The organism is Micromonospora sp. NPDC049004 (genome assembly GCF_040649315.1).
Classification (GTDB): Bacteria; Actinomycetota; Actinomycetes; order Mycobacteriales; family Micromonosporaceae; genus Micromonospora.
Genome location: NZ_JBEZFG010000002.1, coordinates 627808 through 682881, shown reverse-complemented (window position 1 = coordinate 682881; position 55074 = coordinate 627808). Strand labels below are relative to the sequence as shown.

The window sequence follows — 55074 nt, the reverse complement described above, 5'->3', positions numbered from 1 at the left end:
TGGCGACCCGGACCGGCCGGTCCCGGTTCCCGGTGGTGCAGCGGTCCACCCGACGTGTCCTGGGTTTCGTGCACGTCAAGGACGTGCTCGGGTACGCCGGGCAGGGCCGTCGGGCGCCGGTGCCGGCCCAGGTGTACCGACCGCTGGCGGTGGTGCCACCGGAACGTACGCTGGCGGATCTGCTGCTGGCCATGCGCCGCGAACGGCGGCACATGGTGCTGGTCAGCGACGGTAGGCGTCCGCTCGGAGTGGTCACGCTCGACGACGTATTGACCGCAATCGTTGGGTAATTGACCAACACCCTTGGTGTGCAAGCGGTTGCGTGACAGTGACGGTGACTCGGCTCGCCTTGATTCCGGCCCACCGCTTCCCTAATGTGGGGCACCGACCGCTGTGGGTCGTCTGCCTCGGCCCTTCCCTCACGCGAGGCGCCCGGCGGTCGGTTGCAAAGGAGTCGGTGCCGGTGGCAACCATGCCCCCTCATCGTCACGCCCCGGGACTGCCCGTTCGGCCGGGCGGTCTGCGTCGGGTCGCCCACCGTCTGCTCGTGCTGGTCGCCGCTGCCGCGGTCGGCGCCGGAATGCTCGCCGTGCCGGCTCAGGCCGAGCCCACGGTCGACGAGATCGAGGCGCAGATCGACAAGAAGTGGGAGCAGTTGGAGCCCACCATCGAGCAGTACAACAAGGTCCGGGCGCAGCTGAAGGTCAACCGGAAGAAGTCGTCCGACCTGCAGAAGAAGATCGAGCCGCTGGCCCTGCAGAGCGAGTTGGCGCTCAACCGGGTCGGTGACCTCGCGTCCCGCTACTACATGTCGGGCCCGTCGCAGGAGATCGGCGCGCTGCTCGTCAGCGCCAAGCCGGACACCCTCACCGAGCAGCTCACCCTCCTCGACCGGCTGGCCGCGCAGGAGCGCAAGCAGGTCGAGGGCGTGCTGGCCGTGCGGGCCAAGTACGACGGCGAGAAGCAGAAGCTCGACGCGCTGATCGCCACCCAGACCCGGCAGCAGAACGAGCTGGCGGCCAAGAAGAAGCAGATCGACGCCGAGATCAAGAAGCTCGAGGCGTCGATGCCCAAGACCACTGTCAAGACCGTCGGCTGCCCGACCATCAACGGTGTGCTCGCCGTCGCCGCCCAGAAGGCGATCAAGACGGCCTGCCAGCAGGTCGGTGACCCGTACGTCTGGGGCGCCACCGGCCCGAACTCGTTCGACTGCTCGGGGCTGACCCAGTACGCCTACAAGTCGGCCGGGATCTACCTCACCCACCACACGGGTGACCAGTGGAACGAGGGCAAGGCCGTGTCGCGCGCCGACGCCCGTCCCGGTGACCTGGTCTTCTTCTTCTCCGGCCTGAGCCATGTCGGGCTGTATCTGGGTAACAACCAGATGGTGCACGCGCCTCGTGCCGGCAAACCGGTGCAGGTGTCCAGCATCAACACCATGCCCATCGCCGGGTTCCGCCGACCCGGCTGATCCAGCTGACGTCACGAGGGCCCCCGGTCGGATGACCGGGGGCCCTCGTCGTTTGTCGTCGTCAGCGGGGTGCGCCCACCGGGGACGGCAGGAGCTGCACGTCGGCGAGATCGACGTACATGATGCGGTGGCCGAACTGGATCTGCACGTACCGGTTCTTGCCGCGGATCACCGTCCAGTCGCCGGGCGAGGAGCCGTCGAACGTGCTGGCCCGGTAGTACTCACCGGCCAGCACCGCGCCGACGGCGTACCGCTGACCGGCGGCGAGCGTGTACTGCAGTGGTGAGATCGCCTGGTACGGCACACCCTCGGGGTAGGCGGCCTGCTCCGGGTACGCCCGACCGTAGACCGGGATGGTGGCCCGGCCGGGCTTCGGGACGGCCACCACGCCGACGGTCCAGCTGGCGGTCGGCGCGGACGCCGGGTTGTGGAACCAGGCGCGTTGCCCGAGGTACCAGATGGCCGTCCAGTCGCCCTGCCGTCCGGCCAGGGCGTACGTCTGGCCGGCGGAGGCCCGGGCGCCATGGTCCGACACGTCCATCGTGTTCGGGGTGCCGTCCGGGCGCAGCGCGATGTCGTTGACCAGCGGCGCGTCCTCGGACGGCGCGGTGTGCAGCACCACCGACGAGGAGCCGCGCGGCGCGCACGGCGTCCCAGGGGTGACGCAACCGGTGAACGCCGGTTGGTTGGTCGCGTAATCGGGGTCGATCCGGACGAGCCCGGTGGCCGGGGTGCCGGTGTCCAGGCGCGGTGCGTGCAGCAGGTCGAAGTAGTGCGTCCAGTCCCAGTACGGCCCCGGGTCCCAGTGCATGCCGCGCACTGTCGACGCGATGGTGCCGGGCACGTTGTCGTGGCCGATGATGTGCTGGCGGTCCAGTGGGATCCCGTACCGCAGCGCGAGGTGCCGGACGAGTTTCGCCGAGGTCCGGTACATCGCCTCGGTGTACCAGGTGCCCTGCGCGGCGAAGCCCTCGTGTTCCAGCCCGATCGACTTCGCGTTGACGTACCAGTTGCCGGCGTGCCAGGCGACGTCCTTGGTCTTGACGTGCTGGGCGATGTTCCCGTCCACCGAGCGCAGCGAGTAGTGCCAGCTCACGTAGGTCGGGTCCTGGACGAGTTTCAGCGTGGTCGCCCAACTCGCCTCGGTGTCGTGGATGACGATGTACTCGATCTTCTGCCGGGCGGGCCGGTCGGAGAGATCGTGGTTGCCGTAGTCGCCGTCGCCGAACGCCTCGTAGGGTGCCGGGATCCACTCACAGGAGACGGTCCGTGGGCACTCCAGCCCGTCCGGGCGGGCGAGTCGTCGCAGGCCCAGCCGGTCCAACCAGGAGCGCTGGGGCTGGACCGCGCGGGCCGGCAACGTCACCCGCTGGCCGTCGTCGGTCACGCGGGACTCGCCGGCGCCGATGGTGGTGAAGACCTCGTCGGCGAAGGCCGCCGCGGCGTCGGCGCTGTCCGCGCCGGCGTACCGGGCCACCGCGCCGTACCAGGTCGCGGGGTCGGTGCCGGCACCCACCGGGGCGCCCACCTCCCGTTGGTACGCGGCCAGCAGCGCCGCCCCGCCCCGAATGTTTGTCGTCGGGTCGCTGCGCAGCGCCTCGGGGGCGGCCCCGGTCAGCGCGGCGGCGGCGTCGACGGTCTGCAACGTGGCGGTGGACGGCGCGGGATCCGTGGCCGGTGCGGGTGCCATGGCGGCACGAGAGTCGTCGCCGCGCGGATCCTCGGCGCCGGCGTCGTGGTGGCCACGCGCGGGTAGGGCGGCCACGTGGCGGGCATCGGTCAGGTGCATCGGTCCGTAGCCGCCGCTGGTGCTCGGGGTGCCGGCGTTGCTGTCCCAGCGGGACTCCAGGTAGGAGACCCCGAGCAGCACGGCGGTCGGCACGCCGTACTCGGTCGACGCGGCGGCGTACTGCTGCTGACGGTCGGCGGAGGGTGCTGCGGAGGCGGTGCCGGCGCTCAGCGGTACGGCGGCCGTGGCGATGACCACCGCGACCGCGAGCGATGCGCGCCGGCCGGCGGACAGGGTTGGACTTTCCATCGAACCCCCTAGATTTGACTGGTAACTGTGTCGTCACCTTCGCGCCGGTCGGGAGTCCGCGTCAATACCTTTCCATATATCAAACTGCATCGAAAGAAACCTTCACACACGCTCGGTGATCTCTTCCAATCGGTACGGAGTGTCACGGCCGCACGGGTTGCGGATCGGTAACGGCCGTCTCTACTCTGGTCATTTGTCGGCCCGGTAGCAGGTCCGCCCATCCCGGGCGGTAACGGACCGACACCGCCGAGTCGCTTTCGAGCGAGCCGGGGACCCAGGTTCCCCCGGGGTGAATCCGCAGCCAATGCGGTAGGGCGCCAACTTCCCGCCCGAACCCGTCAGCTAACCCGGTAGGCGGTCGGGAAGAAGGAGTACGGAACCCCGGTGGCCCTCCATGCCCCGCGGCCGTCGTCCGAACGGTCGGCCCCGGCCGACCCGACGTCGACAGTGCCGCGTCCACGCTGGTCCCGCTTCACCACCGCCCTCGCCGCACTGGTCGGCGTTGCCGTCGTCCTGACCGGCAGCGCCACGGCGGCCCACGCGGACCCGTCCGTCGCCGAGATCGAGCGCCAGATCGACGCCGACTGGAACAAGCTCGAACCGGTAATCGAACGGCACAACGCCACCCGCGCGGACCTGGCCGCCAAGCGCAAGCAGGCCGACGCGCTCGCCGCCCGCATCGCGCCCCTGGAGCGCCAGGTCGACGCCGCGATGAACAAGGTCAGCGCGCTGGCCGTGCGCGCGTACATGGGCGAGAACCTGTCGACGGTCAACACGATGCTCGGCAGCCGGTCGCCCGGTGAGGTGGTCGGGCAGCTCGAAATGCTCGACCGGTTCGCCCACAACCAGCAGCAGGACGTCCGGCAGGTCGCCGATCTCCGCGACGAGCTGGCCCGGCAGAAGGCGCCGCTCGACGAGATGGTGGCCCAGCTGACCCGGACCGAAGCGCAGCTGGCGGCGAAGAAGAAGCAGATCAACGACGAGATCGACAGGCTGCAGAAGCTGCGCCTCAAGGTGTACGGCAACGGCGGCGGCGGTCCCCTGCGTCCGGCGCCCTGCCCGGCCAGCTACCCCGGCGGCGGCGCGGGCATTGCGGTCAAGTTCGCCTGCGCTCAGATCGGCAAGCCGTACGTGTGGGGCGCCGAGGGTCCGAACTCGTACGACTGCTCCGGGCTGATGCTCGCCGCGTGGGCGAAGGCCGGTGTGTCTCTGCCGCACAACGCCGCCGCGCAGAGCCGGGTGACCAAGAACGTCAGCAGGGCCGATCTGCGCCCCGGTGACCTGGTCTTCTACTACAGCGACATCCACCACGTCGGCATGTACGTCGGCAATGGCTGGGTGGTGCACGCCTCCCAGGCCGGTGTGCCCATCAAGATGAAGAAGGTCGACGACGGGCCGATCCACAGCTACGGCCGTCCCGGCTGACCGACGCCGGACACAGCGAGGGCCCGTCGCGATCTCGTCGCGGCGGGCCCTCGTCGTGCGTCAGCGCGTCGGCCAGGCACGCCAGTTCTGCCAGGAGCGGCTCGGCGTTGGCCCCCGCTGGCCCTGGTAACGCGAGCCGTAGACCACCGAGCCGTACGGGTGCTCGGCCGGCGAGGAGAGCCGGAAGATGCAGAGCTGGCCGATCTTCATGCCCGGCCAGAGGGTGATCGGGAGGTTCGCCACGTTGGACAGCTCCAGCGTCACGTGACCGGAGAAGCCCGGGTCGATGAACCCGGCGGTGGAGTGGGTGAGCAGGCCGAGGCGGCCCAGTGAGCTCTTGCCCTCCAGCCGGCCGGCGAGTTGGTCGCCGAGCGAGATCACTTCCAGCGTCGAGGCGAGCACGAACTCCCCCGGGTGCAGCACGAACGGCTCGCCCTCGGGCACCTCGACCACCGAGGTCAGGTCGTCCTGCTGCATGGCCGGATCGATGTGGGTGTAGAGATGGTTGTTGAAGACCCGGAACAGCCGGTCGAGTCGTACGTCGATGCTGGACGGTTGGACCAGGGTGGGCTCGAACGGTTCCAGGCCCAGCGTGCCGGCCTTGATCTCGGAGACCAGGTCGCGGTCGGAGAGCAGCATCGGACCACCATAGCGGCGTCGGCCGGATCGGCCGGATTCGGTGCCGGTGACCAGCGCGTCGAGGTCGCTGCTCGTACATTTGTTCGATAGAATGCTCGCATGGCTTCCTGGTCCGAATTCGCCGCCGACGAGCCCCGCCTCGCCGACGGGATCCGCGTTCTCCTGCAGCAGTACGGGCCGGGCTTCGGCTACCTGGCCACGGTCCGCGCCGACGGCGGGCCCCGGGTCCATCCGGTCTCCCCGGTCATCACCGACGAGGGTCTCTTCTGCTTCATCATCGACTCGCCGAAGCGCCGCGACCTCGAACGGGACGGCCGCTACGCGCTGCACTCGTTCCCCCCGGAGGAGAGCGACGACGAGGCGTACGTGGCGGGCCACGCCTGGCCGGTCACCGACCCGGTCCAGGTGGCCCGACTGGCGCAGAGCGCCCGGGCCGAGCCCCAGGTCGACTGGCGGCTGTTCGAGTTCACCGTCGACGTGGCGATGTTGACCCGTCGCGAGCAGCACGCCGCAGGCGTCCCGGGTGTCGCCCCGAGCCGTCCGGCCGTGCGGGTCTGGCTGGACCCGCAAGCCCCGCCCGCGCCGGCCGCGCCGGTCCCCGTACCGCAGACGCGCCCGGCCCGGCGCAGCCGTGACGTCCAGTGCACGGCCGCCTGACCACGGCCCTGTTGTCCCACAGAACGCCGGTGCCGGCTCCGTCGTGACGGAGCCGGCACCAGGTGTACGCGAGGAGAGTTACGCCGCGCGGTACGCGTTCCACGCGGTAAGCATGCGGCTCGCCTGACCCGGGGTGAACTGGTACATGCACGAGTCGTAGGTGTAGTCCATGAAGTTGGTGATCGGGTCCAGGCCGGTCGCCGAGCAGGTGTCCCGCCCGGTCGGGCACTGGTACGCCGGCGACGCCTCGGCCGGGGTGTCGCTGACGCCGTCACCGGAGCCGCCGCAGCCACCCTGGAAGGTGTGGTAGAGGTTCAGCCAGTGACCGATCTCGTGGGTGCCGGTGTCGCCCTGGTTGTAGTTGGTGGAGGTGCCACCCGGCAGGGACTCGTTCAGCACGACCACGCCGTCCATGCTGCTCAGCTTCCGCTGCGGGAAGGTCGCCCAGCCGAGCAGGTCGTCGCTCAGCTCACCGAGGTAGATGTTGAGCGTGTTCTTGCCGCCCACCCGCAGCGACGACTTCATCGACCGCTCCGCCGACGAGCCGTCGACGATCGGGTACCAGGACGGGTTCGTCACCCGGTTGATCTTGTCGAGCCGGAAGGCGAAGGCGGTGGCAGCGCCGCCGGTCCCGCCCGCGTAGGCCTGGTTGAGCACGCTGATCTGCGAAGTGATCATCGAGTCCGGGATGTTGCCGCCGGCCCGGGTGCTGTCCTCCTGGATCACGTGCACCACCACCGGAATGGTGACGGTGGCCAGCGTCGTGGCGCCGGCGCCGGCCCGGAAGTTGGCGCGCTCACGCAGCGCCGCCGCGAGGTCGGCGTCGCGTTCCCGGACCTGCTTCGCGGTCAGCTCGTTCGGGTCGTGCGTGGCCGCCGCGCCGGGCTTCACCCGAGCGTTGGCCTGGCTGTCGGCCGGCTCCGCACAGGCGCCGCCCGGCGCCGCGGAGAAGGCCGAAGCGGCCGGAACGACGCCCACCGCAGCGGTGCTGAGCAGCAGCGCGAGGGTCGTCGAAGCGACACCGGCGGCACGCCGGGTCAGCAGGTTGGGACGGAGTCCCATGAGCCCACCTCTTTCTGGTGGCGCGGCAGGGGGTGTGTCACGCCATGGCTGGAACGTGTGGCAGACGTTACAACCCATCAATGCATTTGAGAATGGCCATATGTTGCCGCGAGGAAACTTCTTCCGAGGCGAGGGCGTCCCGCCGGCGCGCGGGGGTGGCTGGGTGCACCGGTTCGACGACTCGGGTACAGTGGTGCCGCCTGCGGGTGTAGTTCAATGGCAGAACATCAGCTTCCCAAGCTGACAGTGCGGGTTCGATTCCCGTCACCCGCTCCACGCACGGAAGCCCTGATCAGGACCGATGTCCCGTCAGGGCTTCCGTGGTTCTAGGTCATGCTGAAACAGGGATGGGCCATTAGCGGGCCATTAGCTCGCCTCGGCGGCCGGTCCGTCGCCCTCGACAACCCGCTTGACCTTGCGCTTGCTCGGCTTGCGCCGGGCCGCCTTGACCGCCTTGTCGATCGCGTCGGCGATGCCCTGGTCGGCCTCCCGATTGGCGTGCTGGTAGATCAGCGCGGCACGCGGACTGTCGTGCCCCATCCGCGCCATGATGTCGCGCAGGCTAGCCCCTGGTGCCCGCGACGCGAGTGTGTTGCCGGTGTGCCGCAGGTCGTGGAAGTGCAGCCCGGCCGCGCCGATCGCCGCTACCGCCTCGGGCCACTTGACCAGCTTGTTGAAGTTGCCGCGCCAGAGGTTCCGGCCGCTCTCGCCGGTGAACACGAACGCCTCGGGTGCCTCGCCGACGTGGCTGGCCATGTGCTGTTTCAGCACAGGTAGTGCCGCCTTGGGTAGTGCGACGGTTCGCACACCTGCCCGCGACTTGGGCGGGCCGAGAATCAGGCCGGTTCCCCGGTGCTCGACGAACGCCTGTCGCACGCGCACCGTGCCGGCCGACAGGTCGACGTCGCAGCGTTGCAGGGCGACCGCCTCGCCCCACCGCAGGCATCCGAACGTCGTGACCAGGATCAGCGCCCGGAAGCGCTCCGGCATCCGCTCGGCCAGCTCGAAGAGCTGCGGGACGGTGAGGACCGGCCGTTCTGCTGCCTTCTCCTGGTCGGCACCGACGATCCGGCACGGGTTGACCCTGATTAGTTCGTCCTCCTTGACGGCGGTCATCAGGACCGCGCGTAGCAGCCGGTATGCCTTGGCGGCCATGGTCACCGACACGCCCTCGGCCAGCAGCAGTGCCCGCCACTCGCGGACCATGGGCGTGTCGATCCGGTTGAGCGGCATGTCGCCGAGGTGCGGCGTGATGTGCCTGCCGAGGGTCCACCGGTACAGGTGCACGGTCCGGGGCCGCAGGTTCGGCCGCTCGGCGATCCACCGCTCGGCGTAGTCGCGTAGCCGGATCTTGCCGCGCTCAGGGTCGATCCACTCGCCCCGCATCATCTGAGCCTCGACCAGCGACAGGTACTTCTCGGCCTCGGACTTGCGAGCGAACGTCTGCGGAGCGGAGCGCATCCGCCCGTCCGGGCCGGGGTAGCGAGCCTGGTAGCGGCCGGACTCGCGCTTGCGGATGTTGCCGAATCGGCGGTGTCCCTCTTGGTTTGCCATGATCAGGCGACACTCCTCAATCCGCGCCAAATGGTCTCTGCGGTCATGGGCTCGACTCGTCCGGCGTGGACGAACGCGGCCAGGTCGGCGGGGTCGATCCGGATCGATCGGCCGAGGCGATGGAACGCGATCTGTCGCTCGGCAACGGCGCGGCGTACGTAGCGCACGCTCATGCCGATGCGGCTTGCGGCTTCATCGATGGTCAGCAACTCGGCGGGCAGCTTCAGAACCGGCGCGTTCTGGGTGATCCGCTTAGCCATCGGGTGTCCTTTCCGGGCAGTGCGGCCTATCGGGGGTGGTTCGGCAAGGCGTTGAGAGCGCCGGTAGCGGCATCTCTGGTGGTAGGGGCGGTTCGGTGAGGGGCGGCGGGCCGCGTTGGCAGGAAGCCGTACGGCGGCCCGCTGAGAGCCACGCTGAGCCAAGATCTCGTGCGTCCTGGTGTCTTCGTATAGGTCTGTGCTGAAACAGCCCTCTACGCCCCTGTTTCAGCGTGTTCGGCAGGGTCACGGCCAGAGTCCGGCTGTCCCCGAGGTGTCCCCCTTGTTTTCGCTGCTCAGGGCAGGTTGGGGGACACCGGGGACAGGGGAGACACCAGGGACTCGGTACCGGCCGCCGGTGTCGGCGGCGAGTTGCCCGTCGGCGAGCATCCGCTGACAGGTCCGCTTGACGTTGTCGTAGGCGAGACCGACTCCGTCGGCGATGACCTTGGGGGTACTGCCGGGGGCGGACCGCAGGAACCGCAGGATCGTCGCGCGGGTCTCGCCGATCTGGTGATCCTCGGCCGGGCCGTCGAGCATCTGCCAGGCACCGGCGGCGGGGTCGAATGTGAGGGCGTACTCGTTCTCGTCGACGTCGCGGCCGGTGACGTGCAGCACGCCGTCGCCCTGGTTACGCGCCCGCTTGAGTACGAGGGTGGCGTCAGCGGCTCCGGCGAGTCCGTTGGTCCCTGAGACCTCGGTGAGGAAGTCGTCGGATCCGGCCTTGCGTACGTGGTGGACCAGGACGAACGCGACGCCGTAGTCGTCGGCGACCTTCTTTGCCCGGCCGACAGCGGCGTAGTCGGCATCGTAGGCGGACGCGCCGGGGGCGGAGTGGCCGCGCAGCTTGGCGAACACGTCGATGATGACCATGCGGGCGTTCGGGTTGCGGTCGAGCCACGCGGCGATGGCCTGGTCGCCACCCTGCGGCAGCGGCGGGCACTCGGTGGCGAGGGTGAGTCCTGCCGGGGCCTTGCGCTGGCCGAGGACCTTGCCGAGCCGGTTTTGCAGGCGGCGGGCGGTGTCTTCCAGGGCGAGGTACAGCACGGGGCCGGGCTCGACCGGGATCGCGCCGAACGCCTTGCCGCCGAGGGCGACGTCGAGGCCGAGGCCGAGCGACATCCACGACTTGCCGACCTTGGGCGGGCCGCAGAGCAGGTTCACGCCCTCGGACAGCACACCGGGCACAGCCCACTTCGGCGGGGCGAACTCCATTGCCATGATGTCGGCGGCGGTCCACGACGTGCGGATCCAGGCGGGCCGCTTCGCCTCTGGCGACAGCACCTCGGCGGCGTCGTCCGGTCCGGCGACGTGCAGGTGCGGGCGGTCGGCGGGCATGGCGCTCATGCGGCCACCGTCCGGGGGCGACGGGCACCGGCGGCGAGGCCAGAGCGGATCGTGCGTAGCGTCTCGAACCGGCTGAGGCCGATCGACAGTGCGGTCTGCTCCAGCAGCGCGGCGGCCTGGTCGACGGACAGCGCTCCCCCGGCGGCAAGCTGGCCGAGGGCGACCGCGGACACGTAGAGCGTGTGGTTACGCTCGCCCTCGGCCGCGTGCCGCAGGTGGTCGAGCTGCCGGCCGATCGCGGCGTCCAGGTAGGCGCCGGCCCGGCCGGACGGCAGGTCGACGGCCACCGGGCGTTGCGGCGGCAGCGGCGCGGGGGCGAGGCGTTCGGCGAGCCAGCCTGGTAGATCAGCGACCGGCAGGTCACGGGCGACGGCGTAGGGGCGGCCCGCGACGGTGCTTCCGGCCGCAACGACGTAGCCGCCGTGGGCGCGGGTGTCGACCAGCCAACCGAGGCCGTTGCCGCGCTCCCCGGCCGTGTTGCGCAGGGCCGGACCGGTGGCCGGGTGCCGGAAGTAGAGGTGCGCACCACCTCCGCCGGTGGTCACGGTGTGCGTGTCGGTGGGGACCGGCTGTCCGGCGTCGGCGCACAGGTCGGCGAGTACGGGCCACCCGTCCAGGTAGCCCGCGAACCTGGTGGGCGCGACCTGGTCGGGCTTGCGCACGTCCAGGTCGACGACGAGCAAACCGGATGGGCCGCAGGCGATGCCGACTCCGTACGGCGTGCTGGCCCAACCGCGCCGGATCCTGTCGGGGTCGATGGTGGCGCGGGCCTCCCAGCCGGTGTGCCCGTTGCGGCAGCGCGGGTCCCGGCCGGTGCAGGCGTCGGCGGGGTGGTCGGGAAACGCGGGCCGCTTGTCGTTTGGACGCAGGGGGAAGACGTGCCAGCCACGCGCGGCGGCGGCGAGAGCCACGTCGCGTAGGGATTCGTTGTCGGGCATCGGTTTCGGCCTCCTGATGTCGGGTGCGGACGGGTGTTCGCGCTGGTAGTTCTCGTCGGCGCAGGCGGCGCAGTAGCGGGTCTTCTCCCACCGGGCGACCTGCAACGGCTGACCGGACACGGTGTCTTCGGCGGCGACGGTGCGGTCGCAGATGTGCGGGTAGGGCAGATCGGCGGGCACGAGGCGATCGAGGGCCTTGCTCGCGCCGATCCAGTGCCCGCCGGTCATCGGCCCGGCCGCTCGTCGTGGCAGTCCAGGCATTCGCCGAGAGAGCGCGGGATGTAGTAGTCGCGCAGCTCGCCGCAGGCCGGGCAGATGCGGCGGGCGCGCAGCGCGGCCGAGATCCCGCGCCGCTGTGCCGGGGTGGCGGTGCGCTTGGGCCGGGCGAGGTCGAGCCGGTACAGGTACGCGGTCCGGGTGCCGCCGACGCCCCGCCAGAGGATCTGCGCGGCGACCGGCTGACCGCCCGGCCGCAGGCCGCGCGCCCGGAGCTGCCTGCGGGTGGCGTAGCCGTCCGGCGCACCCTGCCACCAGAATGTCGGGACGTCGTGCCGCTCGGCGTCGGGATCCCAGTAGGCGGCCCGGATCCGCGACATCAGCCGGCCCTCCGGTCAAGCGCCGGCCGGTCGGTGGCCCGGCCTCGCAAGGCGGCGGGCCGGATCGCGGCGACAGCGGCCAGCAACTCGCGGCACAGGTGCAGCACAAGGCCGAGTTGCCGCCGGGCGGTGTCCTCGGTTCGGCTGAGCGGGACGCGGATGCGGATCTCGGCGTAGTCGACGTCGGCAGCGCGGACGCGGGTGATGACGGCCCGGCCGCCGAGCGGCCCGTCGGCGATGATGTCCGGGGCCTGGTGCAGGGCCACCCCGCACCGGTGATCGCGGGTGCACCAGTTGGTGTGTGGCGTCTCGGTCCGGGTGAACCGGGCCATGGTCCGGGCGGCCATCAGCGCGTGCCCTTGCCGTGCAACTCGCGCAGGCTGTTGATGATCCGGCGGCCGACGCGCAGGCGGCGTCCGTCGCCGTGGCAGCGGCGGCAGAGGCCGAACGCGCGGCCGAACGGGGAGCGTCGCGTGCCGGTGCCGGAGCACTTGCGGCAGGCTCCGAACGGCCAGAGCCAGCAGCCGAGGGCGTAACAGAGCGTGGCGATCGCGGCGGCGAGGATCAGTACTCCGATCACGGTGGTTCCGGGGGTCGCGGTCGCGGCGAGGGCAGACACAGTGAGCCTCCAGAGGGCGTTCTTGGGCGTGAAGGGCTGGCGACGCAACCCGCGACCGGTCAATGTCTGCGCTGACCAGGCCGGTCGCGGGTTAAGTCGCGGTGACGCGACCGGTCGCGGGCGGGCCGCGACCGGCTATGCGGCCTTGCGGCGGGTGATCGCGGCGTCGATGTCGTCGGCCTTGGCTCCCTTGAGGGCCTTGCCGGAACGCTTGACGTCTACGCTGCGTACACCGAACGAGCGGACCTGAGCCGAGATCGATTCGGCGGTCACGTCCGCGTACGCCTCGGGGAGCCGGTCGGCGAGGCGGGCCGCGATCTCTTCCCACTGCGCGCCGGTCTCGCCGCGCTCGATCACGCTGCGAACGTCGGCGAGCACATCGCGGATCTCGCGGGCGACGTCCTCCCCAGCCGCCATGCCAGAGAGCGTGCCGGCTGCCTCGCGCAGCTTCCGGGCGGCGATCAGGATCTTCTCCGCGTCGTCCGCGTCGGCGAGGTACGTGCGAACCGTCGGGGTGGCGTCCGACGCGCCGCGCAGGATGCCGACGCCCTTGTAGCTGGGCAGCAGCGTCGACGAGTCGTAGCCCTCGGAGTTCGCCCCCGCGCCGAGGACCAGGTCGGAGACGTTCCACGAGCCGGTACGCAGGGAGAACCTGACCTGGTGGTTGTCCCGGAAGCTGATGAACTGCGTGGCAACCTGCCCGCCGCCCACACCCGAGGGGCGCTGGGTCGCGTCGACGAACCCGACACCGGCCGCCGGGGCAACCTTGACCAGGTAGACGAGCAGGGACGCGATCTCCTTGCTGATGTCGCCGAGGTCGAAGTACTCCTGAAACTCATCCAGGACCACCAGCCGCACCGGCATCCGGTACTTCGGGTCACGGGCGATCTCGCGGGTCAGCTTGCCCTCGGGGCAGATGTCGACCGGCAGCTTGGACAACCGCTCGTACCGGTCCTGCACGTCGGCTTTGATCTCGCGCAGCGCTTCGAGCGCGATCTCGGCGGGGTCGCCGTCGCGGGTCATCGCCATACCGAACGCGTACCGGTCGGCGACCAGCGCGAACTTGCGCCAGTCCGGCTTGCCGCCGCCGTCCAGGACCGTCAGCTTCACGTACGGGTCCAGCGCGGCGTACAGGGCCAGCGAGCGAGCAGCGAACGTCTTGCCCTGCCTCGGTTGCGCGCCGATCAGGATGCTGTTCCACATCAGGTCAACGGCGACCTTGTTGCCGCGCTCGTCCAGCCCGAACGGGGCAGGCTGCCAGATGTCGGTGGGCTTGCAGCGCAGCAGCGGCGTCCGGCCCGCACCCTGGGCGAGCGGGTCGCGGTCGGCGACCCACAGCGTGTGCCGTCGGTGCGAGCTGGGATCGCGGGTGATGAACACCTGCGAAACCGCGACGTCCAGGCCCGAGGCGATCGCGCCGCGTGCCTTGACCGCGTCGTCGAACGTCTTGCCGTACGGCAGGTCGATCGACACCTGAGAACCGGTGCCCGAGGCGTCACGGGCCATGGTCGAGCCGAACCCGATCTGCTGGTGCGCCTTGTCCGGGTGCCCGAGACCAGCGGCATAGTAGGCCCGCAGGATGATGTCCGGGTTCACCCGGCGGAAGCGGCCCGAGACGGTGGCCGGGGTGATGATGCGCCGGTCCTCGGGACGGCCGATGTGCGCCAGGAACGCGACCAGGAGGCAAGCGGCGAGCACCAGCGCCCACACCGGGGCGACGGCGTAGAGCACCGGGCCGCCGACGCACACCGCGACGGCCTCGGCGGCGAGCACGATGCCGCGCCACATGCGGGTGGCCTTGACCTCGCGGTGCAGCTTGAGCCACATGGCCGGGTCGTTGGCGTCGGCGGCGGCCTGCCGCAGCCCGTACTGCTCCGACACCCACCACCACTTGAGCTGCCGGCCGATCAGCCGGAACGTGCCTACCCCGGCCCAGAACGTGGCGAGGGTGGCGTACCAGGGTGCGCGGACGGCGTGGAACCCGGCGCGGTAGCCGGTCAGGGCGGCGGCCTGCGCGAGGCTGTGTCGGATGTTCGGCCACGTCGACCAGTTGGCCGGCACGATCGGCCGCTTGCCGGACGCGTCCACCGGAGGCAACTCGACGGGCATCCCACCGCGCTGCGGGGTCTCGTCCAGGTTCACCTCGAAGTGCGTGCCCGCGTCGGCGGTCCGGCGGGTGCGCTCGGCGTTCAGGTCGACCACCTCGGCGACGTCGTTCTCGGCGGCCGTCCAGTCGAACTTGTCGGGGTTGGGGTTGGGAGCAGTCATGATGGGGGTCTCTCCTGAGGTCTAGTGACTGATGGCGGGCCGGTGACGCGGCGCTTGCTTGGCGGCGGGTGGCCGCGTCACCGGGCGAAGCTATGCGGCGATGAGGGCGGGCGTTTCCGCAGGAAGCGGGGCAGATGGTGACGCATCGGTGGTGCGCAGAGCGGCGAGATGACGTCGCGCGGTCGAGACCGAGACACCGGCCTTGGCGGCGATCTGCGAGACCGGCGCGTCGGGCATCTTGGCGGCGGCCTTGGCGACCTTCTCGGCCGACACCGGGCGCGGTGTGACCCGCTTGACCGGCGTCTTCTTGACCGCCGAACCCGAAGCGACTTCGACCGTGGGCACCGGCGCGGCAGGCGTCTCCGGTTCCCCGATGTCCTTGTTGGTGTAGGCCGACTTTGACTCGGTCAGGTAGGCGGGGACCGGGGCGGGCTCGCTGACCGATGCGGCCTCGGTCGCGGTCTCGGTTAGGGTGCGGATCCGGCCGCCGATCTCGACCAGGCTGATCGACGCGACCACGATTAGGCCGTCCACGCTGAACGGCAGCAGGTAGGCCGAGGAGTCGGCCTCGCCGTACCGGGTGGCCACGCCCACCATGTGCCAGTACGACACCCACGCCGCGATGCCAGCGATGACGGCCGTAGCTCCCAGCCGGACGGCTGACAGTGCACCGCGCCGCGCCGGGATCCGAGAGATCAGCTCGACCGCCAGCAGCAGCGCCACGGGCGACCACGCGGCGATTGCCTGACTGATCACGTTGTCGCTGGCGTGCAGCACGTTGCCAGCCAGCGAGGCCGCGATGCCGAGAGCGAACACCGAACGAACGCCCCAGCCGATGCGCTTGAGGCGCTTGAGGTCCTGGGCCATCAGGCGACCGCCTTCCGGTCGGCGGGCCGCACGGCCAGCGCGACAGCGACGCGGGTCACGCGGGCCTCGGCCCGACGCAGCCGCCGCCAGTCCAGCGGCGACGGGCCGCCGTGGGCGGCAGCGTTAATCAAGCTGATCTCGGCGTCCAGAACGGACAGCTCTGCCTCGATCAGCGGCCACTCGGCCTCGATCGCGGCCAACTCGGCCGGCGTCGGTTCGTCGACCTGGAGCGGGTACTTACGCACAACCAACCTCCGAAGTTGACGAGCCTGGCTAGTCAGGCTCGATGCGTTCGACAGTAGGCTGGCTTGGCTAGTCAGGTCAAGCTCCGCGTGGGAACTTTCCTGGCTTGGCTAGTCAGAGGTAGTGTCGATTCGTGGCCGAGAACCTTGAATTCCTGGGTGACCTTGATCCCGACGACCCTCGACAGGCGTCGCAGCAGATCGCGAACATGCTCCGGGCCGCGATCTTGACCCGGAAGCTCGCGCCCGGTGACAAGTTGCCGTCGCAACCCGAACTCGCGAACCGGTATGGCGTCGCGCGCGAGACGATCAAGCGCGCGCTTGAGGTGCTGCGCAACGAGCGCCTGATCGTGACTAGGCAGGGGAGCGGAGCATTCGTCCGTGCGCAGACACAGCGGCCGGTCGAGCTTCGGCCCCTGATCGAGGCAGCGTTCGAACACGAGCACGTGGCGATCGACTTTGCCGGGTTCTCGGGTGAGACGCTGCGGGACGCAATCGCCGAGGCACTCGACATGGTGCGTGCCGGTCGATCTGCTCCCGAGACCATCAGCGTCCGCCTGCTGATCTCTGACATGTCGGTGCCAATGGCGCTACCGGCCCTCGCTGCGACCGGGTCGGACGATCCTGCTGTCCGGAAGCGGGCAGAACGCATCACCCGGCGGGCCGCCGACGGGATCATCGATCAGGTGCAGGAACTCGCCGACCTCGGCCTCGTAAAGTCCGCGACGGTGGACGTGCGGACGCACAGCATCGCGCCGACCTTCAAGCTCTACATGCTGAACGGGCGAGAGGCGTTCTTCGGCTTCTACCCGGCAGTCAAGCGTGAGGTGACGATCGGCCGAGAGCCGGTCGAGATCTTCGACCTTATGGGCAGGGATGCGACCTTGTTCCACTACGCCGTCGACGAAGACGAGGCGTCGCACGGCACGCAGTTTGTCGAGTCTGCGCGCCTCTGGTTCAACTCAGTGTGGGACAGCGTCGCGCGCGAGTACCGGTCGTGAGCGCGCCGACGCTGTCCGACCTGGTGGGCGGCGGGCCGTTGCTCCTGGACTTCGACGGGCCGGTCTGTTCGATCTTCGCGGGATACCCCGCGCCGCGTGTCGCGGCCGAGCTGGTCGCGCTACTCGACGTTGAAGGCGTCTCCATGCCGCCGGAGGTACGCAGCGAGGGCGACCCTCTTGCCGTACTGCGGTGGGTTGGCGAGACCTGCCCACATGATCTGACGATGGCGGTTGAGGAAGCCCTATGTGCAGCCGAGGTGCACGCCGCTGGCATCGCTGCGCCAACACCGTTCGGGCGTGAGGTGATCCTCGGTGCGAACGCCCGAGGCTTGCCGGTTGCCGTGGTGAGCAACAACTCGGCGACGGCGATTGAGGCCTACCTGATGGCCCATGGTCTAGCCGCATACGTCAGGCCGATCATCGGCCGGGCGTACGCGGATCCGAGGCGGATGAAGCCGAACCCCGGCCCGGTGCTCGATGCTGTGCGCACCCTCGGGGCTGAGCCGGGCTCCTGTGTGTTGGTCGGGGACTCGCTCTCCGATATCGAGGCAGCCCACGCCGCCGGGGTCGTCGCAATCGGCTACGCCAACAGAGCGTGGAAGGCCAGCGCCTTCACAGCAGCCGATATCGTGGTCACGTCGATGGGGGACATCGCCGAGGCATTGTCCCCCGTGTCACCCGACTGCCCTTGAATTGCGGGCATTCGTAGGGCATAGCCCCGAAATTGTCCCGACCGTTGCACACCCCGTGAGAGAACAATGAAACTAATCAACCAGATCAGGTGGAAATCTTGGCTATGGAGCTCAACAGCCAAGTACTATCTATGGGATCGGTGGCGCTATGGCGATCTTCTTAGTGCTCCGTTAGGAGAGTCTGAGAAGGTGCGCTTCGAACTGTCGGGCGAAGACGGGCCGACCGGCGAAAATATGTGGGCAAAGAAAGTTGGCCGCGACACCTACGAGTTGGGCAATAACGGCTTCTATGCCCACGTGGCGGCTGGTGACATAGTCAGGGTAAAGGTGCGTTGGCCGTATCTGGAAGTTGTAGAGGTCGTCGAACGGAACCGCAAGACGACGCGCATATTCTTCGAACTCCCATGGCCCGACAGGGAGGAGCGCTCAAAGCTTATCGAGGCACTGCGAACAATGAATTATGAAGTCGAGTGGGGGTATCCTAATCTTTTGAGCGTAAGCGTCCCCGTCGACCATGATCCGTACGAAACTATCGCCCCGTTACTCGGTGAAAATGCCAGAATCTTTGAGGTAGACTGACGAGAAGTAAGTCGACATTTAGGATTCCGATTCCCTGGGCTTCCACAAATCCTTGGGTAGCCCCTGAGGTTTATCGCCTTTCACGTCCTCCATAATCAAGCGCGCATCACCATAAGAGGCATACCCGAACTCGACCACTCCGATTTTGAAGTCGGCATGGCTGAAATCGACGCGCCCAGCCGCAAAATCAGCTTTCGTGAAATCCGCAGTACCTTTTGCAAATTCAGCGCCGGAGAAAAACACATCAGCTCCCTCGAAGGACGTCGCTTCAAACCGCAGTGTCCCGCCTTCGAGTCGAAGGTTGCTGAAGTTGAACTTGCCGCTTTGGAGGCGCGCGCGGTTGAAGTTCAGGTCACCGCATGGGTAGATACCCCTTATTTCTACTCGCGCCTCCTTGAAAATTGACTCCCTGAAATCGACAACATTTAGATCATGTTTATGGTCATTCTGTATCCAAACGCGGCATTTAGAAAATGTCGACTCGGAGAGATCAATGAAACCCTCACCGGGGCCGTCAGGCATAAAAAAGTCGGAGTCGAAAAAAGAACCCTTGAGGCTATAGTCATAATTGCGCCAAGAATTTGAAGCGGTAGGATCGAGCCGGTCAAGGAGCGCATCTAGAATGGTAACCCTTACCTCCTTCTCTCCAGCCGGCAAATCGTCACCTTCCTTGTACATCCTAAAGTAAGCGCACAGGACGTTGATGCAGGTTTGCCGTTGTTCCGGCCAATCATCTGCAAGCCTCGAAAGCGCATACACACCCGCCAGCCTAACCGCCGCTTTGTCGCTGCCGAGCTGGTCTGCGGCGTCTTGATATCTTGAAGAAAAGTGCTCCTCATCGCTTCGCCGACTTGCAGCTTCTTCTACCCTCTGCTTGCGGTAGGCGTAGACAGCTGCGAAAACACCAGCGGCTAAACCTGCAACGGCTACAGCACTTCGGGTTAGATCGTATATATCCGATGACGTCAGCGGCTTCGGATTCTTCTGAACCGGGAGCAGTGGGACGTTTGCGCCGCGTGTCCACGCAAGAGCAATAAATACAGCATAAGCCGCAAGTGCGGCACCCGAGATGGCGAGTGCGAGGGTTACCGAGAATCGCATCATCTTCGGCGAATACCGACCAAGCTGCCTCGGTCGCTCGTCGGCGTAGAACACCGATCGGACGATGCGCCGGAGTTGGGCGCGGATTGATCGGAGGAAGGAAGACAGCACCCGATCAGGCTACCGGTCGCGGCAGTCGTGTCCCCACTGTCCCCCGTGTCCCTGCTGTCCCCCGAGAGGGATTGAACTGGGAGGACGAGGGGGACAGCACCGACGACCTAATCTCTTGTGTCCCCGGCAATGCCCTCGATTCCATCGACTAGCGGTTAGTCCGATAGGCGATATAGCCAACGAGGACAAGGGCTAGCCCGGTCGCAATCCCAACGAGATAAGCTCGCCAAGTAACTCTCCAATTAACGACAATCTGCGCAGGTGGAGGGGTAACTACTCCCTCAATCCTGTCAGCCTCGTATCGGAAATTGGTTAGAACATTGTCGAGGTTGCCCGGCAAGTTCTCAAGGTCTCGGTTGTCCAGTGAGCTTGAAACCGTTTCAAATCGCTGAACGAGCGACTCTACTCGTTGAGCGACACCGTTCAGGCCATCACCATAGTCATGGGATGCGAGTTGTTCCAGCTTGTTTGCGGCGGCCATAAAAGTTGTGGCGTTATCCTCGTTGATGTTGTGGCTTGCGCGGTTAAGCATGACAGCAACATCCTCATTAATGCTGCGGGCCGCGAATTCCAGGGCGTACACCACGTCCGGCGACACGAGACCCTCCTTAATTGCCCTCCTCAGGATCTCGTGCAGCGCTGGAGCTTCGTCCGCAAGCTTCTTTAGAACCTCACGGGTAGCATCGTCGATATTGTGAATTGGGCCGTAGTTGTCTCGGCCGATGAAAACACCGTTCTTCTCGTTACGTTGCACTCCAGGGCCCGGCCAGTTATCCGCAGATGTTGCCGACATCAGATTCCCCCAGGGCGCGAAATATCGCCGTGGTTATCGCGTCCGATAAATACACCACCCGACTCATTCCGCTGAGTCCCTACGTACATGCCGTCCGTCTTGGCGGGTGCGCTGGACGCTAAGGCCTCAATTTCCGGCCGAACCTCCGGGTGTTCGGAGAGATAGGTTTCAAGGATGGCTTTCCATCGGATTCTCGTTTCCGTCTCCGACAACGCGCCCTCAGTAAGCGCGGCACAGTCGCGTACGATTGAGCCGACCTGAGTTGCTTCGCTGCTTCCGCTCGCAGGTCGGAAGATGCGTTTCGCCCATGTTCGCAGTGTGTCCACCTCACCGTTTAACATGTACGCAACGACGTTGCCTGCCGCGCCTGTGACGATGGCCATGGCTTCAGGGTCAAGCATCTATTCGGCCTTCCTGCCGGTTGAGCGCGATGACTCTGCGCTTCCTCGCACTGACTTTAGGTGGCGGGTGGGGCGGTGCCCGGCGCGTCGCGGGTCGGATCAAGGACAGGCGAGGGCGCGATGCGGCGCAGTACACGGAACTCCGTCAGCAGAGCCGCCAGCGCGCTGTCGGTCTAAGCTGGGCAAGGGCTGGGCCATTGGCGGGCCATTAGGCCGGGACACCTGGTGTCACTCCAGGCCAATTGCAGTCGAACCCGTAGATAGGCTGTCCTGCGCACCTTCGCGCAGTCGAGGGATCTTGTACGGTTCCCAAGCTGACAGTGCGGGTTCGATTCCCGTCACCCGCTCCACGATCAAGGCCCTGACCAGGACACGAGTCCCGGTCAGGGCCTTCGACGTTGCTGCGGCCGGCCGCGCCGAGGAGCGTGCTGCCCGGCCGCCTGCGCTGAGTCGAAGGCTCATCGACGCGGAGCCCCGGCCCCGTCGGCCGATTCTCCCGGCAGAGCTGCGCCGTTAGCGTCCGGGAATGCTCCCGTCGCAGACACCCCGCTGGCCCGATGTGCCACCCGACGGTTCCGGCCCTGTCTCCTACCGGGCGGTGTACGTGCTCGCCGGGCTGGCCGCGCCGTGTTGGGTGGCCACCGCCTGGGGCGGCATCCAGATGGCTGAGGGCCGCGACCTCCCCGAGGGGATGCTGAGCCTCTTCGGCTTCCTCTGGCTCGCCTTTTTCGAGATGTTCGCATTGCTGTTCCAACTGACCGCGGCGTGGGAACTGCGCCGACGCAACTCGCCTCGCGCAGCCCTGGTCACCGTTCTCATCGTGGTCGTCGGGGTTGTCGCGACGATCGTGTTGCTGTTCTGGGTCGCGACCTCCGCCAAGCCCTACGGAACGTAGCGGAAGTCGAGGACGCGCACCCGCTCGTGAGCGATCTCAGGAAGCGCGCGGCAGTGCGAGCCCGCAGATCTTGGACAGTTTCCGTTCTGTCTGAACGGAACCTGTCCAAGATCTGCGGTGCGCAGCCGTTGGTGGGGGATTGGCCGGCTTGTTGTACCGGTTAGGGTCCGAGCAGGAGGTGGTCGCGTGTTCACCGAGGCATTCCCCATCGTGACGACGCCCGACCTGCCGCGACTGATCGGGTTCTACCGGGACGTGCTCGGGTTCGAGCTGACCTACCGGTTTCCCGAGGACGGTGAGCCGGAGTTCGTAGCCCTGCGGTTGGGCAACAGCGAGCTGGGCCTGGCCGCCGACCCACACGCCGGAGATCCTGCCCTGTCGCGCCGTTGGGAGCTGTGCGTGTACGCCGACGACTGCGACGCGGCCGTGCACGTTCTGCGCGCGGGCGGCGCGACGGTCACCGAGGAGCCGGTCGACCAGCCCTGGGGCGAGCGGTCCGCCCGGGTCACCGACCCGGACGGCAACCGGCTGCTGGTGCTGTCCCGCCTGTAGATCGGCTGGGGGTTATTGCCCCCGAACAACGCGGGTCATCGTCTCCAGAACAGGAGGTGGGTGACTCCGCTGGGGCTGGGCACCGACTCCAGGTGGAAGCGGTCGAGCAGCTCGTCGGGGCTTTCCCACAGGCGCTCGCCGCGCTCGAGGTCGACGGGCGCGACGGCGATGTGCATCGTGTCGACCAGGTCGGCGTCGAGGAACTCGCGGATGGTGGCCACCCCGCCGCCGAGGCGTACGTCCCGACCGTCCGCCGCCTGCTTGGCCTGGGCCAGCGCCTCGGCGGGGCTGGCGTCGAGGAAGTGGAACGTGGTGTCGGACAGGCTGAACGACGGCCGTACGTGATGGGTGAGCACGAAGACCGGCGTGTGGAACGGCGGGTTGTCGCCCCACCAGCCCTGCCACTCGTGATTCTCCCAGGGGCCACGCTGGGGGCCGAACTTGTTGCGGCCCATGATCTCCGCGCCGATGTTGCACTCGGCGTCGCGGGTCAGGTAGTCGTCCAGCCCGCGAGTGCCGCCCGGCTCCGTGCGGTACACGAAGCTGGCGGTGGCGGAACGCCAGGAGAACAGCGGGGTGGGGTCCGCGTGACCGAAGGGCCGTTCCAGGCTCTGACCCTCCCCGGTGCCGAACCCGTCCCGTGAGACGTTGAAGCACTGCACCCGCAACAGTTGTGGCATGAAAAGCTCCTCGTGAGGCTGATGAAGGCGCGGGTCAATTCGCGGTCGCCGTCGGGCCGCCGCCGCGGCCCCGGTCGTCGAGCACGAGCGGGGCGCGACCGCTCACCTCGTACCGGATGTGGGTGACCTGCGGGGTGGGGATGACCCGGGTGGGCGTCAGTTCGATGGCCTCCTTGTCGGCGAGGTCGAGGTCCGCGTCGAACAGCCGCAGGCCGGTGCCGAGCACCACCGGTACGACGTGCAGTTCCAACTCGTCGAGCAGGCCGGCCTTGAGTACCTGCCGCACCAGGCTGCCGCCTCCGGCCACTGCGACGTTCTTGCCGCCGGCCGCTGCGCGGGCCTGTTCGACGGCGCTGGCCACGCCGTCGGTGACGTAGGTGAAGCTGGTGCCGCCACCGCGCAGCAGGGTCTCGCGGGGTCGGTGCGTGACGACGAAGACCGGCGCGCGGAACGGCGGCTCCTCGCCCCAGGGCACCTCACCGCCGTCGGCCATCCGCCGGCCCATGACGTACGCGCCGGCCGCGTCGAACGTCTCGGCCATCACGTCGGAGTTGGCGTCCTGCTCGCCGCCGGCGAAGCCCAGCCGCTCGCGCCACGCCATCGCCTCGGTCGCCCAGCGGGTGACCCGGAAGAAGGCTGCGCTCTCGGCCGAGTCGATCCAGTCGCCGTCGCCGTCGAACAGCGGGCCGGCGTAGAAGCCGTCCACCGACACCGACAGTTGTGCGGTCACCTTCGTCATGTCGCTTCGTCCCTCTCCTCGGGCGGCGCCCGTCGGGTGCCTGCTCGCAACGAGGTCGGAGCCGATCAGGACGCCCCTACCGTGCAGGACTGTGACCTGGGACACACAAGGGCTTGTTGAGTAGGGTGCCTGAGGGCGCGTAGCCGTGGCGACTGTAGAAGCGCACCGCGCCGTCGTTGCGGTGGTGGATGCCTGCCGACAGGCTCGTGATTCCGTTCTCGGTCGCCCACCGGGCCGCCGCGTCGAGCAGCGCCGAGCCGATCCCGAGTCCCCGGGCGGCGCTCGACACCACCGTGTGGATCTGCGCCGACGGTTGCGGGCGCAGGATCTGGTGTGCGGGCGGCTCGGGAAGGCGCAGCACCTCGACCATCCCGACGATCTGTCCGTCGTGTTCCGCGACGAGGATGGCGTCCCCGCCGGCCCGGTCGCCCAGCACTGTGGTGAAGTGGCTGACGACCGCCTCGCGCTGCGGCAGCCGGTAGACGTCGGGGTCCAGCGCGAGGTGCGCCTCGGCGTTGGCTCGGCGCAACTCCACCAGCGCGGGCACGTCGGACCGGGTCGCCTGTCGCACCACCGTCGGCGTCCTTCGCATCACCGGGATGCTAAGGCAGGTGTATCGGACGCGGCTAGGCTGGCGATCATGCGGATTGGCATCGTGATCCTCCCGGACCAGCGTTGGGTCCAGTCGCAGCGTCGCTGGCGGCAGGCCGACGAGTGGGGCTTCGACCACGCCTGGACGTACGACCACCTGGGCTGGCGGGACCTGGTCGACGGTCCGTGGTTCGACTCGATGACGACGCTGACCGCCGCCGCCACGGTGACGTCCCGGATCCGGCTGGGCACGCTCGTGGCGTCGCCGAACTTCCGGCACCCGGCCGCCTTCGCCCGGCAGATCACCACTGTGGACGACGTCTCGGGTGGCCGGCTGCTGCTCGGCCTGGGCGCGGGTGGCATCGGCTTCGACTCGGCGGTGCTGGGCGGCGAGACGCTGCCGCCGCGCCAGCGCGTCGACAGGTTCGCCGAGTTCACTGAACTGCTCGACCTGATCCTGCGGGAGGACGGCACCACCTGGCGTGGGGACTGGTTCTCCGCGGTGGACGCCCGCAACAACCCCGGCTGCGTGCAGCAGCCCCGCGTGCCGTTCGTGGTGGCCGCGAACGGTCCACGGTCGATGCGGCTGGTGGCCCGGTTCGGTCAGGGTTGGGTGACCACCGGCACCGAGGCCGACGATGTGGAGGGCTGGTGGGGCACGGTGTCGGCGCTGTCGGCCCGGATGGACCGGACGCTGGACGAGGCCGGCCGCGACCCCGCGACGCTGGACCGCTACCTGTCGATGGACGCGGCCCCGGTGTTCTCGCTCAGCAGTGCGCAGTTCTTCGCCGATCAGGTCGGCCGGGCCGCCGAGTTGGGCTTCACCGACGTGGTGACGCACTGGCCACGCGAGAGCAGTTGGTACGCGGGCGACGAGGCCGTCCTGGCCGACGTGGCGACCCGACTCCTGCCCGAGCTGCGCGGATAGCGCCGGCTCAGGTGCCGAGGTCTCCGGTGGCCACGCCGCCCTCGCCGCCGGAGACCAGGCGCAGGCGTAGGCAGACGATCGGGGTGTCGTCGTCGACGGGGGTGCCGAGCCGCGCCCAGTAGGCCGAGTGCCCGGCCCGCCACTCCTCGATCGAGCGGTCACCCTCGCCCTCGGCGCGGGCGAACTCCCAGGGCACGTCGCCGAAGCGCACCACCTCGACCCCGGTGATCTCGACGACGCCGGCCAGCGCATCGTTGTCGTCGACGAGCGCGAGCCGTTCGCCGACCTGCTCCAACTCCTCGCCCTCCTCGGCGTACTCGGCGAGCCGGCCGGCCGTCGCGGTCTTCACGCCGGCCAGCACCAGGGTGTTCAGGGTCGCCCGCAGCTCGCCGGGGGTGCCGAGGGCGAGCGTGCGCAGATCACCGATCCGAGGCCACATCCTGCCGAGGCTAGGCCAGCGCGGCCGGCGCCGTCGCCGCAATTCGTCCGGCGCCGCTCAGATCAGCTGCCCGGCGTAGCCCGCGGCGTCGAGCAGCCGCTGGTCACCGCTGGCCGCGTGCGCGTCGAGGACCGCGTCGGCGAGCTTGACCACATGCGCGTCGCCGTGTCGGGCGGCACGGGCGAAGACCTCCGCCGGGGTCGCGGCGGTCACCGACGGCGGGGCGATCGCGGCGGTCGGGGCGTACACCGAGGTCACGGCCGCCGTCGCGGCCCAGGCCGCGGCGAGGCTCGGTGCCCACAGCGCGCGGTCCAGTACCGGCAGGGTGCGCAGGACGGCGGTCGGCGCGGTGACCGCGTGCACCAGCATGACCGGCTCCGCGTGAGCGAAGCGCAGGTAGTCGAGGCCGGCGCGGTGCACGAGCGAGACGAGCCCGCGCTCCGCCTCGGCCGGCGTCCGCGCGGGGCGCAGCGCCGCGAGCGCCGGTTCCCATCGGGGTACGCCCACCAGCCGACCCAGCCGATCCCGGATGCCCCCGGTCTGGTCGTCGATCCGGGGCACCCCGGCCAGCGCGGCGGCCACGTCCGGTCCCGCGGTGTCCGGGTGGGCCTCGGGGGTGGTCGACGGGACCGAGGCGAGCAGCCGGTCGGCGCCGGGCACCGGCTGCCAGCGGGCCGCCCAGTAGCCGAGGGCCTGACCCAGTTCGGTGAGCCGCTGCGGGTTCGCGTCGTGCAGGTGCAGGGCGCGTACGGCGTGCCCGACCCGGATCACCCCGTGCGTGGCGCCGGCGGCGATGCCCGGCAGCAGTCGGGGCCACCAGGTGCCGAGCACGTCCCGCCACGGCCGCTCGCGCAGGTGCCGGTCGAAGTACGCCAGCCAGTCACCGGCCCGCTTCGCGTCGCCCAGCGCCGCCCGCCAGTCGTCGATCGGGCGCAGGCCGCGGGGCAGCTCGTCGAGCCGGGTGAGGTAGTCGTCCAGCCAGCGGTGCACCCGTTGCCCTTGCCCGTGCCGGGCCAGCGCCTCGACTGCCATCGGGCCGTGGTTGGAGAGCCAGCCCTCGTATTCGGGTCCGGTGCGGTGCAGCCGCTCGTACGCCTCGTCGAGAATTCCGTCGCTCATGCGTCGATCGTCGAAGGTGAAGTGGACTTCAGGTCAACCCGGCAGATCCGTGGCGGCGATCAGGCCGGTGATCCGCAGTGCGGTGGCGGTCTCGGGCGGGCAGTCGACGGCCACCACCGCGGTGCCGAGCACCTGCGCGCCGCGCTTGGCGCAGATGTCGTAGAGGGCGTGGAGCTGGGCGCCCGTGCGTACCCAGTCGTCCACCACCAGAACGCGGTCGCCGGCGCCGAGGTGCCGGTCCCGGACGGCCAGGTCGACGCGCCGGCCCCGGTAGTCCGGCGGGCTCTGCGCCCAGGTGAGCGGGCCGGCCGGCAACCTCCCGTCGCCGGGCTTGTGCGCGGCCACGAAGCCGACCCCGAGGGCGGTGGCGGCCAGTGGCCCGAGCAGCAGGCCGGTGACCGCCGGGGCGAGCACCACGGTCGGCCGAGCGGCCCGGTACGGCGCCACCAGTGCCGGTCCCAGCTCGGCCAGCACTGTGGGGTCGCGCCACCAGCCGGAGATGTCGCTGACCAGGTGGCTGGCGCCCGGGCCGGGGTCGATCCAGCGGAACAGGGCGGCCAGGCGGGCGGTCAGATCGGCGGGCATCCGTCCATCGTGCGGCACGGCCGGGCGGTGCGTCCGCATCTGGGCCGGTCGACCCACCCCGGCTCGGATGATCGGCTATACGTACCAGGGCAAATACCGGCATACCACCATGATCACGTTGACTTCGGAAGTGCTTCTCTCGTTACGGTCCGACCCGGTTTGTTCAGTCGACGAAAGGACCGGGCCGGTGGCAGGCAGGCACTCCCGTACCCGCATCTTCTCCTCTCCGGCGGGCATCGCGGCCACCGCGGCGGTCGGCGTCGCCCTCGCCGTCGGTGGCACCGTCGGTGCCGTCCAGCTGACCTCGGGTTCCGGGCAGTCGGGTCAGACGACTCTCGACCTCACCCCGACCACCGCCCCCGCCAGCCTCGCCCCCAGCACCCCGACCGCGTCGCCGAGCGCCAGCGCCAGCGCCTCGCCGAGCGTGACGGCGAGCCCGTCCGCCAGCCGGTCGCCGCAGGCCGCCTCCCGGGGTAAGGCCCGCACCGAGTCGCCGAAGCCGCGCCCGACGGCGAAGAAGACCACGGCGGCGGCGAAGGTGCTGGAGAGCGGCTCGTGTGGCGCCTCCTTCTACTCCGACGGGCAGCTGACCGCCAACGGCGAGTCGTTCAACCCGAACGAGTTGACCGCGGCGCACAAGACGCTGCCGTTCAACACCAAGGTCCGGGTGACCAACCCGAGCAGCGGCAAGTCGGTGGTCGTGCGGATCAACGACCGTGGCCCGTTCATCGACGGTCGCTGCCTGGACCTGTCCCGCGCCGCGTTCGCGACAATCGCCTCGACCGACGTGGGCGCGCTCACCGTCCGCTACGAGGTCCTGGGCTGATCGCAGGCGGGAGTACCGATCCGGCTGCGAGCCTGGGCCGGCCGGACAGAACATCCTCAGACGACGGGCCAGGTTCATTCACCGGTTCACGTCCATCAGGCATGCTGTCCCTCGTACCCACGCGACTCCTCCAGTCGGGCCGTAGCCCGCTGAGCCCCGGATCCCGCGCCGGCCTCGGCGCGGCCCTCGCCCTGCTCGCGATCGTCTCGGGGCTCGAGCTGGCCGACGGGCGTCGGGTGCACTACGTCGCCCTTCTGGCGGCGGCTCCGATCCTGGCCGCCGCCCTGGCGGCCTGGCGGGTGGTGCTGGGCGTGGGTGCCGCGGCGACTCTGATCGGGGTGGGCTTCGCCCTGGTGGACCCGAGGATGATGCTGGTGACCTCGGTCAACGTGCTCGGCGTCGCGGTCGCGAGCGCGCTGGCCGTGGCGGTGGCCTCGATCCGCCAGCGGCAGGCGGAGCAGATCGCCGAGCTGACCAAGCTGGCCTCGGTGGCCCAGCAGGCGGTGCTGCGCCCGCTCGGACCGCAGGTCGGCATGCTCTCGGTGGCCGGTCGCTACATCTCCTCCACCGCCACGGCCGAGATCGGCGGCGACCTGTACGAGGCGATCGACACCCCGTACGGCGTCCGCATGATCATTGGTGACGTCCGCGGCAAGGGCCTGGATGCGGTTCGGCTGGCCAGCATCGTCCTCGGCTCGTACCGGCACGTGGCCTACGAGCGGGCCGACCTGCGGGCCGTCGTGGCGGACCTGGACCGCGCGGTGGCCCGCAACGTCGGCGACGAGGACTTCGTGACCGCCGCGCTGGTCGAGGAGCGGGGCGGGACGCTCACGATCGTCAACTGCGGGCACCCGTCGCCGTTGCTGCTGCGCCGGGGCGCGGTCATCCCGCTGGAGCCGCCGGCGCCGGCGCCGCCCCTCGGGTTCATGCCGGTGGTGCGCCCCCGCGTGGAACGCCTGGAGCCCGGCGACCGCCTGCTCCTGTTCACCGACGGTCTCGGCGAGGCCCGGCGGGACGGTGAGTTCTTCCCCACCGCCGACCGGGCGTGGCGGTTGCTGGGGCACGGCACGGTCGCCGACGGGCTCGCGTCGCTGGAGACGGCCCTCGTCGAGTGGGTGCACGGGCACCTGGACGACGACATCGCCCTGGTCCTGATGGAGTACGTCGGTGCCCGTACGGGCGCGACGTCGGCGGTTCCGAGCTGGGAAGTCGGCGCCGCCGAGAGCTGAGCGGGGCTTCCGGCGCGCAACTGTGTAATCGCCGTCACTTACGTGATCGGCTTGTCGCTGCCTACCCGCGAGTAATACAGTTGGGGTTACTGATCGGTAACACCTGTCCGGAAGCGGGGCCAGCGAGCATGACCCACTACAAGAGCAACCTGCGGGACCTCGAGTTCAACCTGTTCGAGGTCTTCGGGGCGGACCGGGCGTTCGGCCAGGAGCCCTATTCGGAACTCGACGCCGACACCGCCCGCAGTTTCCTCGCCGAGCTTGACCGCCTCGCCCGCGAGGACCTGGCCGCCAGCTACACGGACAGCGACCGCAACCCGCCGGTCTTCGACCCGGCCACGCACACCGCGCCGCTGCCGGCGTCGTTCAAGAAGTCGTACCAGGCGTTCATGGACTCCGAGTTCTGGCGCCTGGACCTGCCGCCCGCGCTGGGTGGCACCAACGCGCCCCGCGCGCTCTGGTGGGCACTCGCCGAGCTGGTGCTGGGCTCCAACGCTCCGATCTGGATGTACGCCTCCGGTCCGTCCTTCGCGCACGTGCTGCACGTCGAGGGCACCGAGCGGCAGAAGAAGTGGGCCAAGCTCTTCATCGACAAGCAGTGGGGCTCGACCATGGTGCTCACCGAGCCGGACGCCGGCTCGGACGTCGGCGCCGGTCGGGCCCGTGCGACGCAGCAGCCCGACGGTTCCTGGCACATCGAGGGCGTGAAGCGCTTCATCACCTCGGGCGAGCACGACCTGACCGACAACATCGTGCACTACGTGCTGGCCCGCCCGGTCGGCGTGGAGGGCGTCGGTGGCCCCGGCACCAAGGGCCTGTCCCTCTTCGTGGTGCCCAAGTTCCACTTCGACGAGACCACCGGCGAGCTGGGTGAGCGCAACGGCGTCTACACCACGAACGTCGAGCACAAGATGGGCCTGAAGGTCTCCAACACCTGCGAGCTGACCTTCGGTGAGCACGGCGTACCGGCCAAGGGCTGGCTGCTCGGCGACAAGCACGACGGCATTCGGCAGATGTTCATGATCATCGAGTACGCCCGGATGCTTGTCGGCACCAAGGCCATCGCCACCCTCTCCACCGGCTACCTCAACGCCCTGGAGTACGCGAAGAGCCGAGTGCAGGGCGCCGACCTGGTCCAGCAGGCGGACAAGACCGCCCCGCGGGTCACCATCACCCACCACCCGGACGTCCGCCGATCGCTGCTGCTGCAGAAGTCGTACGCCGAGGGTCTTCGTGCCCTGGTCCTCTACACCGCCACCTGGCAGGACAAGGTCGCCATCGCCGAGGCGGCCGGCGACGAGAAGGCCACCAAGCTGGCCAAGCGGGTCAACGACCTGCTGCTGCCGCTGGTCAAGGGCGTCGGGTCGGAGCGGGCCTACGAGATGCTCGGCCACGAGGCCCTGCAGACCTTCGGCGGCTCCGGCTTCCTGCAGGACTACCCGCTGGAGCAGTACGTCCGGGACGCCAAGATCGACACGCTGTACGAGGGCACCACTGCCATCCAGAGTCTGGACCTGATCTTCCGCAAGATCGTCCGGGACAACGGCAAGGCGCTGATGGCTGTCGCCGCCGAGATCCAGGAGTTCATCTCCTCCGAGGCGGGCAACGGCCAGCTCAAGGAGGAGCGGCAGGCGCTCGGCAAGGCGCTCGCCGAGATCCAGAACATCCTCGGCGCGATGACCGGCTGGCTGGGCGAGGCACAGGGTGGCGACACCCGCGCGCTCTACAAGGTCGGCCTGAGCAGCCGGCGGTTCCTGCTGGCCATCGGCGACCTGGTCGTCGGCTGGCTGCTGCAGAAGCAGGCCGACGTCGCGCTCAAGGCGCTGGCCGGCGAGGTCTCCGCCGCCGACAAGGCGTTCTACACCGGCAAGGTGGCCGCCGCCCGATTCTTCGCCCGTGAGGTGCTGCCGCGCATCGGCGCCGACCGGCGGATCATCGAGGGCACCGACCTCGACATCATGGACCTCCCGGAGGAGGCCTTCTGACCGTGCCACGGCACGCGTGAGCGGTTCTGGGTCGCACCACCCGGCGCCGACACCGACGGCCGGTGGGGCAATCGCCCCGCCGGCCGTCGTCGGCTTCACGTCCGGGACATTGGCTGAGCCCGGTCGGGTATGCCGGTGCCGTGGCGGGTAACCCGCCGTGACCACGAAAGGGAACGCCCAGAGCCACCGCACGGGGGAGTGCAGCGCACATGGGTGTAGGAAGCGGCATCTTTCTCATCGCGCTCGGCGCGATCATGACCTTCGCGATCAGGGCCAACGTCTGGTGGATAGACCTGCGCGCGGTCGGCTGGGTGTTCATCCTGGCCGGGCTGGCCGTGCTGCTGACCACGCTCTGGTTCTGGCAGGACCGGCGCAAGCGGGCCCGGACCCTCATCGTGGAGGAGAACCGGCTGTCCCATCCGACGGCGATGATGCCACCGCCGCCGGACCCCCCGCCGCCGACCGCGCCGCCGTCCTGACCCACGCACGCCTGAGGACGTACGCCTGAGCCACCCGTCACGCGCGGCGGGTGGCTCAGCCGCGTGCGGTGTACCGCTGCGCGACCGGCGCCCCGCCTCTGCCCCACTCAGTCCACGCGGACACGCTGCGGTGCACCGCCAGCTCGGCGGTCCGTAGCCCCTCCTCGTCCGCAGTCTCCGGGTCGAGAAACGCGGACAGCAGCGAGACACCCGGATTGTGGGCGATCAGCAGCACGACCCGAGCCGCCGAATCGGCGGTACGGACCAGCGACAACAGCTCCTCGGGGTGGGCGTCGTACGCGCCGGGCTCGTAGCGGACGGTCGGGCGGGGACCGGTCGGCCCACCCTCCGGCGGCGAACCGGCCATCCCCATCGCCACCCCGTGCCAGGTCTGGCGGGTGCGCCGGGCCGTCGAGCAGATCACAACGTCGGGCAGCAGATCGTGGTGGGCCAGCCACGCGCCGGCCGCCGCCGCGTCGGCCTCCCCGCGGGCGCTGAGCGGGCGCTCGGCGTCGTCAGTGCCCTCGCTGCCCTGCTCGGCCTTGGCGTGCCGGAGCAACACCAGTGTCCGCGTGTCGGCATGGCTGTCCGTCATACCACCAGCTTGCCCGATTGGCGATCTTCCTGCCGGGGTAAGTCCAGGGATGCCGCACCCCTATCAACGGCCGCGGCGGACCGTACGCCTGGTAAGAGCCGAGGAGCGAGACATGGGCATTGGTGGCAGCATCTTCCTGATCGCGCTGGGCGCGATCTTCGCGTTCGCCGTGGAGGCCGACCTGGGTTGGCTGAACCTGGCCGTCGTCGGCTGGGTGTTGATGCTCGCCGGTGTCGCCGGCCTGCTCGCCACCCTCTACTTCTGGAACAGCCGCCGTCGCACGGTGGTCGCCGCCCCGGTCCGCGAAGAGCGCGTGGTGGCCGACCGGGTCGTTCCCGTCCAGAACGACCAGGTCGTGCAGGAGTACCGCGAGGTGCGTCGGCCGGGTCGCCCCGTCTGATCCCTCGCCCGCACACTCCGGGGTCCCGCAGCGTGGCGGGGCCCCGGCTCGCGTCTGTGGGCGTCGGCCTGAGGCGAACAGCGGTGCTCTGTGGGGGGTCTGCCTCAGGCGAACAGCGCGAAGTAGATCGCGATGTGGTGGCACAGCGCCGCCAGCAGGGTGCAGGCGTGGAAGAACTCGTGGTGGCCGAAGACGGTGGGCCACGGGTTGGGGCGGCGCAGCGCGTAGAAGACCGCGCCGACGCTGTAGATGGCCCCACCGACGATCAGCAGCACCAGCGCCGCGACTCCGCCGCCGTGCAGGATCTGCGGCAGCATGGCCACCGCCACCCAGCCCAGCGCCAGGTAGAGCGGCGCGGAGACCCAGCGCGGCGCGTGTGGCCAGATCACCTTGAGCGCCACACCGGCCAGTGCGCCACCCCAGACCAGGGCCAGCATCAAAGTGGCCTGCCCGGTCGAGAGGAGCATGACGCAGAGCGGGGTGTACGTGCCGGCGATGAACACGAAGATCATGCAGTGGTCCATCCGGCGCATCACCTGGTAGCCGCGCTCGGACCACACACGACGGTGGTACAGGGCGCTCGTGCCGAACAGCCCGCAGACCGTCAGGCTGTAGATGACGCAGCTCACCAGGGGTGCCCAGCCCGGTCGGGTGGCGGCGATCGAGCAGAGCACGATGCCGCCGACCACGGCGACGAAGAAGGCGTACGTATGCAGCCAGCCGCGCATCCGGGGCTTGCCGATGTCGACCGGCTTCAGACGAAGCGGGGCGGAGGTGGTCACGACATCAGGTTACGGCACCGTAGGTTACTTTCAAGTAGTCAGGCCGGTGACTCCGAGCACCGTCACCGTGGACACCGTGCCGGCACGGCGTCGGCGAGGATGAGCGGATGCGGATCCGACCCGCCGGTGCCCACGCTCTGCTGCTCGACTGCACCGCCCCGGCCGACATTCCCGAGGCGGCCCTGGTCGAAGCGTGGCGGGCCGAGCTGTGGCGCCGCCGCGAGCAGGGTGACCTGAGCGCGGTCGAGATCGTGCCGGGGGCCCGCACCGTCCTGCTCGACGGCCTGCCCGACCCCACCGCCACCGCCGACCTGCTGTCCCGCTGGACGCCAGCGGTCGCCGCCGCCGCCACTGAGCGTCACGGCATCGCGGCGGGCGCCGGCGGCTCCGGCGCGGAGGTCGTCGTGCCTGTCGAGTTCGACGGGCCGGACCTGCCGGTCGTCGCCGACCACTGGGGCGTCGACGTGCCGGCCGTCCTGCGCCGCCTGACCGGCACCCGGTTCCGGGTCGCGTTCTGCGGGTTCGCTCCCGGATTCCCCTACCTGACCGGGCTCCCCACCGACCTGGCGCTGCCCCGGTTGCCCACTCCCCGCCCCCGGGTGCCGGCCGGCTCGGTCGCGCTGGCCGGCCCGTACGCCGGCATCTACCCCAGCGCATCCCCCGGCGGCTGGCTGCTGGTCGGCCGGACCGACCTGCCCCTCTTCGACGTCGACGTCGACCCGCCCGCCCGGCTCGGCCCCGGCACCCGCGTCCGGATGGTGGCGATGTGACCCGGCCCGCAGCGATCGAGGTGCTCCGCGCGGGCGCGCTCACCACCGTCCAGGATCTGGGTCGGCCCGGCTGGGCGCACCTCGGCGTACCCCACTCCGGCGCTCTCGACCCGACCGCCCTGCGGCTCGCCAACCGGCTGGTCGGCAACGCCGAACAGGCCGCCGGCCTGGAGATCACCCTGACCGGCTGCACACTGCGGCTGACCCACGCCACGACCGTGGCGATCACCGGCGCCGAGGTGGCGGTCCGCGCCGGGGACCGCCCGGGCGACATCGGCCGCCCGCTCACCGTCCCGGCCGGGACCGTGCTGCGCGTCGGCCCCGCCCGTCGGGGCGTACGGAGCTGGCTCGCCGTGGCCGGCGGGATCGACGTACCGCAGGTGCTCGGCAGCCGCGCCACCGACACCCTCGCCGGGCTCGGCCCGCCCGTGCTGCGCGACGGCGACCGGCTGCCGCTTGGCGTGCCGCTGGCCGAACCCGCGCCGGTGGACGTGACCGTCGGCCCGGCACCCGCGACCGAACTGCGCCTGAGCGTGCGCCTCGGACCCCGCGACGACTGGTTCACCCCGAGCGCGCTCGACCTGCTCTTCGGCACCGCGTACACCGTCAGCCCGGTCAGCAACCGGGTCGGCGCGCGGCTCGCCGGCGCGGCCCTGCCCCGCGCGGTCGCCGGCGAACTGCCCAGCGAGGGCATCGTGCTCGGGGCGGTACAGGTGCCGGCGGACGGCCAACCCCTGATCTTCCTCGCCGACCATCCGACCACCGGCGGTTACCCGGTCATCGGGGTGGTCACCGACGTGACCCCGCTCGCGCAGGCCCGGCCAGGTACTACCGTCAGATTCCATGGACCTCAACGCTGACCTGGGCGAAGGATTCGGTATCTGGCGGCTCGGTGACGACGACGCGCTGCTGGACCTGGTGACCTCCGCCAACGTGGCCTGTGGCTTCCACGGCGGTGACCCGTCCACCATGCGGCGGGTCTGCGAGGGCGCGGCGAAGCGCGGCGTCGCGGTGGGCGCGCAGGTCGGCTACCGGGACCTGGCCGGCTTCGGCCGGCGACGCATCGCGTACGACTTCGCCGAACTGCGCGACGAGATCACCTACCAGTTGGGCGCGCTGGACGCCTTCTGCCGGCTCTTTCGCACCCGGGTCCGCTACCTCAAGCCCCACGGCGCGCTCTACCACGCGGCCGCCACCGACGAGTCCCAGGCGGCGGCGGTGGTCGCCGCCGTCAGCGGCCACGACCCCGAGATGCCCGTGCTCTGCCTGCCCGGCTCGGTGCTCGCCCAGCTCGCCGTCGGCGCGGGCCTGCCGGTGGTCGCCGAGGCGTTCGCCGACCGCGGCTACCTGCCCAACGGGTCGCTGGTGCCGCGCGGCGCACCGGGCGCGCTGATCACCGATCCGGAGGAGGTGGCCACCCGGGCGGTACGGATGGCCACCGAACGGACCGTCGTGGCGGTGGACGGCACAGTGGTTCCCTGCCCGGTGGAGTCGATCTGCGTACACGGGGACACACCGGGGGCGGTCTCCGCCACCGAACTGGTCCGCGCCTCCCTGATCGACGCCGACGTCCCGCTCGCCCCGTTCGCCGCCTAGGCGTCCAGGCCGCGCAGGACCAGCGGGAGCCGGGACGCCGCCCCGTCGACCACCCGCACCGGGACGCCCCAGTCCTGCCGGGTCAGGTGGCAGGCCGCGTGCTCGACGTCCGCGTCGCAGGTCGCCGCCTGGGCGGTCACCTGAAGCACCCCGCCGGTCGCCTCGCTGTTGAGCACCAGCCGGCGGGACAGCTCGGTGCCGGTGCCGGCGCCGTCCAGCAGCAGCTCCGGCGGGGACGCGGACACCACCAGACGGGTCGACGGCCCGTACGTCTCGTCCAGCTTCTGCCCCGGCGCGGGCGTGAAGACGATGTCCAGGGTGACCTCGCCCGCCGCCACGTCGGTCGGCCTCCGCTCGGTGCGGTGCCGGGGGCCGTCGACGGTGCTCGCACCGGCCGCCGACAGCGCTCCGGGCGCCAGCCGGGTCAGGCGGTGCGCGGCGGACTCCACCACCAGCACCTCACCGGCCGGGGTGAGCACCAGGTCGCTCGGCTCGGCCAGCCCGTCCGCGACCGTGGACACCTGGTTGCTGGCCGGGTCGAAGCGGCGCACCGCGCCGTTGTAGGTGTCCGCGATCAGCACCGAGCCGTCCGGCAGCGCGCACACCCCCAGCGGGTGCTGGAGCAGCGCCGACTCGGCCGGCCCGTCCACATGCCCGAAGTCGAAGAGCCCCTGCCCGACGGCGGTGCCCAGCACCCCGTTCTCGACGTACCGGACGGCACTGGTCTCGCTGTCGGCGATCCAGAGCCGGGCACCGTCGGCGGAGACGGACAGCCCCGACGGCTGCGCCATCCACGCCTCGGCCAGCGGGCCGTCGCGCAGCGCCTCCACCGTGGTGCCCGCGTACATGCCGGCGGTCCGCTTGATCGGGTCGAACCACCAGAGCTGGTGGATGCCCGCCATCGCGATGATCAGCTTGTCGTCGTACCAGGCCAGGTCCCAGGGGGACGACAGGTCCACGGAGAGCGCGTCGTGCGCGTGGTCGTCGACCGAGGCACGCCACTGTCGGCCGCTGCCGGCCACGGTGACCACCTCGCCGGACTCCAGCCGCACGCCGCGCAGCAGGTGGTTGACGGTGTCGGCGACCACCAGGTCGTAGCCGGCCACCTCGGCGACGTGGGTGGGCAGCAGGCAGAGGCCCTGCGGCTCCGAGAAGGTCGCCGCCTCGGCCGGCCCGTCGGCCCGACCCCGCTCGCCCGAGCCGATGCGGCGAACCGGCGTCTCGCCGTCCGGGGCCACCTCGACCAGGGAGTGCCGGGCCGAGTCCGAGACCAGCAGGTTGCCGTCCGGCAGCAGCACCGCCTTACCCGGGAAGCGCAGCGCGGTCTCCGGGGCGGGCGGCGGGACGTACGGGCCGGTGCCCCGGTGCAGCGTGCCCTTCGCCTCGTGGGTGGCGATCAGCTCGTCGATCAGCCGGGCCAGCCCTTCGGCGTGGCCCTCGCCGGCCATGGTGGCCACCACGTAACCCTCCGGGTCGATCACCGACAGGGTCGGCCAGGCCCGGGCCGCGTACTGCTGCCACATGTCCAGCTCGGGGTCATCGAGTACGGGGTGGTGCACGCCGTACCGCTCGACGGCGGCGATCAGCGCGTCGGCGTCCTTCTCGTGCTCGAACTTCGGCGAGTGCACGCCGATCACGACGAGCACGTCGCCGTACTTCTCCTCCAGCGGCCGCAGCTCGTCGAGCACGTGCAGGCAGTTGATGCAGCAGAAGGTCCAGAAATCAGCGAGGACGATCTTGCCGCGCAGATCCTGCAGGGTCAGGTCCTTGCCGCCGGTGTTGAGCCACTGCCGGCCCCGTAGTTCGGGTGCCCGTACGCGCGCTGTCGTTCCCATGCCTGTCAGCCTGCCACGCCTCGCGGGCCCGCCCGCCGTGACCCGGACGACAGGCCGTCGCGGGGCCACGCTGGCTGTGTGGTGCTGGGCGGTCGAGGCGGGTGCGGCGGATGGCCCTGGTGAGTCGGCCCGCGGGACGGGCGCCGCTCTGCCACCCGTCACCTGTCGAGCTGCCCCATGTCTGGGGCGGGGTTACCGGTCTTGATCCGCCCCATATTCGGGGCAGCTCGACAGGCACCAACGAAGGTGCGGCCGGGGGCGGCTCGACGATGCAGCACCGACGCTCCGACCGACCGTCCGTGCGCCTCCACGCACAGAACGGCGGGGCCACGGTTGCCCGTGGCCCCGCCGTTGATGCGTCCTACTTGGTGGCCGGCTTGAGGCAGAGCACCCGGTTGGTGCCCTCGCCGGGCAGCACCACGTGGGGCTGCGCGGGGTCGGCGCACTTGTCCTTGGCGTCCACCTTGGAAACGATCGTGAACGCGCCGGCCTCGCCGCAGTCCACCGCCGAAGCGCCCTGGCCGGCCTGCTTCACGCAGGTGCCGACCGCCGGGTCGAAGGCCGGTGAGTCGTCCCCACCGCTGAACTTGCCGAGCAGCATCAGCAGGCCGAGCGGCACCGCCAGGATCAGCACGGCGGCGACCAACACCGCGGCCAGGACCCGACCGTTGCGCACCTTCGGCACCGGAGGCTCCGCCTTGGGCTCGTCCGCCTCCGGCTTGAAGGAGTCGAAGCGGCCCTGGTCCGATTCGGTGGCCTCCTGGCCCCAGGACGGCACCGGCTGCTGAGGCGGCGGGAAGGCCCCGAACTGACCACCCGGCGCCTGCTCGATGGCCGGGGCACCGAAGCCCGGCGCTCCGTTCACCGCGGCCGCGCCGGCGGCCGGTGCGCCGAAGCGGTCGGCTGGGCGATCACCGCCGGACTGCGGTCGAGTGCCGTTCACCGGCCGGTTGTTGCCGGGCGCGTCAACGAAGGACGGCACACCGGGTGGGAACGCCGGCGGCGCGGCAGCGGCCGAGGGGGGCTCGCCCAACCCGTTGGGCGCCGACGACCGTTCCCGGTCGTCGAACTGCGGCTCGGACGGCGAATCGTCGCCCCAACCGGGGAAGCCCTGCCGATCCGGCCCGTTCTGCCAGTCCGGCGGGCCCTGACGCTCCGGTGCCTGCTGCCAGTCGGGCGCGGCCGGGCGGCCGGCGTCCTGCTGCCAGTCGGGCGTGGCCGGGCGCTCCGGTGCCTGCTGCCAGTCCGGCGTGGCCGGGCGCTCCGGTGCCTGCTGCCAGTCCGGCGTGGCCGGGCGGCCGGCGTCCTGCTGCCAGTCCGGCGTGCCCTGGCGGCCGGCGTCCTGCTGCCAGTCGGGCATGCCCGAACGCTCGGGCGCCGGGTCGGCCTGGAACGCCTCCGGGGCCGCCTGCTCCGGCTCGTTGTCCGACTCGGGTCGGGCCGGGCGGCCGTACACCCGGGGTTGTGGCGTGGCGGCGCTGGTCGGCCGCATGGCCTGGTCGGCCGGGGGCATCACGCGGCTGGCCAGCGGCACCGAGGCGCTCGCCGAGGCGCGGCTCGCCGCGCTGGCGGCCGACTCGGCTTCCGATGCCGGTACGACCGCGCGGCCCGCCCCCGACTCCGGGGAGGTACGCGGAGCAGGCACCGCGGCGGCGCTCGCCGACGCCTCGTCGGCCCGGCCCCAGCCGGCCGGCTCGGCCTCGTACGGTGCGGGGGCCTCCGGGGTGTCCCGCTCGGAGTACGCCGGCTGCTCGGGGATCGGGGGGTACTGCGTCGACGGCGCGTAGTCGGCCGGCGGGGCGGCGGCGAGGCTGGCACCCGGCACGCGCTGCTCCTGCGGCGGCAGCGGCACGGCGTTGGCGGGTGAGATGCCGGGCGCGGGTGCGGGCTGGTAGACCGGCGGCTCGTTGGCCCGGTCGGCGTCCCAGCCGCCTCGCGACTGGGCCTCGGCCTCGGCGCGGCCCCACACCTCGCCCGGCGCCCACGGCTGAACCTCACCTGGGTTGGCCTGCACCGGGTTGTCCGGCCCAGCCGCGGCCCAGCCGGGCGTCGCGTCGCTGCCGGGCACGCTGACGCTGGCGCGGGCGGCCGCGGGGCCGGCCTGCTCGGCCTGCGGCCAGGCGGCCGGTTCCGGACGCTCGGCCGGCTGGTCCTGGGGTGCGAGCACCCAGTCCGGCTGCTGCGGGCGGCCCTCGGCGCCACCCCAGGCGGCGGGCTGCTGGGCCTCTTCCTGCGCCTGCCAGTTGGCGGCCGGGACCTGGGCCGCGCCACGGGAACCGGCCGACTCGGCCTGCCCCCAGCCGGGGGACGGCTGCTCGGTCTGCCCGGCGGGCTGGCCCCAGGTCTGCGGGGCCTGCTCGGCTGGCGTCCAGACGGGCTGGTCATCCCGGGCGGCGGCAGCGCCGACGGCCCAGCCACCGGACCCGGACGGGTCGTCCTGCGGGCCGGGTACGCCGGCTCGGCCGGCGGGCTGCGCCGGCTCGGCGTGCCACTCACCGGCGGGCGGGTTGGCCTGCCCCCCGCCAGCCCATCCGCCGGAGCGGGACGGGTCGTCCGGGGCGGCGGGCCAGGCGGCGGTGGCCGGGGGCACCTGTGCGGCGCCCCGGGCGGCCGGCTGGGCCTGTGCCCAGTCGGGCTGCTCTGCGGCACCGCCGGACCAGGCGGGTGCGGCCTGCTCGGGCGGCGTCCAGCCCTGCTGCGGGGGAGTCCATGCGGCGGGCTGCCCCTGCTCCGGCGCGGCGCCGCCGGTGGCCCACGCGGGCTGTGCCGGGTCGCTGGGCTGCGGTGCGGCGGCGGCACCCCAGGCGGGGTTCGGCTGCTGCTCGGACGGGGTCGCCCAGGCCGGGGCGGACGGGTTCGGCCGCGCGGGTGGCGGGGGTGCCCAGCCCAGGTCGGGGCCGGCGGCGTTGTAGCCGTTGTCCGGCTGCGCCGGGCGGTCGCCGTACGGCGCCGGTCCGCCGGCGCCCGGTGACACCTCGTCCGGCTCCTGGCCGGGGCGGTGCGGGCCCTCGGACGTCATGGGTGCGCCTCCTCCATCACATGTCGGCCGCCGGTGCCGATCGGTCTCCTCGGCATGGCTGCCGGCGTCACCGGCGTACCGCCGTGCCGGCTCCCCGCACCGTATCTGGTGGCCGCACGAGGCGTCCAAAGGAGCACCGGTCGTCACTGCCCGTCGCCGGGTGGTGTCGAGCAGCTTCTATCGGCTCGGCGTCGGCCGGGCCGGCGGGCGGCGACCGAAGCCCACCGTACCGGGCGCTGCGGCAGGGCGGAATCCCGGTGTCAGGTGCTGGCGGAACGCCGATGGCCCACCCGGTGGGCCGGGTGGGCCATCGATCTGGAGGAGGTGAGGAATGTCGTGGAGCGTCAGCTCATGTGACGCTGGGCGATGACGAGGAGTTCCTCGCGAACGGCCGGCGAGTTGGCCGAGCGCAGCGCGTGCTCGATGGCACGGGCGCGGCGGTTGGCGTCGCGGTGGTTGCGGATTCGCTCGATCATGCTCATTGGTGGGTCCCCCTGGCTATTCGGTTGTCGGCCCCTGATGCATCTATTCAACCGCAGAAGCCGGCCAACTTCCATCGATTATTAGGTGAGCTGGGACACCCGCCTAACAATCAAAGGTCATCGGGGGTTGTGGCCGACGGTTTCGTCGCCCAACGGACACGGCCGGTGTGCCGGGCGTTAACCCGTGGCACACCGGCCGTGGCTGGCGTTGCGGACCGGTCAGGTCCAGGCGAGCAGCGCCGCCTCGGGGTCGGCGAGGAAGTCGCCGATGTCGCGCAGGAACTTCGAACCCAGCTCACCGTCGATGATCCGGTGGTCGAAACTCAGACCCAACGTGGTGACCTGCCGGGCCTTGACCTTGCCCTTGTGCACCCACGGCATCTCCCGCACCGCGCCGAAGGCGAGGATCGCCGACTCGCCCGGCGGCAGGATCGGCGTGCCGGTGTCCACCCCGAACACCCCGACGTTGGTGATGGTCAGGGTGCCGCCGGACATGTCCGCGGGCGAGGTGCGGCCGGACTTCGCCGTCTGCACCAGGCCGTTCAGCGCGTCGGCCAACTCCCGCAGCGAGAGCCGACCGGCGTCCTTCACGTTCGGCACGATCAGGCCACGCTCGGTGGCCGCCGCGATGCCGAGGTTGACGTACTCCTTGACGACGATCTCGTCGCCGGCCCAGGTCGAGTTGACCATCGGGTGACGCTTGACAGCCAGGAGCACCGCCTTCGCCACCAGCAGCAGCGGCGAGACCCGGACGTCACGCCACTCCCGCCGGCCTCGCAGGCGCTCCAGCGCCTTCATCGCCCGGGTCACGTCGACGGTCAGGAACTCCGTCACGTGGGGAGCGGTGAACGCCGAGCGGGACATGTTCTCGGCGGTGAGCTTGCGGACGCCCTTGACCGGGATGCGCTGCTCACGGTCGGCGCCGAAGCTCGCGGCGCTCGTCGCGGTCGAGGTGACCGCGACCGGCTCGGCCGCCGCCACGGAACCGCTCGCCGCCTGCTGTACGTCCTCCCGGGTGATCGAGCCCAGCGGCCCCGACCCGGTCAGCGTGCTCAGGTCGACGCCGAGGTCCTTGGCGAGCTTGCGCACCGGCGGCTTGGCCAGAACAAGTCCGCCCGCCGCACCACCCCGTCGATCATGGACCTGTGGTGCCGGAGTTGTGGAGCTAGCGGCTGGTATGTCACCCACCACAACTCCATGATCGACCCCAGCGGGGGTGGGGGTGGGGGCCTGCGCCGGGACGGCACCCTTGCGGGGCCGGCGCTTCGCGGCGGTGGTACGCGGCCCGTAGCCGACGAGCACCGCCGTCCGCCCGCCCGGGGCGGCACCGCCGATCAGGCCCGGCTCGATCATGCCCTCGGCCGGGGCCACCTCCACCGCCGCCAGCGAGGCCGCCGACGGGGTGGGCAGGTCGCCGCTGGGCGTGGCCGTGGTGGACGGCGCCTCCAGCGGGCCCGCGCCCGGGTCGGTGTCGATCGCGATGATCGGCGTGCCGACCTCGACCGTCGCGCCCTCCGGGTGGTGGATCGCCTGCACCTGCCCGGCCCACTTCGCCGGGATCTCCACCGCCGCCTTGGCCGTCTCGACCTCGACGATCGGCTGGTTCAGCTCGATGGTGTCGCCGACCTTGACCAGCCAGGCCAGGATCTCGCCCTCGGTCAGCCCCTCGCCCAGGTCGGGCAGGTTGAACGTCTTGATCCGGGACATGTCGCTCACCAGCCGAAGGTGCGGTCGACGGCGTCGAGCACCCGGTCGAGGTCGGGCAGGTACTCCTCCTCCACCCGGGCGGCCGGGTAGGGGGTGTCGAAGCCCGTGACCCGCAGCACCGGCGACTCCAGGGAGTAGAAGCACTCCTCGGTGATCCGGGCGGCCAGCTCGGCGCCCAGGCCGATGTTGGACGGCGCCTCGTGCACCACCACCGCGCGGCCGGTGCGCTTCACCGACTCGTACGCGGCGGCGAGGTCCAGCGGGGACAGCGAGCGCAGGTCGATGACCTCCAGCTCCCGGCCGTCCTCGGCGGCGGCCGTCGCGGCCTCCAGGCAGGTCCGCACCATCGGCCCGTACGCCAGCACCGTCACGTCGGTGCCGGGCCGCACCACCCGGGCCGAGTGCAGGGGGTACGCGTCGGAGAGCGGCGCGTCCAGGTCGACGGGCCCCTTCTCCCAGTACCGCCGCTTGGGCTCCAGGAAGACGATCGGGTCGTCCGAGGCGATGGCCTGCTGGATCATCACGTACGCGTCCTGCGGGTTGGCGCAGGTCACCACCTTCAGGCCGGCGGTGTGGGCGAAGTACGCCTCCGGCGACTCGGAGTGGTGCTCGACGGCGCCGATGCCACCGCCGAACGGAATCCGGATGACCATGGGGATGCTGAGCCGGCCGCCCGAGCGGTAGTGCATCTTCGCGACCTGCGACACGATCTGGTCGTACGCGGGGTAGACGAAGCCGTCGAACTGGATCTCGCAGACCGGCCGGTAGCCACGGATGGCCAGGCCGACCGCTGTGCCGATGATGCCGGACTCGGCAAGCGGGGTGTCGATCACCCGCTGGTCGCCGAAGTCCTTCTGGAGCCCGTCGGTGATCCGGAAGACGCCGCCGAGCTTGCCGACGTCCTCGCCCATGATGATGACCTTGGGGTCGGTCTCCAGGGCGCGGCGCAGGCCGGTGTTGAGGGCCTTGCCGAGGGTGAGCGTCTCCGTGGCCATCAGTGGGCGCTCCCCTCGAACGACTCCATGTAGCTGTTGAACTGCGCACGCTGCTCGTCGAGCAGCGGAGACCCGTTGGGGTAGACGTTGTCGAACATCGTCACCGGCTCCGGGTCGGGCATGGTGAGCACCCGTTCGCGCAGGTGCACCGCCTCCCGGCGGGCCTGCTCGTCGACCTCGGCGAAGAAGGCCGCGTCGGCGATCTGCTGCTTCTCCAGGAACGCCTTGACCCGCAGGATCGGGTCCTTGGCCTGCCAGGACTCCACCTCGCTGGCGATCCGGTAACGGGTCGGATCGTCGGAGGTGGTGTGCGCGCCCATCCGGTAGGTGTACGCCTCGATCAGGCTCGGGCCCTGCCCGTGCCGGGCGTTGTCCAGCGCCGTGCGGGTGACCGCGTACGACGCCAGCACGTCGTTGCCGTCCACCCGTACGCCGGGGAAACCGAAGCCGGCGGCCCGCTGGTAGAGCGGGACGCGGGTCTGCCGCTCCAGCGGCTCGGAGATCGCGTACTGGTTGTTCTGGCAGAAGAAGACCAGCGGCGCGTTGAACACGCTGGCCCAGACGAACGCCTCGTTCACGTCGCCCTGGCTGGTGGCCCCGTCGCCGAAGTAGGCGATCGCTGCCTCGCCGTCGTCGGTGCCGACCTTGCCGTCCATGGTGATGCCCATGGCGTATCCGGTCGCGTGCAGGGTCTGCGCGCCGATGACGATCGTGTACATGTTGAACTTGAACTCGTTCGGGTCCCAGCCGCCCTGGTCGACGCCGCGGAACAGACCGAGCGGCATGATCGGGTCGATGCCCCGGCAGTAGAGGACGCCGTGCTCCCGGTAGGTCGGGAAGGCCATGTCCTGCGTCCGCAGCGCGCGCCCGGAGCCGACCTGCGCGGCCTCCTGGCCGAGGAGGCTGGCCCAGAGGCCCAGCTCGCCCTGCCGCTGGAGCGCGGTCGCCTCGGCGTCGAGCTTGCGGACCAGCACCAGGTCGCGGTAGAGCCCGCGGTACTCCTCGTCGGTGAAGTCGACTCGGTACTCGGTGCCGTCCGGCCCGGTGGCGCTGTCGATCCGCTCCCCTTCGGGGGTGAGCAGCTGCACCAGCTCGGGGTCGCCGGTCGCGCCCTTCTTGGAGCGGGGAGCTGCCCGCCTGCTGCGGGTGGTGCCCCCGGGGTCGCCCTTTGCCATCGGTCTCTCCCTGTCGTGTCTGCGTCGGCACCGGGGGATCACCCGGCCACGCAACTCGTGCGCCTGCCCGGCTGCTGCCGGACCGGTTCCTGGCGGCCGCGCCTAGCCCCGGTGGGGGTTGCCGCGCGGCGTGAGCCGGGTTCTGGCCGAACCCGGATCGGGAGCGCCGGCGCCGGGCCGCGCCTGCCGCGAGGGTGCGCGGAGGTCACGGCTGCGTTGCCGTCGTGCTCCATATTCGCAGAGCAGGTGAGCGCGCCCACAGTACGCCCGCCTCGCATTCCGACCGCCTACGGTTTGATGTTCTTTGTCGCTATCGTGCCGCCCTGCGTCCACCGGGCGTTCCGGTGCTGATTCGTCACCGTTCGGTCAGTGCCGCGTGTCGACACGCGGTGGATGTTGGCTGACGGAGGGTGACTGGGCGAGGCTGATTACCGCAGGAACGTGCCGATCGGGTGATTAGCCGGATTCCGCCGGTGAGCGCCCGGCGAGTCCTTCAGGCGGCGACGACAAGGGGTGTGCGGTGGACGAGCCAGGTGACGGTCCCGGCACACCCATGCTCGGCCGCCACCGGTCGCCGGGCGGCTACCGCCGGGTGATCGGGTCGCACCGGGCACCCGGCGCGGGCGGGCCCTCCCGGGGTTACCTGCTCACCGTCGCCCTGTTGGCAGGCACCGCGTCGATGCCCGTCCTCGCCGCGGTCAGCGCGGGCTCGGCCACCCCGGGCAGCAGCGCGTTACCGGACACCAGCACCCCGTTCATCCCGACCCCGTCGGTCGGGCCGGTGGTCATTCCGATGCCGGTGACCAGTCAGCCGCCGCCGATCGCGTTGCCGTCACCGGGCACACCCAGCGCCGGTCCGACCGCGACCGCCGACTGGGTGCCCGCCGCTCCCTGGCGTCTCCCGGACGAGTCGTGGTCCGGCCCGAGGGCCGACGACCGGGTGCCCGCCCCCCGCGAGGTGCCCGCGCCGCCAGCGCCGCGACCCACCCGGAGCGCCCCGCCGGCCGCACCGCCGCCCCCGCACCCGGCCAGCCCGTCGCCGTCGCCGGCACCGACCGCGTCACCGGACCCGGACCCGACCGGAACGTCCGACCCGAGCCCGTCGCCGACCGATCCGTTGACACCGACCACGAACGACCCGTCGACACCTACAGCGACCGACCCGGCAACACCCTCATCGACCGACCTGCCGACGGCTACGGCCGTCCCCACCAGCACCCTCTCCGCGCCGGCAAGCCCCGCCGCACCACGGGCGACGCCGATCCCGCCCGAGCCCACCACCGCGCCCACGCCGTCACCACCGCACAGCGCCCCGGCCGCCCCGGTTCTGGCCGCCGGGCCTCGGTGATCAAGAGGTTCGCGTCAGGAATCGGGGTCGCGGTGACGCAAACTTCTTGATCATCACGGTGAGCGGCGACCGGTCGTGGTGGTCCCGCGCCTCCCTGGCTCACCCCGGCGGTACGGTGACGAGCAGGCGGTGGTCGGCGGTAGGCGCGTACCGGAGGGGGTGGCGTGGGCGGCGGTGTGGAACCCCGCCCGGTCGCCGTCCGGCCCGGTCCGGGGCTGCGGGTCGCCCGACTGGTCACCGAGCTGACCGCCCCGGCAGTGCTGGTGTCGCTGCTGATGATCGCCGTGAGCTGGCACAGCAGCCGGGGCAGTGCCCGCGGTCTGCTCTGGGGTCTGCTCGCGACGTTCTTCGTCACCGGCATCCCGTTCGCCTACATCGTCGGCGGGGTCCGCCGCGGTCGGCTCACGGACCACCACATCGGCCGTCGGGAGCAGCGCCGGGTGCCGCTGCTGGTCGGCCTCGGCTCGGTCGCCGCCGGGCTCGCCCTGCTCGTCGTCCTCGGTGCACCCCGGCCGTTGCTGGCGCTGGCGGTGGCCGGGCTGGTCGGCCTGGTGGTCGCCGTGTCGGTGAGCCACTGGTGGAAGATGTCGATCCACTCGGCGGTCTCCGCCGGCACCCTGGTCATCCTGGCGCTGACCTTCGGGCGCGGGTTCCTCGTCGCCGCGCCGCTGTTGGGCGTGGTCGGCTGGTCCCGCGTACGCCTGCGGGACCATACCGTCGCGCAGGTGCTCGCCGGCGGTGCGCTCGGCGCGCTGATCGCCGCGGTCGTCTTCGGTCTGCTGCGCTGAGCGACCGTCGCCGGGCGGGCGGCGCGGTGCCGCCCGCCCGACGGTCGTCAGGCGCCGTCGTCGGCGAGGCGGTGGCGGTTCGCCTCGATCCACGCGTCCAGCGCGGCCGGGTCGTCCGGGTCCACGCCGTCGGCCATCAGTTGCGCGACCGCGGCGGTGGCCGGGCTGCGCCGCTCGCCGGTTGAGTAGAGCCGGGCGAACTCCGGCACCATCTCCTCGATCGCCTCGTCGGTGCGCGTCGCGGCCGCCTCGGGCAGCCCGCGCTGCCGCGACGCGTACCGGGCCCAGGCGCGCAGCACCCGGGGCAGCATCGCCGCGTCGTCCATGTCCAGCACGGCACGGCGGTGCACCCAGTCGAGCAGGAAGAGCCCGGACACGGCCGGGCTCCACCGCATCGGGTCGGCGTCCGGGAAGCTCGCCGAATGGTCCAGCAGCAGGCTCAGGCAGAAGTGCAGCGAGGCGAGTTCCGGGCCGTCGACGCTGTCGAGCCCGAACCGGGTGGCCTCCGGCGCCGCCAGGAACCGCCGGACCAGGTCGGTGCGCTCGGCGGCGGACAGCGGCTCTACCTCCGCCGGGCCGGTCGGGTCGGCGGCCGTGGGGAGCAGCGCCAGCCGGGCGCCGACCAGCGCGCGGTCGGTGGCGAGCGAACCCTCGCCGGGCAGCTCGGTCAGGTCGTCGGTGACCGAGAGGTGCCGGGCCACCTCGCCCCGCAGCCGGGACGGGTCCTCGGTGCGGAACCAGGTCAGCTCGTCGTCGGCGCACATCTGCCGGACCTGGTCCAGGATCCGCTCCGCCGGCCCGCCGACGAAGATGTCCTTGGTGATCCCGATGTTGTGGTCGATCAGGGCCACCAGGGCGTGCTCCGGGCCACCGGCCGCGTCGTCGTACGCGAACGTGGCGAGGTAGGAGGTCTGGTCGCCGTACACGTCGCCGTACGCCCAGCTGCCGGTGAGGTGCACCCGGCCGAGCTGCCCGGACCAGGCGGGCGCCTGGCTGCCCGGACGCACCCGCTCGGTGCCCTCGGCGGTCGGGACGAGCGTGGCGAAGACCTGCCGGATGGTGGTCGCCGCCGCGATCCGGCGGCGGGCGGTGGCGGCGAGGAACCCGGTGACGAACTCCCGCACGGCGGTGTCGCGGTCGGTCTCCGCGATCGAGTAGACACTGCCCAGCAGCGCGCTGCCGAGCATCTCGGCATCCAGGGCGGACTCCAGCTTGGTCACGTCGCGTGCGGCGTGCAGCACCGCGTCGTAAGGGGTCTGAGGCGTGGCCATGCTTCGACCCTACGCCGGTCGGGGCGTACGCAGAGGCGTCAGCGGCGGGCGGCGTCCCGCAGCGCGTCGCGTGCCTGCGCGTAGGAGGCCAGCACGATCCGCACCGGGGCGAGCACGTACTCCTCGCCGACCTCGGCGACCCGGACCGTCAGCCGTTGCCGGGCGCGGGCCCGCGCCCGCTGAGCGGCCCAACGCACCACCGGCCGGGTCAGCGCCGCCACCAGCAGCCCGGCCAGCAGGCCACCGAGCAGCAGCACGGTCGGCATGGGCACCTGCCCGACAGTCGGGTTGTCCAGCGCGGGCAGGCCGAGCGCCCGCAGCGCGTAGCCGAGCGCCAGCCAGCCCAGGCCGACGAGGGCGGCCAGGGTGACCAGCCACTGCACACCCCCGACGACACGCCACCACACCGGCTGACGGTCCAGGCCGAGGTCCGTGCCGGCGATCGCGCCGTCCAACGCGTCCGGTAGGTCGTCGAGACGGGACCGGGCCGCGGAGGTGACCGCCGTCGGCCAGGCCGCGGGCAGACCGCTGGCGGCCCGGTCAGCCACCGCGCGGATCGCCAGGCCGAGCGCCGAGCGTTGGGCGGCGGTCGGATCGGGCACCGAGGTCGCCGCGACCAGGCTCTCCGCCGGGTCGGCTCCGCCGCCGGTCGGGCCGGGCAGGTGCAGCCGGCGCAGCGGGTCGGGTCGGAGCCGGCGCCAGCCCCGCACCACAGGCCAGCCGGTCGCCGCGCCGGCCCGATGCCGGTACGCCCGCTCCACCGCCTCACTCACCGCCGGCACACCTGCCGTGCCGGCCAGCGCCCGGTTCAGCGCGGCGACGCTCGCGTCGTCCGGGCCACCCGCCGGTCGGGCCGAGCCGACCAGCTCGTCCAGCCCGGCGACCACGGTGTCGACGTCGCCGGCCAGTCGACGCAGGGCGGCCTGCCGCTCGGCGACCGTACGCTCCAGCGCGGTGCGCAGCCCGACCATCCCGGCCGGGTCGATGGCGGTGGTGGCGAGCAGGGGCACGCCGGTCAGCCCGTCGGTGTCGAGCAGCCGGCGCAGGTCGTCCAGGACGCGGGGCAGCTCCGTCGGTGGCAGCCGGTCGGCCTGGTTGAGCACGACCAGGGTGACGTCGCGGTGCCGGTGGAACTCGCGCAGGTAGCTGTCGTGGATGACCCGGTCGGCGTACTTCTGCGGGTCGACCACCCAGACCACCTGGTCGACCAGGCCGAGCAGCCGGTCCACCTCCAGGCGGTGGGACCGCTGCACCGAGTCGAAGTCGGGCAGGTCGAGCAGGATCAGCCCGTGCAGCGCCGTCTCGTCGTCCCCGTCGAGCGCGCTCTCCCGGACGAAGCGGTGCCGGGGCAGCACCCCGGTCCAGTCGAGCAGCCGGTTGGCGCCCTCCAGCGGCCCCCACACGCACGCGTGCGTCACGCCGGTGGTCGGCCGACGGACCCCGACCGGGGAGAGTTCCAGCTGGGCCAGCGCATTGAACAGGCTGGACTTGCCACTGCCGGTGGCGCCGGCGAGGGCCACCACGGTGTGGTCGCGGGACAACGCGAGCCGGGTGCCGGCCCGCTCGACGAGGGTGTGCGCGGGCACCAGCTCGGCGTCCGGCAGCAGGCCGTCGACGGCGGTCAGGAACCGGCGTACGGCGTCCAGGCGGGCGATCAGCGCGTCGGGGTCGACCCGCTGGTCACCGCGGAACGCCTCGCGTACCCGGCCGGCGATGTTGGTCACCGCGAACCCTCCTCGTCGCCGACCGGCAGGGCGCCGTCGCCGGTGGCCAGGCCGCTGCGGTGCCGGGCCAGCTCGACCCGTCCGGCGGCCCGGCGCAGCGCGTCACCGGCCGCCTCGGCGGGCCGGGCTTCGGCGGTGCGGGCCAGGAACCGCTCGGCCTCCGCGTCCAGCAGCGTCCGGACCCGCGCCACCAGGTCGACCCGGGCCTTGGCGGCGAGGGTACGCACCGCCTGGTCGCCGAAGATCGCCTGGAGGACGGCCTGCGCGGCGACAGTCGTGCCGGCCCCGGTGGCCAACTCCAGCCCGGTGGGGATGAACGCGGTCGAGGCGAACACGGCGATCATCACGGCCAGCCCGGTGGCGTTCACCGCGTACGCGGCGGTGCGGGCCACGAACCGCTTGTCGCCGCCCTCGACCCGGACCAGCTCCAGCACGCCGCGTTGCCAGTCGCGGACCATCCGTTCGGCGCGTTCGGGCAGGTCGTCGCTCGGGTGGGCGAGCCCCGGCTCCAGCAGGTCCGCTCCCGCCGGGTGTGCCTTCCACCCGGTGTACGCGGATTCGGCGGCCTCGGACGCGACGCCCCGCAGCAGGGTGACGAGCTGCGACTCGATGGCGTTGCGCAGCTCGGCGGCCGGCGCGGGCCGACCGGTGACGGCGGCCACCACCCGGTCGCGGAGTCGCCCGATGCGGGCCTCCAGCGTGCGGAAGAACTCGCCGGTGCCGACGAACTCCTGCCAGCGGGCCAGCACCTCACCACGGAGCAGTCGACCGTCCTGCAGGCCCTGCTCGACGGTCCGCTCGGCTCCCCGGTACGCGGCCCGGACCCGTTCGTCCAGCCCGTCGGCGGCGGTGACCTGCTCGTCGGCCGCGTCGGCCAGCTCCTCGACGGCGGGGTGCAGGGCGGCCAGCGCGCCGTCCAGGGTCTGCCGGACCACCGCCGCGCGGGCGTCGGCGTCGGCGGCCAGCCGGGCGAACCAGTCGGCCAGCGGCGCCGTGACCCCCTCGGGCAGCAGCCCCTGACCGTCGACCCAGGTCTCCGGGAGGACGAACAGCGGCGCCCGGCCCAGATCCTGCGCGGCGAGCATCTCGGCCAGGTGGGCGGCGATCTCGTCGCTGGCCTCGGCGGGCACCCGGTCGAGCACCATCGCGATCACGGCGCCCCGGGCCCGCGCGCTGCGCAGCAGCTCCCACGGCACCGCGTCGGCGTACCGGGCGGCGGTGGTGACGAAGAGCCAGAGGTCGGCGGCGGCGAGCAGTTGGCTCGCGAGCGCCCGGTTGGCGTCGACGACGGAGTCGATGTCCGGTGCGTCGAGGAAGGCCAGACCCGGCGGCAGGGCGGGGGCGGTGACCAGGTGCAGGGAGCGTGGATCGTCGCTCGGCTCGGTGGTGCGGGTCAGCCCGGGCAGCAGGTCGCCCTGCCGGAACCAGGACGCGTCGGCCGGGTTGCAGACGAGCACCGGGGAGCGGGTGGTGGGCCGCAGCACACCGGCGGCGCTGACCCGGGCCTTGACCAGGCTGTTGACCAGGGTCGACTTGCCCGCGCCGGTGGAGCCGCCGACCACCACGAGCAGCGGGGCGTCCAGTCGGGCGAGCCGGGGCAGCAGGTAGTCGTCGAGCTGGTCGGTGAGGGCGCTCGCGGCGTGCCGGGCGGCCTTGGCGGAGGGCAGGGCTAGCGGATAGCGGGTCGCGCCGATCGCGGCCCTCAGGCCCGACAGCGCGCCGGGGAGGCTGTCGTCCCCGGTGGTGGCGGGCGGCTCCTCCGCGGCGTCCGGCGGGCCGGTGCGGGCTGCGACGGCGGGCACGCCGGAACGGGTGGCGGAATCGCCGTGCGTCGTCACCGCTAAAGCGTGCCCGACCGATGCAAGGGAAGACAACCGGACGGTAATAACGGCTGGGTTGCGTCGGGTCGGCTCAACTCGACTTGACGATTCGCCAACGCGTGGCACTATTGAGTCAAGTTCACTCAACTTGTGGTGGGGTCCGCTGCGGGCGGCGCCCGCCGAGCAGTCGCGGGCGGTGCCCGCCACCTGCACAACCTTACGAAGCGAGGAAGCGAAGATGGCACGTGCGGTCGGTATCGACCTCGGCACGACGAACTCCTGCGTCAGCGTTCTCGAGGGCGGTGAGCCCACCGTCATCGCCAACGCTGAGGGCTCGCGGACGACCCCGTCGATCGTCGCGTTCGCCCGCAACGGCGAGGTGCTCGTCGGTGAGGTCGCCAAGCGCCAGGCGGTGACCAACCCGGACCGGACGATCCGTTCGGTCAAGCGCGAGGTCGGCACGAACTGGTCCGTCGACATCGACGGCAAGAAGTACACCCCGCAGGAGATCTCGGCCCGGACGCTGATGAAGCTCAAGCGGGACGCCGAGGCGTACCTGGGCGAGCAGATCACCGACGCGGTGATCACCGTCCCGGCCTACTTCAACGACAGCCAGCGCCAGGCCACCAAGGAGGCCGGTGAGATCGCCGGCTTCAACGTGCTGCGGATCGTCAACGAGCCGACCGCGGCCGCCCTGGCGTACGGGCTGGACAAGGGTTCCAAGGAGCAGACCGTCCTGGTCTTCGACCTCGGCGGCGGCACCTTCGACGTGTCGCTGCTGGAGCTCGCCGAGGGCGTCATCGAGGTCAAGTCGACAAGCGGTGACAACCACCTCGGTGGCGACGACTGGGACCAGCGGATCATCGACCACCTGGTCAAGACGTTCCGCGGCGAGCACGGCATCGACCTGGGCCAGGACAAGATGGCCCTCCAGCGCCTCCGTGAGGCCGCCGAGAAGGCCAAGATCGAGCTGTCCGCGGCCACCACGACCAACATCAACCTGCCGTACATCACCGCCGGCGCGGCCGGCCCGCTGCACCTCGACGTGACGCTGAGCCGCGCCGAGTTCCAGCGGATGACGCAGGACCTGCTGGACCGCTGCAAGGGCCCGTTCGAGCAGGCCGTGAAGGACGCCGGGATCAAGATCTCGGACGTCGAGCACGTCATCCTCGTCGGTGGTTCGACCCGGATGCCCGCTGTGACCGACCTGGTCAAGCAGCTCACCGGCCGCGACCCCAACAAGGGCGTCAACCCGGACGAGGTCGTCGCCGTCGGCGCCGCCCTGCAGGCCGGTGTGCTCAAGGGTGAGGTCAAGGACGTCCTGTTGCTCGACGTGACCCCGCTGAGCCTGGGCATCGAGACCAAGGGCGGCATCTTCACCAAGCTCATCGAGCGCAACACCACCATCCCGACCAAGCGCTCCGAGGTCTTCACCACGGCGGACGACAACCAGCCGTCGGTGCTGATCCAGGTGTTCCAGGGTGAGCGGGAGATCGCTGCGTACAACAAGAAGCTCGGCACCTTCGAGCTGACCGGCCTCCCGCCGGCGCCGCGCGGCGTGCCGCAGATCGAGGTCGCCTTCGACATCGACGCCAACGGCATCGTCAACGTGCACGCCAAGGACCTGGGCACCGGCAAGGAACAGAAGATGACGATCACCGGCGGCTCGTCGCTGCCGAAGGACGACATCGAGCGGATGCGCCGGGACGCCGAGGAGCACGCGGAGGAGGACAAGCGCCGCCGCGACGACGCCGAGACCCGCAACGTGGCCGAGGCGCTCCAGTGGCAGACCGAGAAGTTCCTCGCCGAGAGCGGCGACAAGCTGCCCAGCGAGAACCGGGAGCAGCTCAACGAGGCGCTCGGTGAGCTGCGGGGTGCCCTCGGCGGTCAGGACATCGAGAAGATCAAGACCGCCCACGAGAAGCTGGCGCAGGTCTCCCAGCAGGCCGGGTCGCTGCTCTACTCCCAGCAGGCCGAGCAGGGCCAGCAGCCGGGTGGCGAGGCCGGCCCGGGTGCGGCAGGTGCGACCGGTCCGCAGGCCGGCGCCACCGGTGGCGCCGACGACGTGGTCGACGCGGAGATCGTGGACGAGGACGGCAAGAAGTGACCAACCGCCTCCGACACGTATCCACGGCGAAGGGATGAGGTAGCCGCATGACGCAGAAGCCACGAGCCGCCGACCCGGGCGACACCGGGTCGACGCCGGGTGGCTCCGCGCCCACGGAGCCGACCACCGGCGACGGGGAGCGGGTCGTCATCCGCAACAACCGCAAGCTCACCGACACGTCGGAGCCGGAGGGCACCGCCGCGGACGCGGGCAGCGACGTACCGGCCGAGGGCCTGGTCGAGGACGCCGAGATCGTGGTCGACGAGATCGAGGTCGAGGTCAACGCCACCGACGGGCCGGAGCCGTCCGGCCCGCCGGTGGTGGACGCCCCGGCGCAGCCGGTCGACGGCGGTGGGGTCGGCACGTCGCTCGGCGCCGAACTGGAGGCGCTCCGGGCCGAGCTGGACGAGCGGACCAGGGACCTCCAGCGGGTGTCGGCGGAGTACGCCAACTACCGCAAGCGGGTCGACCGGGACCGCAGCCTGGTGCAGGAGCAGGCGACCGGCTCGGTGCTGGCCGCGCTGCTGCCGATCCTCGACGACCTGGACCGGGCCCGGGAACACGGCGACCTGGTCGGGCCGTTCGGAACGGTGGCGGAACAGCTCACCACCGCGCTGGGCAAGTTCGGCCTGAACGCCTTCGGCGAGCAGGGCGACCCGTTCGACCCGACCCGGCACGAGGCGGTCGCGCACCAGACCTCGGCCGAGGTCAGCGAGCCGACCTGCGTGCAGGTCATGCGGCGCGGCTACCAGCTCGGTGAGCGGCTGCTGCGCCCCGCGCTGGTCGCGGTCGCGGATCCGGAATAGTGCGAGACAGTGACCGGGCCGTGGCGGGCCCCCCCCCCCCGGGGGCGGGGCGGCCGGGGGCCGTATTTGGGGTTGGGGTGGTGGGGGGGGGGTGGTGTTGGTAGGGGTGGGGTAGGAAATGGTACCACGGCAGGGCGGGGGCCAAGGCG

The 55074-nt window shown here is 71.1% G+C and carries 56 protein-coding genes, 1 tRNA gene and 1 riboswitch (1 of these 58 only partly in view); of the genes, 22 read left to right on the top strand and 35 right to left on the bottom strand.

Annotation, left to right across the window (positions count from 1 at the left end):
• Nucleotides 1-290, top strand: the 3' portion of a protein-coding gene (locus AB0B97_RS07995; RefSeq protein WP_357491595.1) for a hemolysin family protein. 712 nt of this gene lie to the left of the window's left edge; the window shows 290 of its 1002 coding nt (coding positions 713-1002); its start codon lies off the left edge, out of view; the stop codon is at nucleotides 288-290.
• 167 nt (nucleotides 291-457) lie between these two features.
• Entirely contained in the window at nucleotides 458-1471 is a 1014-nt protein-coding gene (locus AB0B97_RS07990; RefSeq protein WP_357491593.1) for an NlpC/P60 family protein, read from the top strand.
• 61 nt (nucleotides 1472-1532) lie between these two features.
• On the opposite strand, the gene AB0B97_RS07985 is transcribed toward AB0B97_RS07990, so the two are convergent.
• A complete protein-coding gene (locus AB0B97_RS07985; RefSeq protein WP_357491591.1) occupies nucleotides 1533-3509 on the bottom strand; it encodes a peptidoglycan recognition family protein in 1977 nt (658 codons plus the stop codon).
• 234 nt (nucleotides 3510-3743) lie between these two features.
• A riboswitch (cyclic di-AMP (ydaO/yuaA leader) is annotated at nucleotides 3744-3880 on the top strand.
• Nucleotides 3881-3893: 13 nt separating this feature from the next.
• Between AB0B97_RS07985 and AB0B97_RS07980 the strand changes: the two genes are divergently transcribed.
• A complete protein-coding gene (locus AB0B97_RS07980; protein ID WP_357491589.1) occupies nucleotides 3894-4934 on the top strand; it encodes an NlpC/P60 family protein in 1041 nt (346 codons plus the stop codon).
• Nucleotides 4935-4994: 60 nt separating this feature from the next.
• On the opposite strand, the gene dcd is transcribed toward AB0B97_RS07980, so the two are convergent.
• Nucleotides 4995-5573, bottom strand: coding sequence for a dCTP deaminase (gene dcd / locus AB0B97_RS07975; RefSeq protein WP_234588933.1), 579 nt, complete (start codon nucleotides 5571-5573; stop codon nucleotides 4995-4997).
• Between the two features lie 99 nt (nucleotides 5574-5672).
• Here dcd and AB0B97_RS07970 point away from each other — a divergent pair, with 99 nt between their 5' ends.
• The gene (locus AB0B97_RS07970) at nucleotides 5673-6230 is read left to right on the top strand and encodes a pyridoxamine 5'-phosphate oxidase family protein (RefSeq protein WP_357491587.1); all 558 of its coding nucleotides are present in this window, start codon (nucleotides 5673-5675) and stop codon (nucleotides 6228-6230) included.
• 78 nt (nucleotides 6231-6308) lie between these two features.
• Here AB0B97_RS07970 and AB0B97_RS07965 read toward each other — a convergent pair whose 3' ends face one another.
• Complete coding sequence (locus tag AB0B97_RS07965; protein WP_357491585.1) at nucleotides 6309-7292, bottom strand: zinc metalloprotease; 984 nt, start codon at nucleotides 7290-7292, stop codon at nucleotides 6309-6311.
• A 202-nt stretch (nucleotides 7293-7494) separates the two neighbouring features.
• Here AB0B97_RS07965 and AB0B97_RS07960 point away from each other — a divergent pair.
• A tRNA-Gly gene (locus AB0B97_RS07960) sits at nucleotides 7495-7568 on the top strand.
• Nucleotides 7569-7658: 90 nt separating this feature from the next.
• Here AB0B97_RS07960 and AB0B97_RS07955 read toward each other — a convergent pair.
• From AB0B97_RS07955 to AB0B97_RS07910, 10 genes are all read right to left on the bottom strand, one after another.
• Nucleotides 7659-8846: a tyrosine-type recombinase/integrase gene (locus AB0B97_RS07955; RefSeq protein ID WP_357491583.1), complete on the bottom strand. Its 1188-nt coding sequence runs from the start codon at nucleotides 8844-8846 to the stop codon at nucleotides 7659-7661.
• A 2-nt stretch (nucleotides 8847-8848) separates the two neighbouring features.
• Nucleotides 8849-9106, bottom strand: a complete 258-nt coding sequence (locus tag AB0B97_RS07950; RefSeq protein ID WP_357491581.1) for an excisionase family DNA-binding protein — start codon at nucleotides 9104-9106, stop codon at nucleotides 8849-8851.
• Nucleotides 9107-9349: 243 nt separating this feature from the next.
• Nucleotides 9350-10450, bottom strand: coding sequence for an AAA family ATPase (locus AB0B97_RS07945; protein ID WP_357491579.1), 1101 nt, complete (start codon nucleotides 10448-10450; stop codon nucleotides 9350-9352).
• Nucleotides 10447-11616: a bifunctional DNA primase/polymerase gene (locus AB0B97_RS07940; protein WP_357491577.1), complete on the bottom strand. Its 1170-nt coding sequence runs from the start codon at nucleotides 11614-11616 to the stop codon at nucleotides 10447-10449. Before AB0B97_RS07940 ends, AB0B97_RS07945 begins: the two co-directional genes overlap by 4 nt.
• Nucleotides 11613-11984 (bottom strand): RRQRL motif-containing zinc-binding protein, encoded by a 372-nt coding sequence (locus AB0B97_RS07935; RefSeq protein ID WP_357491575.1) that lies wholly within the window; start codon nucleotides 11982-11984, stop codon nucleotides 11613-11615. The genes AB0B97_RS07940 and AB0B97_RS07935 overlap by 4 nt, the downstream gene beginning before the upstream one ends.
• Nucleotides 11984-12331 carry a hypothetical protein gene (locus AB0B97_RS07930; protein ID WP_357491573.1) on the bottom strand — a complete coding sequence of 116 codons (348 nt, stop codon included), beginning with the start codon at nucleotides 12329-12331 and terminating at the stop codon, nucleotides 11984-11986. Before AB0B97_RS07930 ends, AB0B97_RS07935 begins: the two co-directional genes overlap by 1 nt.
• Nucleotides 12331-12564: a hypothetical protein gene (locus AB0B97_RS07925; RefSeq protein WP_357491571.1), complete on the bottom strand. Its 234-nt coding sequence runs from the start codon at nucleotides 12562-12564 to the stop codon at nucleotides 12331-12333. The genes AB0B97_RS07930 and AB0B97_RS07925 overlap by 1 nt, the downstream gene beginning before the upstream one ends.
• A gap of 174 nt (nucleotides 12565-12738) precedes the next feature.
• Nucleotides 12739-14871, bottom strand: a complete 2133-nt coding sequence (locus tag AB0B97_RS07920; RefSeq protein WP_357491569.1) for a cell division protein FtsK — start codon at nucleotides 14869-14871, stop codon at nucleotides 12739-12741.
• Between the two features lie 90 nt (nucleotides 14872-14961).
• Entirely contained in the window at nucleotides 14962-15738 is a 777-nt protein-coding gene (locus AB0B97_RS07915; RefSeq protein WP_357491567.1) for a DUF2637 domain-containing protein, read from the bottom strand.
• The gene (locus AB0B97_RS07910; protein ID WP_357491565.1) at nucleotides 15738-15983 is read right to left on the bottom strand and encodes a DUF6284 family protein; all 246 of its coding nucleotides are present in this window, start codon (nucleotides 15981-15983) and stop codon (nucleotides 15738-15740) included. Before AB0B97_RS07910 ends, AB0B97_RS07915 begins: the two co-directional genes overlap by 1 nt.
• A gap of 131 nt (nucleotides 15984-16114) precedes the next feature.
• Between AB0B97_RS07910 and AB0B97_RS07905 the strand changes: the two genes are divergently transcribed.
• From AB0B97_RS07905 to AB0B97_RS07895, 3 genes are all read left to right on the top strand, one after another.
• Complete coding sequence (locus AB0B97_RS07905) at nucleotides 16115-16981, top strand: GntR family transcriptional regulator (RefSeq protein ID WP_357491563.1); 867 nt, start codon at nucleotides 16115-16117, stop codon at nucleotides 16979-16981.
• Entirely contained in the window at nucleotides 16978-17673 is a 696-nt protein-coding gene (locus AB0B97_RS07900; protein ID WP_357491561.1) for an HAD-IA family hydrolase, read from the top strand. The genes AB0B97_RS07905 and AB0B97_RS07900 overlap by 4 nt, the downstream gene beginning before the upstream one ends.
• 189 nt (nucleotides 17674-17862) lie before the next feature.
• Complete coding sequence (locus AB0B97_RS07895) at nucleotides 17863-18252, top strand: DUF4265 domain-containing protein (RefSeq protein WP_357491559.1); 390 nt, start codon at nucleotides 17863-17865, stop codon at nucleotides 18250-18252.
• Nucleotides 18253-18270: 18 nt separating this feature from the next.
• Here the strand turns inward: AB0B97_RS07895 and AB0B97_RS07890 are convergent, their stop codons facing one another.
• The 3 genes from AB0B97_RS07890 to AB0B97_RS07880 form a co-directional block, all read right to left on the bottom strand.
• Nucleotides 18271-19407 carry a pentapeptide repeat-containing protein gene (locus AB0B97_RS07890; protein ID WP_357491557.1) on the bottom strand — a complete coding sequence of 379 codons (1137 nt, stop codon included), beginning with the start codon at nucleotides 19405-19407 and terminating at the stop codon, nucleotides 18271-18273.
• A gap of 205 nt (nucleotides 19408-19612) precedes the next feature.
• Nucleotides 19613-20257 (bottom strand): hypothetical protein, encoded by a 645-nt coding sequence (locus AB0B97_RS07885; RefSeq protein ID WP_357491555.1) that lies wholly within the window; start codon nucleotides 20255-20257, stop codon nucleotides 19613-19615.
• On the bottom strand, nucleotides 20257-20640 hold the full coding sequence (locus AB0B97_RS07880; RefSeq protein WP_357491553.1) for a hypothetical protein: 384 nt from the start codon (nucleotides 20638-20640) through the stop codon (nucleotides 20257-20259). The genes AB0B97_RS07885 and AB0B97_RS07880 overlap by 1 nt, the downstream gene beginning before the upstream one ends.
• A 544-nt stretch (nucleotides 20641-21184) precedes the next feature.
• On the opposite strand from AB0B97_RS07880, the gene AB0B97_RS07875 reads away from it, so the two are divergent.
• Together AB0B97_RS07875 and AB0B97_RS07870 are read left to right on the top strand one after the other, a co-directional pair.
• Nucleotides 21185-21553 (top strand): hypothetical protein, encoded by a 369-nt coding sequence (locus tag AB0B97_RS07875; protein WP_357491551.1) that lies wholly within the window; start codon nucleotides 21185-21187, stop codon nucleotides 21551-21553.
• A gap of 186 nt (nucleotides 21554-21739) precedes the next feature.
• On the top strand, nucleotides 21740-22105 hold the full coding sequence (locus tag AB0B97_RS07870; protein ID WP_234588941.1) for a VOC family protein: 366 nt from the start codon (nucleotides 21740-21742) through the stop codon (nucleotides 22103-22105).
• Between the two features lie 35 nt (nucleotides 22106-22140).
• Here AB0B97_RS07870 and AB0B97_RS07865 read toward each other — a convergent pair whose 3' ends face one another.
• The 3 genes from AB0B97_RS07865 to AB0B97_RS07855 all read right to left on the bottom strand — a co-directional run bounded on the left by AB0B97_RS07865 (nucleotide 22141) and on the right by AB0B97_RS07855 (nucleotide 24116).
• Nucleotides 22141-22785 (bottom strand): dihydrofolate reductase family protein, encoded by a 645-nt coding sequence (locus AB0B97_RS07865; RefSeq protein ID WP_357491549.1) that lies wholly within the window; start codon nucleotides 22783-22785, stop codon nucleotides 22141-22143.
• Between the two features lie 34 nt (nucleotides 22786-22819).
• Nucleotides 22820-23524, bottom strand: coding sequence for a dihydrofolate reductase family protein (locus AB0B97_RS07860; RefSeq protein ID WP_234588945.1), 705 nt, complete (start codon nucleotides 23522-23524; stop codon nucleotides 22820-22822).
• Between the two features lie 76 nt (nucleotides 23525-23600).
• Nucleotides 23601-24116: a GNAT family N-acetyltransferase gene (locus tag AB0B97_RS07855; RefSeq protein WP_357491547.1), complete on the bottom strand. Its 516-nt coding sequence runs from the start codon at nucleotides 24114-24116 to the stop codon at nucleotides 23601-23603.
• Between the two features lie 48 nt (nucleotides 24117-24164).
• Here AB0B97_RS07855 and AB0B97_RS07850 point away from each other — a divergent pair, with 48 nt between their 5' ends.
• On the top strand, nucleotides 24165-25043 hold the full coding sequence (locus tag AB0B97_RS07850; RefSeq protein ID WP_357491545.1) for an LLM class flavin-dependent oxidoreductase: 879 nt from the start codon (nucleotides 24165-24167) through the stop codon (nucleotides 25041-25043).
• 7 nt (nucleotides 25044-25050) lie between these two features.
• Here AB0B97_RS07850 and AB0B97_RS07845 read toward each other — a convergent pair whose 3' ends face one another.
• From AB0B97_RS07845 to AB0B97_RS07835, 3 genes are read right to left on the bottom strand one after another with little or no spacing between them, the layout of a single operon-like run.
• Nucleotides 25051-25482, bottom strand: coding sequence for an ASCH domain-containing protein (locus AB0B97_RS07845; protein WP_357491543.1), 432 nt, complete (start codon nucleotides 25480-25482; stop codon nucleotides 25051-25053).
• 57 nt (nucleotides 25483-25539) lie between these two features.
• On the bottom strand, nucleotides 25540-26601 hold the full coding sequence (locus tag AB0B97_RS07840) for a hypothetical protein (protein ID WP_357491541.1): 1062 nt from the start codon (nucleotides 26599-26601) through the stop codon (nucleotides 25540-25542).
• Nucleotides 26602-26634: 33 nt separating this feature from the next.
• The gene (locus tag AB0B97_RS07835) at nucleotides 26635-27186 is read right to left on the bottom strand and encodes a phosphoribosyltransferase family protein (protein ID WP_357491539.1); all 552 of its coding nucleotides are present in this window, start codon (nucleotides 27184-27186) and stop codon (nucleotides 26635-26637) included.
• 187 nt (nucleotides 27187-27373) lie between these two features.
• Between AB0B97_RS07835 and AB0B97_RS07830 the strand changes: the two genes are divergently transcribed.
• From AB0B97_RS07830 to AB0B97_RS07815, 4 genes are all read left to right on the top strand, one after another.
• On the top strand, nucleotides 27374-28012 hold the full coding sequence (locus tag AB0B97_RS07830; protein WP_357491537.1) for a septal ring lytic transglycosylase RlpA family protein: 639 nt from the start codon (nucleotides 27374-27376) through the stop codon (nucleotides 28010-28012).
• A gap of 101 nt (nucleotides 28013-28113) precedes the next feature.
• Nucleotides 28114-29241, top strand: coding sequence for a PP2C family protein-serine/threonine phosphatase (locus tag AB0B97_RS07825; protein WP_234588960.1), 1128 nt, complete (start codon nucleotides 28114-28116; stop codon nucleotides 29239-29241).
• 128 nt (nucleotides 29242-29369) lie between these two features.
• Nucleotides 29370-31226: an acyl-CoA dehydrogenase gene (locus AB0B97_RS07820; RefSeq protein WP_357491535.1), complete on the top strand. Its 1857-nt coding sequence runs from the start codon at nucleotides 29370-29372 to the stop codon at nucleotides 31224-31226.
• A gap of 209 nt (nucleotides 31227-31435) precedes the next feature.
• Entirely contained in the window at nucleotides 31436-31705 is a 270-nt protein-coding gene (locus tag AB0B97_RS07815) for a DUF6458 family protein (protein WP_007454197.1), read from the top strand.
• Nucleotides 31706-31760: 55 nt separating this feature from the next.
• On the opposite strand, the gene AB0B97_RS07810 is transcribed toward AB0B97_RS07815, so the two are convergent.
• On the bottom strand, nucleotides 31761-32300 hold the full coding sequence (locus tag AB0B97_RS07810; RefSeq protein WP_357491532.1) for a histidine phosphatase family protein: 540 nt from the start codon (nucleotides 32298-32300) through the stop codon (nucleotides 31761-31763).
• A 112-nt stretch (nucleotides 32301-32412) separates the two neighbouring features.
• On the opposite strand from AB0B97_RS07810, the gene AB0B97_RS07805 reads away from it, so the two are divergent.
• Entirely contained in the window at nucleotides 32413-32700 is a 288-nt protein-coding gene (locus tag AB0B97_RS07805) for a DUF6458 family protein (protein WP_357491530.1), read from the top strand.
• A 104-nt stretch (nucleotides 32701-32804) separates the two neighbouring features.
• On the opposite strand, the gene AB0B97_RS07800 is transcribed toward AB0B97_RS07805, so the two are convergent.
• Nucleotides 32805-33482: a hemolysin III family protein gene (locus AB0B97_RS07800; protein WP_357491528.1), complete on the bottom strand. Its 678-nt coding sequence runs from the start codon at nucleotides 33480-33482 to the stop codon at nucleotides 32805-32807.
• A 107-nt stretch (nucleotides 33483-33589) separates the two neighbouring features.
• Here AB0B97_RS07800 and AB0B97_RS07795 point away from each other — a divergent pair, with 107 nt between their 5' ends.
• From AB0B97_RS07795 to AB0B97_RS07785, 3 genes are read left to right on the top strand one after another with little or no spacing between them, the layout of a single operon-like run.
• Complete coding sequence (locus tag AB0B97_RS07795) at nucleotides 33590-34252, top strand: allophanate hydrolase subunit 1 (RefSeq protein ID WP_357491526.1); 663 nt, start codon at nucleotides 33590-33592, stop codon at nucleotides 34250-34252.
• Nucleotides 34249-35112, top strand: a complete 864-nt coding sequence (locus AB0B97_RS07790) for a biotin-dependent carboxyltransferase family protein (RefSeq protein WP_357491524.1) — start codon at nucleotides 34249-34251, stop codon at nucleotides 35110-35112. The genes AB0B97_RS07795 and AB0B97_RS07790 overlap by 4 nt, the downstream gene beginning before the upstream one ends.
• Nucleotides 35096-35848: a 5-oxoprolinase subunit PxpA gene (locus AB0B97_RS07785; RefSeq protein WP_234588971.1), complete on the top strand. Its 753-nt coding sequence runs from the start codon at nucleotides 35096-35098 to the stop codon at nucleotides 35846-35848. The genes AB0B97_RS07790 and AB0B97_RS07785 overlap by 17 nt, the downstream gene beginning before the upstream one ends.
• Here the strand turns inward: AB0B97_RS07785 and AB0B97_RS07780 are convergent.
• From AB0B97_RS07780 to AB0B97_RS07745, 8 genes are all read right to left on the bottom strand, one after another.
• Nucleotides 35845-37683: an NHL domain-containing thioredoxin family protein gene (locus tag AB0B97_RS07780; RefSeq protein WP_357491522.1), complete on the bottom strand. Its 1839-nt coding sequence runs from the start codon at nucleotides 37681-37683 to the stop codon at nucleotides 35845-35847. The genes AB0B97_RS07785 and AB0B97_RS07780 overlap by 4 nt on opposite strands.
• Nucleotides 37684-38044: 361 nt before the next feature.
• Entirely contained in the window at nucleotides 38045-40702 is a 2658-nt protein-coding gene (locus tag AB0B97_RS07775; RefSeq protein ID WP_357491520.1) for a hypothetical protein, read from the bottom strand.
• Between the two features lie 344 nt (nucleotides 40703-41046).
• Nucleotides 41047-41184 (bottom strand): hypothetical protein, encoded by a 138-nt coding sequence (locus AB0B97_RS07770; RefSeq protein WP_007454215.1) that lies wholly within the window; start codon nucleotides 41182-41184, stop codon nucleotides 41047-41049.
• Between the two features lie 219 nt (nucleotides 41185-41403).
• On the bottom strand, nucleotides 41404-42891 hold the full coding sequence (locus AB0B97_RS07765) for a dihydrolipoamide acetyltransferase family protein (protein ID WP_357492085.1): 1488 nt from the start codon (nucleotides 42889-42891) through the stop codon (nucleotides 41404-41406).
• Between the two features lie 5 nt (nucleotides 42892-42896).
• Entirely contained in the window at nucleotides 42897-43886 is a 990-nt protein-coding gene (locus AB0B97_RS07760; RefSeq protein ID WP_357491517.1) for an alpha-ketoacid dehydrogenase subunit beta, read from the bottom strand.
• Nucleotides 43886-45061, bottom strand: coding sequence for a pyruvate dehydrogenase (acetyl-transferring) E1 component subunit alpha (gene pdhA, locus AB0B97_RS07755; protein WP_234583104.1), 1176 nt, complete (start codon nucleotides 45059-45061; stop codon nucleotides 43886-43888). Before pdhA ends, AB0B97_RS07760 begins: the two co-directional genes overlap by 1 nt.
• 639 nt (nucleotides 45062-45700) lie before the next feature.
• Nucleotides 45701-45850, bottom strand: coding sequence for a hypothetical protein (locus tag AB0B97_RS07750; RefSeq protein ID WP_357491515.1), 150 nt, complete (start codon nucleotides 45848-45850; stop codon nucleotides 45701-45703).
• Nucleotides 45851-45868: 18 nt separating this feature from the next.
• On the bottom strand, nucleotides 45869-46351 hold the full coding sequence (locus tag AB0B97_RS07745; protein WP_357491513.1) for a hypothetical protein: 483 nt from the start codon (nucleotides 46349-46351) through the stop codon (nucleotides 45869-45871).
• 222 nt (nucleotides 46352-46573) lie between these two features.
• On the opposite strand from AB0B97_RS07745, the gene AB0B97_RS07740 reads away from it, so the two are divergent.
• Complete coding sequence (locus AB0B97_RS07740; protein ID WP_357491511.1) at nucleotides 46574-47197, top strand: phosphoesterase PA-phosphatase; 624 nt, start codon at nucleotides 46574-46576, stop codon at nucleotides 47195-47197.
• Nucleotides 47198-47244: 47 nt separating this feature from the next.
• Here the strand turns inward: AB0B97_RS07740 and AB0B97_RS07735 are convergent, their stop codons facing one another.
• Genes AB0B97_RS07735 through AB0B97_RS07725 form a run of 3 tightly spaced genes read right to left on the bottom strand, consistent with a single transcriptional unit; the run spans nucleotide 47245 to nucleotide 52030 of the window.
• A complete protein-coding gene (locus tag AB0B97_RS07735; RefSeq protein WP_357491509.1) occupies nucleotides 47245-48468 on the bottom strand; it encodes a hypothetical protein in 1224 nt (407 codons plus the stop codon).
• Nucleotides 48469-48506: 38 nt separating this feature from the next.
• Nucleotides 48507-50192, bottom strand: coding sequence for a GTPase (locus AB0B97_RS07730; RefSeq protein ID WP_357491507.1), 1686 nt, complete (start codon nucleotides 50190-50192; stop codon nucleotides 48507-48509).
• Complete coding sequence (locus AB0B97_RS07725; RefSeq protein ID WP_357491505.1) at nucleotides 50189-52030, bottom strand: GTPase domain-containing protein; 1842 nt, start codon at nucleotides 52028-52030, stop codon at nucleotides 50189-50191. Before AB0B97_RS07725 ends, AB0B97_RS07730 begins: the two co-directional genes overlap by 4 nt.
• A gap of 220 nt (nucleotides 52031-52250) precedes the next feature.
• Here AB0B97_RS07725 and dnaK point away from each other — a divergent pair, with 220 nt between their 5' ends.
• On the top strand, nucleotides 52251-54119 hold the full coding sequence (gene dnaK, locus AB0B97_RS07720; RefSeq protein WP_234583110.1) for a molecular chaperone DnaK: 1869 nt from the start codon (nucleotides 52251-52253) through the stop codon (nucleotides 54117-54119).
• A 47-nt stretch (nucleotides 54120-54166) separates the two neighbouring features.
• Nucleotides 54167-54925, top strand: coding sequence for a nucleotide exchange factor GrpE (gene grpE / locus AB0B97_RS07715; RefSeq protein ID WP_234583111.1), 759 nt, complete (start codon nucleotides 54167-54169; stop codon nucleotides 54923-54925).
• Nucleotides 54926-55074: the final 149 nt, after the last annotated feature.

Bases quoted from the DNA above. Each gene is read 5' to 3' on its own strand.
- AB0B97_RS07760 (WP_357491517.1), bottom strand. From the start codon at position 43,886: ATGGCCACGGAGACGCTCACCCTCGGCAAGGCCCTCAACACCGGCCTG.
- AB0B97_RS07810 (WP_357491532.1), bottom strand. From the start codon at position 32,300: ATGACGGACAGCCATGCCGACACGCGGACACTGGTGTTGCTCCGGCAC.
- AB0B97_RS07765 (WP_357492085.1), bottom strand. From the start codon at position 42,891: ATGTCCCGGATCAAGACGTTCAACCTGCCCGACCTGGGCGAGGGGCTG.
- AB0B97_RS07855 (WP_357491547.1), bottom strand. From the start codon at position 24,116: ATGCGAAGGACGCCGACGGTGGTGCGACAGGCGACCCGGTCCGACGTG.
- AB0B97_RS07840 (WP_357491541.1), bottom strand. From the start codon at position 26,601: ATGAGCGACGGAATTCTCGACGAGGCGTACGAGCGGCTGCACCGCACC.
- AB0B97_RS07935 (WP_357491575.1), bottom strand. From the start codon at position 11,984: ATGTCGCGGATCCGGGCCGCCTACTGGGATCCCGACGCCGAGCGGCAC.
- AB0B97_RS07915 (WP_357491567.1), bottom strand. From the start codon at position 15,738: ATGGCCCAGGACCTCAAGCGCCTCAAGCGCATCGGCTGGGGCGTTCGT.
- AB0B97_RS07820 (WP_357491535.1), top strand. From the start codon at position 29,370: ATGACCCACTACAAGAGCAACCTGCGGGACCTCGAGTTCAACCTGTTC.
- AB0B97_RS07835 (WP_357491539.1), bottom strand. From the start codon at position 27,186: ATGCCCGCCGATCTGACCGCCCGCCTGGCCGCCCTGTTCCGCTGGATC.
- AB0B97_RS07775 (WP_357491520.1), bottom strand. From the start codon at position 40,702: ATGACGTCCGAGGGCCCGCACCGCCCCGGCCAGGAGCCGGACGAGGTG.
- AB0B97_RS07875 (WP_357491551.1), top strand. From the start codon at position 21,185: ATGCTCCCGTCGCAGACACCCCGCTGGCCCGATGTGCCACCCGACGGT.
- AB0B97_RS07795 (WP_357491526.1), top strand. From the start codon at position 33,590: ATGCGGATCCGACCCGCCGGTGCCCACGCTCTGCTGCTCGACTGCACC.
- dcd (WP_234588933.1), bottom strand. From the start codon at position 5,573: ATGCTGCTCTCCGACCGCGACCTGGTCTCCGAGATCAAGGCCGGCACG.
- AB0B97_RS07965 (WP_357491585.1), bottom strand. From the start codon at position 7,292: ATGGGACTCCGTCCCAACCTGCTGACCCGGCGTGCCGCCGGTGTCGCT.
- AB0B97_RS07845 (WP_357491543.1), bottom strand. From the start codon at position 25,482: ATGTGGCCTCGGATCGGTGATCTGCGCACGCTCGCCCTCGGCACCCCC.
- AB0B97_RS07880 (WP_357491553.1), bottom strand. From the start codon at position 20,640: ATGGCCATCGTCACAGGCGCGGCAGGCAACGTCGTTGCGTACATGTTA.
- grpE (WP_234583111.1), top strand. From the start codon at position 54,167: ATGACGCAGAAGCCACGAGCCGCCGACCCGGGCGACACCGGGTCGACG.
- AB0B97_RS07865 (WP_357491549.1), bottom strand. From the start codon at position 22,785: ATGCCACAACTGTTGCGGGTGCAGTGCTTCAACGTCTCACGGGACGGG.
- AB0B97_RS07815 (WP_007454197.1), top strand. From the start codon at position 31,436: ATGGGTGTAGGAAGCGGCATCTTTCTCATCGCGCTCGGCGCGATCATG.
- AB0B97_RS07750 (WP_357491515.1), bottom strand. From the start codon at position 45,850: ATGACCACCGGCCCGACCGACGGGGTCGGGATGAACGGGGTGCTGGTG.
- AB0B97_RS07785 (WP_234588971.1), top strand. From the start codon at position 35,096: ATGGACCTCAACGCTGACCTGGGCGAAGGATTCGGTATCTGGCGGCTC.
- AB0B97_RS07985 (WP_357491591.1), bottom strand. From the start codon at position 3,509: ATGGAAAGTCCAACCCTGTCCGCCGGCCGGCGCGCATCGCTCGCGGTC.
- AB0B97_RS07955 (WP_357491583.1), bottom strand. From the start codon at position 8,846: ATGGCAAACCAAGAGGGACACCGCCGATTCGGCAACATCCGCAAGCGC.
- AB0B97_RS07780 (WP_357491522.1), bottom strand. From the start codon at position 37,683: ATGGGAACGACAGCGCGCGTACGGGCACCCGAACTACGGGGCCGGCAG.
- dnaK (WP_234583110.1), top strand. From the start codon at position 52,251: ATGGCACGTGCGGTCGGTATCGACCTCGGCACGACGAACTCCTGCGTC.
- AB0B97_RS07885 (WP_357491555.1), bottom strand. From the start codon at position 20,257: ATGTCGGCAACATCTGCGGATAACTGGCCGGGCCCTGGAGTGCAACGT.
- AB0B97_RS07770 (WP_007454215.1), bottom strand. From the start codon at position 41,184: ATGAGCATGATCGAGCGAATCCGCAACCACCGCGACGCCAACCGCCGC.
- AB0B97_RS07920 (WP_357491569.1), bottom strand. From the start codon at position 14,871: ATGACTGCTCCCAACCCCAACCCCGACAAGTTCGACTGGACGGCCGCC.
- AB0B97_RS07930 (WP_357491573.1), bottom strand. From the start codon at position 12,331: ATGGCCGCCCGGACCATGGCCCGGTTCACCCGGACCGAGACGCCACAC.
- AB0B97_RS07950 (WP_357491581.1), bottom strand. From the start codon at position 9,106: ATGGCTAAGCGGATCACCCAGAACGCGCCGGTTCTGAAGCTGCCCGCC.
- AB0B97_RS07735 (WP_357491509.1), bottom strand. From the start codon at position 48,468: ATGGCCACGCCTCAGACCCCTTACGACGCGGTGCTGCACGCCGCACGC.
- AB0B97_RS07805 (WP_357491530.1), top strand. From the start codon at position 32,413: ATGGGCATTGGTGGCAGCATCTTCCTGATCGCGCTGGGCGCGATCTTC.
- AB0B97_RS07970 (WP_357491587.1), top strand. From the start codon at position 5,673: ATGGCTTCCTGGTCCGAATTCGCCGCCGACGAGCCCCGCCTCGCCGAC.
- AB0B97_RS07945 (WP_357491579.1), bottom strand. From the start codon at position 10,450: ATGAGCGCCATGCCCGCCGACCGCCCGCACCTGCACGTCGCCGGACCG.
- AB0B97_RS07825 (WP_234588960.1), top strand. From the start codon at position 28,114: ATGCTGTCCCTCGTACCCACGCGACTCCTCCAGTCGGGCCGTAGCCCG.
- AB0B97_RS07860 (WP_234588945.1), bottom strand. From the start codon at position 23,524: ATGACGAAGGTGACCGCACAACTGTCGGTGTCGGTGGACGGCTTCTAC.
- AB0B97_RS07850 (WP_357491545.1), top strand. From the start codon at position 24,165: ATGCGGATTGGCATCGTGATCCTCCCGGACCAGCGTTGGGTCCAGTCG.
- AB0B97_RS07940 (WP_357491577.1), bottom strand. From the start codon at position 11,616: ATGACCGGCGGGCACTGGATCGGCGCGAGCAAGGCCCTCGATCGCCTC.
- pdhA (WP_234583104.1), bottom strand. From the start codon at position 45,061: ATGGCAAAGGGCGACCCCGGGGGCACCACCCGCAGCAGGCGGGCAGCT.